Source organism: Bacteriovorax sp. BAL6_X (genome assembly GCF_000443995.1).
Lineage (GTDB): Bacteria > Bdellovibrionota > Bacteriovoracia > Bacteriovoracales > Bacteriovoracaceae > Halobacteriovorax_A.
In genome coordinates this window covers 230,687-287,875 of the sequence record NZ_AUMC01000010.1, presented here as the reverse complement: position 1 = coordinate 287,875, position 57,189 = coordinate 230,687, and the positions used below count along the sequence as shown (strand labels likewise).

66 protein-coding genes (2 of these 66 only partly in view) are annotated in these 57,189 nt (G+C 36.8%); 32 read left to right on the top strand and 34 right to left on the bottom strand.

All coding sequences use genetic code 11. From position 1 onward, the window contains the following. The 6 genes from M902_RS16370 to M902_RS11920 all read left to right on the top strand — a co-directional run. On the top strand, window positions 1–780 hold the 3' portion of the coding sequence (locus M902_RS16370; RefSeq protein WP_021268359.1) for a hypothetical protein. 198 nt of this gene lie to the left of the window's left edge; 780 of the gene's 978 nt are visible here — the last part of the coding sequence; its start codon lies beyond the left edge, outside the window; it ends in the stop codon at window positions 778–780. A gap of 68 nt (window positions 781–848) precedes the next feature. Continuing rightward, window positions 849–1,091: a glutaredoxin gene (locus M902_RS11940; RefSeq protein ID WP_021268425.1), complete on the top strand. Its 243-nt coding sequence runs from the start codon at window positions 849–851 to the stop codon at window positions 1,089–1,091. Window positions 1,092–1,111: 20 nt separating this feature from the next. Next, window positions 1,112–2,425: an HD domain-containing protein gene (locus tag M902_RS11935; RefSeq protein WP_021268056.1), complete on the top strand. Its 1,314-nt coding sequence runs from the start codon at window positions 1,112–1,114 to the stop codon at window positions 2,423–2,425. A gap of 50 nt (window positions 2,426–2,475) precedes the next feature. Then, window positions 2,476–3,150 carry a hypothetical protein gene (locus tag M902_RS11930; RefSeq protein WP_040314766.1) on the top strand — a complete coding sequence of 225 codons (675 nt, stop codon included), beginning with the start codon at window positions 2,476–2,478 and terminating at the stop codon, window positions 3,148–3,150. Beyond that, a complete protein-coding gene (locus M902_RS11925) occupies window positions 3,143–4,048 on the top strand; it encodes a hypothetical protein (protein WP_021267831.1) in 906 nt (301 codons plus the stop codon). The genes M902_RS11930 and M902_RS11925 overlap by 8 nt, the downstream gene beginning before the upstream one ends. A 67-nt stretch (window positions 4,049–4,115) precedes the next feature. After that, the gene (locus M902_RS11920; RefSeq protein ID WP_021267995.1) at window positions 4,116–4,622 is read left to right on the top strand and encodes a rhodanese-like domain-containing protein; all 507 of its coding nucleotides are present in this window, start codon (window positions 4,116–4,118) and stop codon (window positions 4,620–4,622) included. Between the two features lie 8 nt (window positions 4,623–4,630). On the opposite strand, the gene M902_RS11915 is transcribed toward M902_RS11920, so the two are convergent. From M902_RS11915 to mreC, 6 genes are all read right to left on the bottom strand, one after another. Continuing rightward, window positions 4,631–5,116: a MarR family winged helix-turn-helix transcriptional regulator gene (locus M902_RS11915; RefSeq protein ID WP_021267829.1), complete on the bottom strand. Its 486-nt coding sequence runs from the start codon at window positions 5,114–5,116 to the stop codon at window positions 4,631–4,633. A 77-nt stretch (window positions 5,117–5,193) separates the two neighbouring features. Next, the gene (locus M902_RS11910; protein WP_021268516.1) at window positions 5,194–5,454 is read right to left on the bottom strand and encodes a hypothetical protein; all 261 of its coding nucleotides are present in this window, start codon (window positions 5,452–5,454) and stop codon (window positions 5,194–5,196) included. 64 nt (window positions 5,455–5,518) lie between these two features. After that, window positions 5,519–6,631, bottom strand: a complete 1,113-nt coding sequence (rodA, locus tag M902_RS11905) for a rod shape-determining protein RodA (protein ID WP_021267967.1) — start codon at window positions 6,629–6,631, stop codon at window positions 5,519–5,521. A gap of 14 nt (window positions 6,632–6,645) precedes the next feature. Continuing rightward, on the bottom strand, window positions 6,646–8,661 hold the full coding sequence (gene mrdA, locus M902_RS11900) for a penicillin-binding protein 2 (protein ID WP_021267861.1): 2,016 nt from the start codon (window positions 8,659–8,661) through the stop codon (window positions 6,646–6,648). Next, the gene (locus tag M902_RS11895; RefSeq protein ID WP_021268664.1) at window positions 8,661–9,191 is read right to left on the bottom strand and encodes a hypothetical protein; all 531 of its coding nucleotides are present in this window, start codon (window positions 9,189–9,191) and stop codon (window positions 8,661–8,663) included. The genes mrdA and M902_RS11895 overlap by 1 nt, the downstream gene beginning before the upstream one ends. Then, window positions 9,188–10,078, bottom strand: a complete 891-nt coding sequence (mreC, locus tag M902_RS11890; RefSeq protein WP_021268583.1) for a rod shape-determining protein MreC — start codon at window positions 10,076–10,078, stop codon at window positions 9,188–9,190. Before mreC ends, M902_RS11895 begins: the two co-directional genes overlap by 4 nt. Window positions 10,079–10,207: 129 nt before the next feature. Between mreC and M902_RS11885 the strand changes: the two genes are divergently transcribed. The 3 genes from M902_RS11885 (at window position 10,208) to M902_RS11875 (ending at window position 13,881) form a co-directional block, all read left to right on the top strand. Then, window positions 10,208–11,671: a SurA N-terminal domain-containing protein gene (locus tag M902_RS11885; protein ID WP_021268465.1), complete on the top strand. Its 1,464-nt coding sequence runs from the start codon at window positions 10,208–10,210 to the stop codon at window positions 11,669–11,671. Window positions 11,672–11,695: 24 nt separating this feature from the next. Continuing rightward, complete coding sequence (locus M902_RS11880; protein ID WP_021268351.1) at window positions 11,696–11,926, top strand: ferredoxin; 231 nt, start codon at window positions 11,696–11,698, stop codon at window positions 11,924–11,926. A 122-nt stretch (window positions 11,927–12,048) separates the two neighbouring features. After that, entirely contained in the window at window positions 12,049–13,881 is a 1,833-nt protein-coding gene (locus M902_RS11875; protein ID WP_156979833.1) for a hypothetical protein, read from the top strand. Between the two features lie 401 nt (window positions 13,882–14,282). Here M902_RS11875 and M902_RS16635 read toward each other — a convergent pair whose 3' ends face one another. The 4 genes from M902_RS16635 to M902_RS11855 all read right to left on the bottom strand — a co-directional run bounded on the left by M902_RS16635 (window position 14,283) and on the right by M902_RS11855 (window position 18,161). Beyond that, a complete protein-coding gene (locus tag M902_RS16635; RefSeq protein ID WP_198011898.1) occupies window positions 14,283–15,317 on the bottom strand; it encodes a hypothetical protein in 1,035 nt (344 codons plus the stop codon). 74 nt (window positions 15,318–15,391) lie between these two features. After that, window positions 15,392–16,531, bottom strand: a complete 1,140-nt coding sequence (locus M902_RS11865; protein WP_040314763.1) for an acyl-CoA dehydrogenase — start codon at window positions 16,529–16,531, stop codon at window positions 15,392–15,394. Window positions 16,532–16,534: 3 nt separating this feature from the next. Continuing rightward, a complete protein-coding gene (locus tag M902_RS11860) occupies window positions 16,535–17,326 on the bottom strand; it encodes an enoyl-CoA hydratase/isomerase family protein (RefSeq protein ID WP_021268371.1) in 792 nt (263 codons plus the stop codon). Then, window positions 17,316–18,161, bottom strand: a complete 846-nt coding sequence (locus tag M902_RS11855; protein ID WP_021268197.1) for a 3-hydroxybutyryl-CoA dehydrogenase — start codon at window positions 18,159–18,161, stop codon at window positions 17,316–17,318. Before M902_RS11855 ends, M902_RS11860 begins: the two co-directional genes overlap by 11 nt. A 227-nt stretch (window positions 18,162–18,388) precedes the next feature. Here M902_RS11855 and rpsT point away from each other — a divergent pair, with 227 nt between their 5' ends. Further along, window positions 18,389–18,649: a 30S ribosomal protein S20 gene (rpsT, locus tag M902_RS11850; RefSeq protein WP_021268462.1), complete on the top strand. Its 261-nt coding sequence runs from the start codon at window positions 18,389–18,391 to the stop codon at window positions 18,647–18,649. A gap of 90 nt (window positions 18,650–18,739) precedes the next feature. On the opposite strand, the gene M902_RS11845 is transcribed toward rpsT, so the two are convergent. After that, window positions 18,740–19,666 carry a hypothetical protein gene (locus tag M902_RS11845; RefSeq protein ID WP_021268007.1) on the bottom strand — a complete coding sequence of 309 codons (927 nt, stop codon included), beginning with the start codon at window positions 19,664–19,666 and terminating at the stop codon, window positions 18,740–18,742. Beyond that, window positions 19,656–20,315 carry a hypothetical protein gene (locus M902_RS11840; protein WP_021268732.1) on the bottom strand — a complete coding sequence of 220 codons (660 nt, stop codon included), beginning with the start codon at window positions 20,313–20,315 and terminating at the stop codon, window positions 19,656–19,658. Before M902_RS11840 ends, M902_RS11845 begins: the two co-directional genes overlap by 11 nt. A gap of 77 nt (window positions 20,316–20,392) precedes the next feature. Between M902_RS11840 and M902_RS11835 the strand changes: the two genes are divergently transcribed. Further along, a complete protein-coding gene (locus tag M902_RS11835; protein WP_198011897.1) occupies window positions 20,393–20,923 on the top strand; it encodes a DUF721 domain-containing protein in 531 nt (176 codons plus the stop codon). Here the strand turns inward: M902_RS11835 and M902_RS11830 are convergent. The 10 genes from M902_RS11830 to M902_RS11785 are packed head-to-tail and all read right to left on the bottom strand — an operon-like array spanning window position 20,906 to window position 30,336. Then, entirely contained in the window at window positions 20,906–21,529 is a 624-nt protein-coding gene (locus tag M902_RS11830; RefSeq protein WP_021268296.1) for a methyltransferase, read from the bottom strand. The genes M902_RS11835 and M902_RS11830 overlap by 18 nt on opposite strands. Next, a complete protein-coding gene (locus M902_RS11825; protein WP_021267865.1) occupies window positions 21,513–22,100 on the bottom strand; it encodes a Sua5/YciO/YrdC/YwlC family protein in 588 nt (195 codons plus the stop codon). The genes M902_RS11830 and M902_RS11825 overlap by 17 nt, the downstream gene beginning before the upstream one ends. Beyond that, entirely contained in the window at window positions 22,097–23,158 is a 1,062-nt protein-coding gene (locus M902_RS11820) for a hypothetical protein (RefSeq protein WP_021268214.1), read from the bottom strand. Before M902_RS11820 ends, M902_RS11825 begins: the two co-directional genes overlap by 4 nt. 29 nt (window positions 23,159–23,187) lie before the next feature. After that, a complete protein-coding gene (locus tag M902_RS11815) occupies window positions 23,188–24,288 on the bottom strand; it encodes a hypothetical protein (protein ID WP_021268073.1) in 1,101 nt (366 codons plus the stop codon). Window positions 24,289–24,302: 14 nt separating this feature from the next. Beyond that, a complete protein-coding gene (locus M902_RS11810; RefSeq protein WP_021268183.1) occupies window positions 24,303–25,673 on the bottom strand; it encodes an MlaD family protein in 1,371 nt (456 codons plus the stop codon). Between the two features lie 28 nt (window positions 25,674–25,701). Further along, window positions 25,702–26,454: an ABC transporter ATP-binding protein gene (locus M902_RS11805; RefSeq protein WP_021267763.1), complete on the bottom strand. Its 753-nt coding sequence runs from the start codon at window positions 26,452–26,454 to the stop codon at window positions 25,702–25,704. Between the two features lies 1 nt (window position 26,455). Then, window positions 26,456–27,256, bottom strand: a complete 801-nt coding sequence (locus M902_RS11800; protein ID WP_021267809.1) for an ABC transporter permease — start codon at window positions 27,254–27,256, stop codon at window positions 26,456–26,458. 37 nt (window positions 27,257–27,293) lie between these two features. Next, the gene (gene alr / locus M902_RS11795; protein ID WP_040314758.1) at window positions 27,294–28,421 is read right to left on the bottom strand and encodes an alanine racemase; all 1,128 of its coding nucleotides are present in this window, start codon (window positions 28,419–28,421) and stop codon (window positions 27,294–27,296) included. Continuing rightward, window positions 28,418–29,770, bottom strand: coding sequence for a hypothetical protein (locus M902_RS11790; protein WP_021268066.1), 1,353 nt, complete (start codon window positions 29,768–29,770; stop codon window positions 28,418–28,420). The genes alr and M902_RS11790 overlap by 4 nt, the downstream gene beginning before the upstream one ends. 59 nt (window positions 29,771–29,829) lie before the next feature. Further along, a complete protein-coding gene (locus M902_RS11785; RefSeq protein ID WP_021268430.1) occupies window positions 29,830–30,336 on the bottom strand; it encodes a shikimate kinase in 507 nt (168 codons plus the stop codon). An 82-nt stretch (window positions 30,337–30,418) separates the two neighbouring features. Here M902_RS11785 and M902_RS11780 point away from each other — a divergent pair, with 82 nt between their 5' ends. From M902_RS11780 to acpP, 7 genes are all read left to right on the top strand, one after another. Then, window positions 30,419–31,006 carry a DUF177 domain-containing protein gene (locus M902_RS11780; RefSeq protein ID WP_040314756.1) on the top strand — a complete coding sequence of 196 codons (588 nt, stop codon included), beginning with the start codon at window positions 30,419–30,421 and terminating at the stop codon, window positions 31,004–31,006. Window positions 31,007–31,107: 101 nt separating this feature from the next. Beyond that, entirely contained in the window at window positions 31,108–31,314 is a 207-nt protein-coding gene (gene rpmF, locus M902_RS11775; protein WP_021268644.1) for a 50S ribosomal protein L32, read from the top strand. A 150-nt stretch (window positions 31,315–31,464) separates the two neighbouring features. Beyond that, window positions 31,465–32,775 (top strand): cytochrome-c peroxidase, encoded by a 1,311-nt coding sequence (locus M902_RS11770; RefSeq protein WP_021267761.1) that lies wholly within the window; start codon window positions 31,465–31,467, stop codon window positions 32,773–32,775. Window positions 32,776–32,918: 143 nt separating this feature from the next. Further along, on the top strand, window positions 32,919–33,917 hold the full coding sequence (locus tag M902_RS11765) for a beta-ketoacyl-ACP synthase III (protein ID WP_021267875.1): 999 nt from the start codon (window positions 32,919–32,921) through the stop codon (window positions 33,915–33,917). Between the two features lie 15 nt (window positions 33,918–33,932). Continuing rightward, window positions 33,933–34,886, top strand: a complete 954-nt coding sequence (fabD, locus tag M902_RS11760) for an ACP S-malonyltransferase (RefSeq protein WP_021268447.1) — start codon at window positions 33,933–33,935, stop codon at window positions 34,884–34,886. A gap of 8 nt (window positions 34,887–34,894) precedes the next feature. Next, complete coding sequence (fabG, locus tag M902_RS11755; RefSeq protein ID WP_021268615.1) at window positions 34,895–35,659, top strand: 3-oxoacyl-ACP reductase FabG; 765 nt, start codon at window positions 34,895–34,897, stop codon at window positions 35,657–35,659. Between the two features lie 86 nt (window positions 35,660–35,745). Then, window positions 35,746–35,970, top strand: a complete 225-nt coding sequence (gene acpP / locus M902_RS11750; RefSeq protein ID WP_021268262.1) for an acyl carrier protein — start codon at window positions 35,746–35,748, stop codon at window positions 35,968–35,970. A 50-nt stretch (window positions 35,971–36,020) separates the two neighbouring features. On the opposite strand, the gene M902_RS11745 is transcribed toward acpP, so the two are convergent. Further along, complete coding sequence (locus M902_RS11745) at window positions 36,021–36,278, bottom strand: hypothetical protein (protein ID WP_021268670.1); 258 nt, start codon at window positions 36,276–36,278, stop codon at window positions 36,021–36,023. A gap of 11 nt (window positions 36,279–36,289) precedes the next feature. After that, complete coding sequence (locus tag M902_RS11740; protein WP_021268682.1) at window positions 36,290–37,879, bottom strand: protein-glutamine glutaminase family protein; 1,590 nt, start codon at window positions 37,877–37,879, stop codon at window positions 36,290–36,292. A 212-nt stretch (window positions 37,880–38,091) separates the two neighbouring features. Between M902_RS11740 and fabF the strand changes: the two genes are divergently transcribed. From fabF to M902_RS11710, 6 genes are all read left to right on the top strand, one after another. Continuing rightward, entirely contained in the window at window positions 38,092–39,351 is a 1,260-nt protein-coding gene (gene fabF / locus M902_RS11735) for a beta-ketoacyl-ACP synthase II (RefSeq protein ID WP_021267772.1), read from the top strand. A 4-nt stretch (window positions 39,352–39,355) separates the two neighbouring features. Further along, window positions 39,356–40,606: a serine hydroxymethyltransferase gene (glyA, locus tag M902_RS11730; protein ID WP_021267774.1), complete on the top strand. Its 1,251-nt coding sequence runs from the start codon at window positions 39,356–39,358 to the stop codon at window positions 40,604–40,606. A gap of 101 nt (window positions 40,607–40,707) precedes the next feature. Continuing rightward, complete coding sequence (locus M902_RS11725; RefSeq protein ID WP_021268083.1) at window positions 40,708–42,291, top strand: YiiX/YebB-like N1pC/P60 family cysteine hydrolase; 1,584 nt, start codon at window positions 40,708–40,710, stop codon at window positions 42,289–42,291. Between the two features lie 25 nt (window positions 42,292–42,316). After that, window positions 42,317–42,871 (top strand): transcriptional regulator NrdR, encoded by a 555-nt coding sequence (gene nrdR / locus M902_RS11720; RefSeq protein WP_232215057.1) that lies wholly within the window; start codon window positions 42,317–42,319, stop codon window positions 42,869–42,871. Beyond that, on the top strand, window positions 42,846–43,325 hold the full coding sequence (nusB, locus tag M902_RS16110) for a transcription antitermination factor NusB (RefSeq protein WP_021268057.1): 480 nt from the start codon (window positions 42,846–42,848) through the stop codon (window positions 43,323–43,325). The genes nrdR and nusB overlap by 26 nt, the downstream gene beginning before the upstream one ends. 2 nt (window positions 43,326–43,327) lie before the next feature. Then, complete coding sequence (locus tag M902_RS11710; protein WP_040314752.1) at window positions 43,328–43,732, top strand: hypothetical protein; 405 nt, start codon at window positions 43,328–43,330, stop codon at window positions 43,730–43,732. Here M902_RS11710 and M902_RS11705 read toward each other — a convergent pair. From M902_RS11705 to M902_RS11685, 5 genes are all read right to left on the bottom strand, one after another. Then, the gene (locus M902_RS11705) at window positions 43,729–44,493 is read right to left on the bottom strand and encodes a HEAT repeat domain-containing protein (protein ID WP_021268203.1); all 765 of its coding nucleotides are present in this window, start codon (window positions 44,491–44,493) and stop codon (window positions 43,729–43,731) included. The genes M902_RS11710 and M902_RS11705 overlap by 4 nt on opposite strands. Before the next feature lie 45 nt (window positions 44,494–44,538). Beyond that, a complete protein-coding gene (locus M902_RS11700; RefSeq protein WP_021268707.1) occupies window positions 44,539–45,573 on the bottom strand; it encodes a hypothetical protein in 1,035 nt (344 codons plus the stop codon). A gap of 115 nt (window positions 45,574–45,688) precedes the next feature. Further along, window positions 45,689–46,531, bottom strand: coding sequence for an inositol monophosphatase family protein (locus M902_RS11695; protein WP_021268315.1), 843 nt, complete (start codon window positions 46,529–46,531; stop codon window positions 45,689–45,691). Next, on the bottom strand, window positions 46,515–46,727 hold the full coding sequence (locus M902_RS11690; RefSeq protein WP_040314748.1) for a DNA gyrase inhibitor YacG: 213 nt from the start codon (window positions 46,725–46,727) through the stop codon (window positions 46,515–46,517). The genes M902_RS11695 and M902_RS11690 overlap by 17 nt, the downstream gene beginning before the upstream one ends. Beyond that, a complete protein-coding gene (locus M902_RS11685) occupies window positions 46,724–47,524 on the bottom strand; it encodes an aminotransferase class IV (protein WP_021268582.1) in 801 nt (266 codons plus the stop codon). Before M902_RS11685 ends, M902_RS11690 begins: the two co-directional genes overlap by 4 nt. A 39-nt stretch (window positions 47,525–47,563) precedes the next feature. Here M902_RS11685 and M902_RS11680 point away from each other — a divergent pair, with 39 nt between their 5' ends. From M902_RS11680 to M902_RS11670, 3 genes are read left to right on the top strand one after another with little or no spacing between them, the layout of a single operon-like run. Next, window positions 47,564–48,532, top strand: a complete 969-nt coding sequence (locus tag M902_RS11680) for an NAD(P)-binding domain-containing protein (RefSeq protein ID WP_021268225.1) — start codon at window positions 47,564–47,566, stop codon at window positions 48,530–48,532. Continuing rightward, the gene (panB, locus tag M902_RS11675; RefSeq protein ID WP_232215056.1) at window positions 48,498–49,310 is read left to right on the top strand and encodes a 3-methyl-2-oxobutanoate hydroxymethyltransferase; all 813 of its coding nucleotides are present in this window, start codon (window positions 48,498–48,500) and stop codon (window positions 49,308–49,310) included. Before M902_RS11680 ends, panB begins: the two co-directional genes overlap by 35 nt. Further along, complete coding sequence (locus M902_RS11670) at window positions 49,291–49,938, top strand: type III pantothenate kinase (RefSeq protein WP_021268085.1); 648 nt, start codon at window positions 49,291–49,293, stop codon at window positions 49,936–49,938. Before panB ends, M902_RS11670 begins: the two co-directional genes overlap by 20 nt. On the opposite strand, the gene M902_RS11665 is transcribed toward M902_RS11670, so the two are convergent. Further along, entirely contained in the window at window positions 49,916–50,140 is a 225-nt protein-coding gene (locus M902_RS11665; RefSeq protein WP_021268407.1) for a hypothetical protein, read from the bottom strand. The genes M902_RS11670 and M902_RS11665 overlap by 23 nt on opposite strands. A gap of 128 nt (window positions 50,141–50,268) precedes the next feature. On the opposite strand from M902_RS11665, the gene coaBC reads away from it, so the two are divergent. Genes coaBC through M902_RS11645 form a run of 4 tightly spaced genes read left to right on the top strand, consistent with a single transcriptional unit; the run spans window position 50,269 to window position 54,069 of the window. Then, window positions 50,269–51,495 carry a bifunctional phosphopantothenoylcysteine decarboxylase/phosphopantothenate--cysteine ligase CoaBC gene (gene coaBC, locus M902_RS11660; RefSeq protein ID WP_021268033.1) on the top strand — a complete coding sequence of 409 codons (1,227 nt, stop codon included), beginning with the start codon at window positions 50,269–50,271 and terminating at the stop codon, window positions 51,493–51,495. After that, the gene (gene panC / locus M902_RS11655) at window positions 51,492–52,361 is read left to right on the top strand and encodes a pantoate--beta-alanine ligase (protein ID WP_021267955.1); all 870 of its coding nucleotides are present in this window, start codon (window positions 51,492–51,494) and stop codon (window positions 52,359–52,361) included. Before coaBC ends, panC begins: the two co-directional genes overlap by 4 nt. Then, a complete protein-coding gene (gene hflX / locus M902_RS11650; RefSeq protein ID WP_021268220.1) occupies window positions 52,354–53,673 on the top strand; it encodes a GTPase HflX in 1,320 nt (439 codons plus the stop codon). Before panC ends, hflX begins: the two co-directional genes overlap by 8 nt. Window positions 53,674–53,715: 42 nt before the next feature. Beyond that, complete coding sequence (locus M902_RS11645; protein WP_021268344.1) at window positions 53,716–54,069, top strand: hypothetical protein; 354 nt, start codon at window positions 53,716–53,718, stop codon at window positions 54,067–54,069. A gap of 7 nt (window positions 54,070–54,076) precedes the next feature. On the opposite strand, the gene M902_RS11640 is transcribed toward M902_RS11645, so the two are convergent. Further along, a complete protein-coding gene (locus tag M902_RS11640; protein ID WP_021268456.1) occupies window positions 54,077–54,349 on the bottom strand; it encodes a peptidylprolyl isomerase in 273 nt (90 codons plus the stop codon). A 99-nt stretch (window positions 54,350–54,448) separates the two neighbouring features. Continuing rightward, a complete protein-coding gene (locus tag M902_RS11635) occupies window positions 54,449–54,796 on the bottom strand; it encodes a hypothetical protein (protein WP_021268587.1) in 348 nt (115 codons plus the stop codon). Between the two features lie 51 nt (window positions 54,797–54,847). Here M902_RS11635 and M902_RS11630 point away from each other — a divergent pair, with 51 nt between their 5' ends. Then, the gene (locus M902_RS11630; RefSeq protein WP_040314746.1) at window positions 54,848–55,138 is read left to right on the top strand and encodes a hypothetical protein; all 291 of its coding nucleotides are present in this window, start codon (window positions 54,848–54,850) and stop codon (window positions 55,136–55,138) included. Between the two features lie 7 nt (window positions 55,139–55,145). Here M902_RS11630 and M902_RS11625 read toward each other — a convergent pair whose 3' ends face one another. Both M902_RS11625 and M902_RS11620 read right to left on the bottom strand, forming a co-directional pair. Beyond that, a complete protein-coding gene (locus M902_RS11625) occupies window positions 55,146–56,006 on the bottom strand; it encodes a prepilin-type N-terminal cleavage/methylation domain-containing protein (RefSeq protein WP_021268661.1) in 861 nt (286 codons plus the stop codon). A gap of 417 nt (window positions 56,007–56,423) precedes the next feature. Beyond that, window positions 56,424–57,189, bottom strand: the 3' portion of a protein-coding gene (locus tag M902_RS11620) for a 30S ribosomal protein S1 (RefSeq protein WP_021267924.1). Its footprint extends 965 nt past the window's final position; 766 of the gene's 1,731 nt are visible here — the last part of the coding sequence; its start codon lies beyond the right edge, outside the window — the gene reads right to left on this strand; its stop codon occupies window positions 56,424–56,426.

Sequence of the window (57,189 nt, the reverse complement as noted above, 5' to 3'; positions counted from 1 at the left end):
GTAGCTAAAAAAGCAGCAAAGAAGGCAACAAAGAAAGTAGCTAAAAAAGCGGCAAAGAAAGCAACAAAGAAAGTAGCTAAAAAAGCGGCAAAGAAAGCAACAAAGAAAGTAGCTAAAAAAGCGGCAAAGAAAGCAACAAAGAAAGTAGCTAAAAAAGCGGCAAAGAAAGCAACAAAGAAAGTAGCTAAAAAAGCGGCAAAGAAAGCAACAAAGAAAGTAGCTAAAAAAGCGGCAAAGAAAGCAACAAAGAAAGTAGCTAAAAAAGCGGCAAAGAAAGCAACAAAGAAAGTAGCCAAAAAAGCGGCAAAAAAGGCAACGAAGAAAGTAGCTAAAAAAGCGGCTAAGAAAACGACAAAGAAAGCTGAAGCTAAAAATGATTCAACTAAAGGTCTTTCACGAGAAGAAGCAATTGCAATGTATAAAGAGAAACACAAGGATACTCTTGATTCTCAACTAGCAGACTCACTAAAAGAATATGAAGTTGAAGACAAGCTTGCAGTGGCCGAAGAAACTAAACTTGAAACAATTGAAGAAAGCGAAGATAGTGTTGGACTTGAAGCTGCAGAAAACTACAGTGAACCAGGACCAAATCTTCAAGAAGAATATAATCCTGATGATGAACAAGATGAAAAAGATGATATGAGTTTTGGATGGGGATACAATGACGCATTTGACTCTCCAGAAGAAGAAGTATCAACAGATGATCTTGATGAAGATGAAAGATATGCCCTAGGCCTTGATACATCTGATGAAAATGAAGATGAGGAAGATTTATACTAAAATCTATTGAGATAAAATATAAATAACAAAAAGCGGCTTTTGCCGCTTTTTCTATTTGGAACGATATTATGAAATTAGAATTTTTTTACTATACAGGTTGTCCATTTTGCCATCGCGTTATGGACGTTATTGATCAATTAGGAATTAATTTAACTTATTGCGATATAATGAATGACACATCGGCCCTAGAGAGGCATATTAATGCAACAGGAAGACGTACAGTACCTTGTCTCTATATTGACGGTAGGCCAATGTTTGAATCACAAGATATCATAAATTGGCTCATTCAAAATAAGGACAAGCTTAAGTAATTTTTTGAGGAAGTTATTCAATGGAAGTAAGAGACCCGGTCCACGGATCAATTCACATCTTAAAAGAAGAAGAACCAATTATTCGTGCAGACTTTTTTCAACGTCTGCGTAATATTAAGCAACTAGGTTTTTCTGAATATATTTTTCCTGGTGCGACCCATACTCGTCTCATCCACTCTATTGGTGTGATGAAAGTTGGAGAGATGGCATTTGATCGCCTCTTTAAAAACCAAATCATCACAAAAGAGCATTTAAGAATCAAAGAAACTTTCAAGCTAGCATGTCTTCTTCATGATATTGGCCACGCTCCACTAAGTCACTCGACTGAAGTTGTAATGCCAAAGCTTAAAGATCTAAAAATTCCTCCAGAATATCTTCTTGGCCGTGACCTAACAAGTGATCGACAAGCAACACATGAAGATTATACAATTAAGGCCATCGCTGATAGCTCTCTTGCACACAGCTTGAAAGAAGTTGAAAAAACTTTTGGTGTTGAAAGAAAGTATATCGCAGACCTAATTCGTGGTGAAACTAACGATCATGACTATTTTAAGATTGATGGTATTAGCTACTTCCCTCTTCTTCATCAGCTTGTTTCAAGTGAGCTTGACTGTGACCGTATGGACTATCTTTTAAGAGATAGTTACTTTTGTGGTGTTAGTTACGGTTCTTACGATCTTGATTGGCTACTTGATAATCTTGAAGCTGCTATTATTGACGGGAAAGCTACGTTAGGAATCTCTGAAAGAGCAGTAATCACTTTCGATGACTTCCTACTAAGCCGTTATCACATGTTCATCATGGTTTACTTCCATTACCGTGCAGTTTGCCTTGAAAAACTTTTACAACGTTATTTTAAAACATCTCCATATGAGTACTTAATTCCGGCCGATATTGAAAAGTATATTGAGCACGATGATTATCACCTTATGAAGATCTTAAGACACTCTAATAATCCATATGCAAAGGCGATTGTTAATAATCAAACGCCTGAAAAGATTTTTGAATCATTTAACTCTTCACAATTGGCAACTCTTGAGAAGGTTCAAGCCTACCTAGAGTCTATAAATCTAGAAGTGATTCGCTCGTCTTCGACTGGACGACTATCTAAGTACTACGCAGCAGATAGGCCAAAGAACAAGGGGCAATACACGATGAAAGTTGTAAGGAATTCAAAAATGGGTGGAAAAACAGAGTACTTCGATATTAACGAAGCAACTGATCTATTCCACAAATTTTCGAAGTCCCATGCTATTAATAGACTTCATTGTGATATGGAAAAACTGAGCAAAGAGAATTTAGCAGAAATTAATAAAATTATTTCTTCAAATTAATCTTTGATTCTTTGGACTAGGCTCGTCAAGGTCGTCTATAATAAATAGATATGAATAAGTTTTCACTTTATGTGCTATTAATTTTGCTTTATCTCGGTATTTCGAAGAGCTTTTCTCCATCTGAGAAAAAAACAATCTTTGTTCCAAACGCAAATGCATACGCAAATATTTTTAAGGGCTCCCCTATTTCAGTTATTCTTGAAAGAGATTTTTCAACTGGTGCCCTCATTAAAACTTATCACCATCGCTATCAAATCATTCATGCCTTTAAAGCACCACAAAGAATTAATGTCAGAATCTCTCGTGAGTTCTTTCTTGAGAATCAAGCAAATATTGGAATGTCACTTTTTAGAAGATATGAAAATGATGTAAGCTCAACTGTTCCTATGCCTCCTGGCTCAATTTATATTGGCTCACCTGCTTATGGAACTTGGAGAACATCTGATTCAGGACAAAAAGTATGGCGCTTTCACAGAACATACAAAAACTTCCCTCAACTTTTCCACTGGGGAGACTTCACTCCAACCTATGAGTTCTATCGCAGGATGATTGTTCTAGAAAAGGCAAACTCTCCTTTTTATGGCCTAAATAATGAGTTTGGAACAAAGGGTTCTGTAACCTCTACACATTACGTATTTAAGAAGAAAAGTGAAAACAAAACAACAATAAATGACATATTAAAAAAATATACTAGTTTACCTAAGTGGGAACAAAAGAATGAATGAGTTATACGATAAATTAATTATTCGAATTATTTTTGCACTAATTATTTGCTTTATTATTTATATTTATAAGCAAGCTCATTTAATTCTCTTTCCATCAATTAAGCACCAAATTTTAAAAAAATTCTCTCCATCGAAAAACTCAACTGACACAATTCACCTCTTTGGTCGGATCATTGGTATTGGAATTATATATTCAAATATAGTCATCAATGTTTCAGATGGGATGTACTTTGCACTAGGACAACTTTTCTTAGAATCGATAATGGTTATCGCTCTCTACCTTGCTTCATTATATATCTTAGAAAGTATTGTTCTTTACAACTTTGAATATGCTGATGAAATCTTGCGACGAAAAAATTATGCCTACGCTATCATATGTTTTTCTCACTCTATTTCATTGGCCTATATTTTAAAAACAGTTATCAAGGTATCAAATAGCTCTCTAGTTATGACTTTATTCCTATGGCTTTTTGCCGTTGTTCTCATAGGATTCTGTTCCAAGACTTTTCAAATTATTTCTAAACTATCTTTTAATAGGCTTCTTGTTCAAAAGAGTCTTGCAATTGCAATCTCATATATGGGATTTATCTTAGGTCTTTGTACAATTATCTCCTCTTCTCTTGATCACTCTCTTCAGGATATAAAGTGGTATACAATTCAAGTAATTCTAAAAATCCTACTTTCCATTATCATCATCCCTATTATTAGAAAGGGGCTTATTCTGGTCTTCTCAATCCAAGATGATCTCCAAATTAAGAAGGATGATACTGACGATGCAAACCTAAGTGTAGAGCTCGGATATGGAATTTATGAAGGTGCTATTCTTTTCACTTCATGCTTCTTAACTACCGTTATCACTGGGAATATCTATTACGGAAATTTTTACCCGCTCTTCTAATTGGAAGCACCACTCCTCATTCATCCTATTGTTTTGCCGATATGGAGTTTGAACGAGGAGGAATTTCGTGGATTTAAAATATTTTCAAATGCTTGATTTTATCAATACTAGACTAACTAATATTGAGCGCAACCTTTCAAAAATTGACGAAAAAGTCGACTTCTCCGTTTCACTTCAAAGAAATCATTTAATTCGCGTAAAGAATGGTGAATTCATTGATGATAATATGATTCTAATGGGTCTTCCATATAATGATCTATCCCCACGCAAGGCATTTGATGTCTACGAAGATAAGGATATGGATTATATTATTTTAGATATCACTCCAAAAGATTATGAGAGGCCTGTTAAACTAGAGGGTGCAATCCATATTCCTTATGAAGATCTCGACCATCGCTATGTTGAGATCACAAATAAGACAACACCAATCTTAGTTATCAGCGAAGATGGGCTAAAGTCAATTCAAGCGTGTGAAAAGCTGGTAAAGAAAGGTTTCTTTAACGTGAATAACGTATCAGGTGGCTACAAATTTTGGCCTGCAACACAAGGTTCGGTTGTCGTAAAAGTAGCTTAAGCTATTTGTTAAAAGTCGAGTGATAGGTTGAGTTGAATCCTCGACTCTAATGTATGCCTTTCAACATTACTTAATTTGTTATGCATATTTTCTAGAGTTGATTGAATTCTTTCAAGCTCAACCTCTCCAATTCTTCTCGAATAATTTCCTTCAATTAACTCAAGAACATCAAAGAGAGAAAACTTAAACTTCTCACCATATTCTGTTAAATAAACGCGTTGTTCACGCTTATCTACTTCAGAAGATTTACGAATGATATAGCCACGTTTTTGTAATTCATTTAAGTGACTCGTCATTGTTTGCTTCTTTAGGCCACAAGCAGAACCAATCTCCTTGATTGTTGGGCCTTCGTTTTCACAAATATAAATAAGAATTTCAAGAAAGCTCGGCCTTAAGTCTGTAAAGCCTTTCTCTTGTAGATAACTAAGAATATGATTACTGTAGATACGATAGATCTTCTTCAGTAAACTTCCAATTGCAGATACGTTCTTCATTGCATACCTCACTAACACGAATATTGTAGCGAGAGTAAAAAGACATAGTCAAATATTAGTACTATTTAAATCAAATTCTAAAATGAGCGCTCAAAACGATGAATCAATTCATAAGGCACTGATTTTACGAGTAACTGTCCCTGTTCCATCTCTCCACCTTCGTGAATGGCGTCAGTATTAGGTAATTTTAAGTCAGCAGTGTGCACATATTCAAAATCTAGCCCAAGATTCCACATATCTTCCTTAAGACGATCGAATAGCTCGAATTCACTCCCAAAAGCCTGCGGTGCGGATAGTAATAGGACAAGTGTTAAAAGTTTAATCATCTTTCTTGGCATATATGCTCCATATTAAGGTGTATTACCTATAGAGATGCATTATCGATGCCAAAAATCACCTTATTTAAAAGAAGCGTCTCGTATTTGAAATTGAAGTCGCGACCCCTATACAAACCCCAAAGGTTAAAAGAGAGGAACCTCCATATGACATTAAAGGAAGAGGTAACCCTACTACCGGAAGTAGACCCATAACCATCCCCATGTTGATAAAGGTATGCCAGAAGAAGATACTCATAACTCCAATAATCGTGACGGACTCAAATATTCGGCTGACGTTCACGGATAGCCAGACAAATCGAAAGAATAAAAAGAGATAGAGTCCAATGAGAAGGATTGCTCCAAAGAATCCATGTTCTTCATTGTAAATTGAGAAAACAAAGTCTGTGTGATTCTCTGGAAGATAATTAAGAGAAGCCTGAGACGACTTTCTTAAACCTTTACCAAATATCTTTCCTGAACCTATCGCAATTTTTGATTGGATGGCATTGTACCCCGTCCCCTTTGCATCAGCAGTCGGATTAATAAATGTTCTAATACGATTTCGTTGATATTCCTTTAGACCAAACTGATACATCACTCCCCCACTAACAAGGCCAGCAAGAGCGAGAATAAGAAGTGTCTTCCACTTTAGTTTTCTAAAAAATACCATTGTAAAGAAAATCAAAAGAATAAGAAGTCCTGTCCCTAAGTCTGGTTGTACAATAATTAAGATTGTTGGGATGAATGCGAGAATGGCAGGCTTAATTAAATCCTTCAGACCTAATTCGTTATCAGGAGCATAATTTCTAAAGTACCTTGCTAAGACGAAGATTACAGATATCTTCATTAGTTCTGAAGGTTGAAACCTAATAGGCCCAATCATTAACCAACGTCTTGCACCCATACCTTTGTGACCAAGAACAATTACTAAGATAAGTAGAATAATATTGAACAAATAAATAGGCCAAGCAAAGCGATAGAGATTTTGAGGGTTAATAAAGCTTATAACAAAAGCGATAACAATTGAAAGAGCATACCAACCGATCTGCACCTTAAATAAATTAGCATGCGCAGTCGAAGCTGATGCATGAGTTGCCGAATAGAGATTTAGAATTCCGAAGAAAAAAATCACCGTACTTAAAAGAAAGAACGAGAAATCATACCTTTTAAAAAATTCTTTAATATTAGATAAATCCATTAAGTTCTCGCTTTTTAATCTTCCGTTTGACCTTCATCATCTCCGTCAGACTCTTCCTTCTTTTTTTCTTTCTCAGCTTTTAGCCTTTCAGCTTCCTGTCTTTTCTTTCTTCTTTCAGCAAAGAAATCAGACATTATCTTTCGATCTTCCTTAGCGTAAATCTTATGAAGATCAGGCATATACTTTTTCATATATGTTGTAAGAACATCTCGAACAATTGGGCCCGCCGCGCCAGAACCAGAACAGCCATGCTCTACGACAGCGGCAACTGCAACACGTGGATTCTCATAAGGAGCGAAAGCTACAAATAAACCGTGGTGTCTTTGGTTATATGGCTTATCAGCACAACGAGAGAAAAGCTCAGTTGTACTCATTGAAATAACTTGTGAGGTTCCTGACTTACCGGCCATCTTAACACCAGTACCTCTTACCCACCAACCTGTACCTCTAGGATGGTTTGCAACTTCATAAAGGCCTTGCCTTACATCAATTAAAGTTTGTTCACTTACTTTGGCCGTTTGAACTAGGTCTTCTTTAAAGCTTTTAATAATATCACCTTTATTATTAAAAACTTCTCTAACAATTTGCGGTTTATAAACTTTTCCACCGTTAGCAATGGCCGCATATGAAACAGCTAATTGAAGAGGTGTCGTTAGCATATATGACTGCCCGATAACACAACTTACCGTTTCACCATCTTGCCACTTCTCTCCGAAGCGTTTTTCTTTCCATTCACGAGTTGGAATTAGCCCCGTTGTTTCTCGTGGCAGTGCAATTCCAGTTTTTTCACCAAGGCCAAACATTCTCGAATATTTTGCAAGAATATCAATATCAAGCTCAACTGCAATCTTGTAATAATAAACGTCTACTGATCTTCTTAATGATTTATATAAGTCAGTAATTCCGTGGCCTGATCTTTTCCAGTCATTATATGTTCGACGGCCAAGACGAAAGCGAGGACCACACATAACTTCATCTTTAGCTTTAATAATGCCTTCTTCAATAGCAGCAATGGCCGTAAAAACTTTGAATGTAGAACCTGGTGCATAGTGATCTTGAATAGTACGATCTCGAAGAGGACGATCAGGGTTGTTAATTAGAGAATTCCAATACTCCGAAGTTAGTCCTTTCGAGAATTGGCCAGGATCAAAAGAAGGACGAGAGACCATCGTAAGAACTTCACCATTTCTAACGTCTACGGCAACAACTCCACCTACTTTCCCCTCTAATGACTTATAGGCTGTCTTTTGCATATCTCGATCAATAGTTAGCCTTAGGTTATTTCCAGGTGTCGCCTTTTTATTTTCGATTCCGGCAAGAATATTACTCGTTCCAATCGAGCGACGCATACGTCCTCTGGCATCAACTTCCATAATTTGATAACCATCTTCTCCACGAAGATCACGATCAAACCTTTCCTCAATACCAGCTTGTCCGATAAAGTCTCCAAGCTTATAATCGATATTGTCTCTTTTGCGATAACGCGGAAGTTGATTTTGAGAAATCTCACCAATATACCCTAGCAAGTGAGAGCCAACTTCCTTATCTCGATACTCACGTGAAATAAATGTTTCAACCTGAACACCTGGAAGCTTTTCGTTCTCAGTCTCAATAATTGCAACTTCTTTATTAGAAATATTTTTCTTAATACGAACAGGGCGATAGCGTGCTTGTCCACGATATTTTTTTAATGTCGAGTAAATCTCTTTCTCATTCATATCAAGAATCCTAGAAAGCTTTTTAATCGTCTCTTTTCTATTATCGAGATATTGTGGAATAATAACTAAGTCGAAGCGAGGAACGTTATCAACCATAAGTTGGTTATTTCGAGAAAAGATCATTCCCCTCGGGGCCTTAACTGTTTCTTTCCTTAGTCGATTTTGAATTGAATATTGATAAAGAAGATCACCTTGGTATATCTGCAAGTACCATAAACGTATTAAAATAACCGCGAATGCAAGTGTTATTAATGTAAATAGAATGTCGGCCCTAGTTTTATGGGACCGAACTACTTCTTCTTCAGCAAACATTAGACGTTATTCCCCATAAGGCCTTCGCTCTTCGTTCTCCAAACCTTATCAAGTAATGAGAAGAAAATTGGAGCTAGTAAAGATAAAATAATACTCTCAGGAATAAAGCGCCAAAATTTCTGTACAATATAATCAAAACTATCAAACTTTAAATAAAGTAATGATGAGCTAATTAAAAACCAAAGTACCTGGAAGAGGAAAACTGTAAGCATTGTAATAAAGCTACTTGTAAAATGTAAAAGGTCTCTTAGATAGCCTATAACAATACAAATTAGAATTCCTGAAATTGTCCCATACTCCCAACCTTCAATAGAGAATAAGGAGTGTGTTAACTGAAGAATTAAGATAATAATTGCAAGGTATGGAGTTTCTAATTTAAATCCAATATACAAAACTAGAAGCACATTAAATGGAATCATATATTTATTAAGTCCAAACAGTGGTAAGAACGCACTGGCCAGTACTTCTAAAACAATTAGGATTAATACAGTAATTAGTAATCGAATTGGGATATCTGAAGACTTAATCATCTCCCATCTCCTTGTTGGGCATTATTCTCTAGAGCTTCCCACTCCACTCGCTTCTTATCTTGATCCTCAGAAGGAACAAGAACAGCAACTTCTTCTAGTTTTGAAAAGTCGACTGTTGGAGTTACTTCAAGGTGTTGAGTAATTCCATAACTCTCTCTTTCAATCTTTGTAATAATTCCTACCGGAATTCCGCGAGGATAAATATTTCCAAGACCCGAAGTAATAATTAAATCATTTAGACGAACAGGGTCTGTACGAACAACATATTTCATCACAGTACGCCAACCAGAGTAACCTTCTAGGATCCCGTACGAGCGAGTACGATTAACAATTACATCAACACGATTACTTGGATCAAGAATAGTTAAAATATCCGCAAAATGATCTGTCAGACGATAAACGTAACCAACAATCCCATCAGAAGTAACAACTGTTGATTGTAGCTTGATCCCATCTTTAAAACCTTTATCGATACGAATGACTCTGAAGTCACTTGAAGAGTCCCACGCAACAACTTGGGCAGAAATCATTTCATGTTTAATTTTTTTACCAAAATTTAAGATTTGACGCAGACGTTGGTTTTCTTGCTCTAACTGCTTTAACGCAAAGACTTCTTGCTTTAGAGAACCAATTTGTTCTTTAAGAGATACATTTTCTTTCGACGCATTAACATTAAGCATATAGTCTTCAAAGAATGACGCTACATTCTTGTATGCATTTGAAATACCTCTTTGTAGAGGGGCCAAGGTGTCCATCATAACATTTTCAAAAATAGAGGCTTCTTTATAAGGGGCCTTACGTTTTGACACGCCGTAAAATGCAAGTGATAGGACAACTAGGTTAATGATTAATTTGGTTCGAGATCCTTCCGATGCAATTAGCTTCATTCTAATCCTAAGTTGCTTTTTTATTTTATATTAAAAGAGTACACAGGATTATTTAAACTGCCAATATTCTTTACGGAGTAGCATATTTAAGTGATAATAACGAAAATTAAAATTACATGGAGTGGTAAAATGTCATCTAATTTTCAGAAAAAATCATCGCAGATATTCCTGACTCTTTTTATCGGAATTATCGTTGTTTCATTTATGGTTTCAGGCCCTTTCTTTAACACTGGTACACCAGACTCAATTGGTAGTGTTGCTGGTCATGATATCAAAGTTCGTGACTTCAACATGGAAGTTCAAAGACAGTCGGATTTTTACTCTAAGTTTATCGGTGGAGGACAACCTCTTACTTCTCAACAAATGAGCCAGTATAAAGTTTATGACAACGCGATCAGAAATTTAGTATTCCAAAAACTAAGAGTCGTCCTTGCTGAAGACCTTGGTATTCTTGTTTCAAAGGATGAAGTAGTTAACGACATTAAAAATACTTCATACTTTCAAACAAATAAGCAATTCGACATCAATAAGTATAAGACTCTTCTTTCATACAATAAGTTCACTCCAGAAAATTATGAAGAAGAAACAAAAGAAAGAATTGCACAACAAAAACTTCAAAATATTGTTCAACATGTACCTGTTTCAAAGGCACTAACTGAAGAACTGAACAAATTATATAATGAAAAAAGAAATGCAAAGATTATCACAATCAAGAATGCAAACGTTAGAAAACTTGTAACAATTTCATCTTCTGACATCACTGAGTTCTTAAAAGAAGAAGCTAATAAGGCAAAAGTTGAATCTCTTTTTAAAGACAAACTTCCCCTACTAAGCCAACAAGAAGAAGTAAAAACAAGACATATCCTACTTACTTTTGAAAATGGTAACGAAGCTGATGCTCTTAAAGAAGCAAATAAAATTAGAAAAGAAGTTAACAAGAAGAACTTCGTAGCACTTGCAAAGAAATACACGCAAGAGCCACAAGGAAAGACAAACGGTGGAGACCTTAATTGGGTAAAGCGTGGTCAAATGGTTCCAGAATTTGAAAAAGCAGCTTTCACACTTAAAAAAGGTGAAATTTCACAGCCAGTTAAGACTTCTTACGGCTATCACATTATCTACGCTGAAGATCGCAAAGAAGCTGTTACAGCAAAACTTGCAGATCACCAAAGAGATATCGCAAAAGAAATTCTACAAAAAGAAAAAGATGTTACTCCTCTAATGAAGAAAGCAATCACAGAAGTACAAAAAGCTGCTTCAAACTCTAAGGCACTTAAGTCACTTGAAAAAAAATACGGACTTGGTATCAAAGAGATCAATATCAATAAACTTGAAGGTGCTGGGCCAACAGGTGAACTTGATGAAAAACAAGTTGCTGAAGTATTCACAAAAGACTCAGGTCTATTTACTTTTGAGGATGCTACACAAACAACAATTGTTGCAACGACTCCGGCTAAGTCAACAGATTCAAAGGGTTATGACGTAAACGCACTTACTAATATTAGTGCTCAACAAACTCTAAAAACTCTGCTAGATAAGTTAGGTAAAGAATATACTTTCAAGCAAAATAAATACGCACAATTACCACAGTAATTATAAATAATTTGGAGAAGTGAGATGGCCGACAAAAGCGCAAAATTTGATCAAAATGTAGATGGAAAATTCTATGTTGATGACCAATGCATCGCCTGTGATGCTTGCGTGATGGAGGCCCCTCGCTTCTTTGAAATGAATGATGATGAAGGACACGCCTTCGTAAAACTTCAACCTTCAAACGACGCAGAACTTGAAGAATGTATGTCAGCTCTTGAGGCATGCCCAGTTGAAGCAATTGGAGAGGACGGATAAGTCCTCAATTTCTTTGCAACGCTCTCCTTTTTCAATCCGTCCTAAATTACTAAAATCACATTAAATTAAATCAAATTGAATTAAAGTTTTCTGCCTAAATAACCGACTAGTATAATATGGTTATGAGGTTAAAAACCCTATTTATTCTTACTAGCTTAAGCCTTAGTGCCGTTGCCAAAAATAGCAACGACAACGCAGAGGCACGCTACCTACAAATTCTAACAAGTCAAAACCCAATGTTTGAAAGTGCTATGAGCGTACCAGGCGTACAAGACATGTACTCTGAATGCTACAAACAAGAAGCACAAAGAAGTTCATTCAACGGAATTGAAGTTGGAAACTGCCTATGGAGTAAAATTCAAGCAGATGAAGGAACCCTTAAACAGATTAATAAATTAGTTGAAAAGCAAAGTGGTAAAGATGGATCAGGACGTTATCGTACAACAATGGATACAACGAAAGGAACATCTAAGGGCCTTGAAACATTAAAACAATTTCTTATCGAAAAACTTGAAAAGGCCCTCTACGGAGAATTTGATAGTACAAAAGGTAAGTTTGATAAGATTGCCGGCCAAAAAACTTTCTTTGAATTATACAAAACACAATTAGGTAAGAATATTATCTCAGCAGCAACAAGCTACTGTATTGAATCGAAGAACTACGGCTACCCTCTTATCTCTGAAGATGAGACAGAAAGAGAAAAGATTAAAAATGAAAACCTAGTAGGCCTTAATCAAACTGTTGTTAAAACTGACCCTAATACAGGTGAGCAAAAACAAGTTCTTAAATCGGCCAGTAATTGGGAAGCTTGTATTGGTAATATAAATGCCGTCTGCTACGCAGGTGCGGCCGGCGGAGAATTCAAAGTCTTTAGTCCCGACCCAAATAATGCTCAAGGTGGCCGTAAAGTCGTACGCGCAGATATCGTTAACGAATGTGCCAAACATGTTGCAGGTAAAGATAGTGATGAAAAGGTTGATCGATGTGATGCCCTCGTTCGCTACTCCTACCCTAGAGCGTGTAATGTTATTCAATATATTGAGTTAGCAAGACAGAGCATTACGACAACTGATGGAATTGCGAAAAAGTTTGAAAAATTTCAAGGAGCCGATAGCTTATCAAATATAAAAATGTACGACTCTAGAGAAAATCCTGACGAGAGTATTGATGCTCTCACAACAATCTCTTCTGGGGATGCAATGGAAGCGATGGCCAAAGGTCAAAAGGAAGAAATCGCAGCAATGGAAGAGTGTTACAAAGATGGTAAAATTGTTGATAGCGAAGCTTGTCAGAAGTTCTTATCATCAAATAGAGAAGAACAATACTCCTTGCTTGGAGAACTCAAAGTTCAAGAAGAAGTTACACTACAAAAACTAAAGGATATCGAAGACAACCCGGAAGAAGTTGCAAAGCTATTAATAGAAGAAGGATACACAGAGGATGAAGCAAAGAACCTTGCTACAGTCCAAGGTGTAAAAGACCAAATCGCCAAACGCTACGAAGCTAAAAAAGATGCTATCCTTCAATCACTAAGTGATGAAATAAAGAAGCATACAACTAAGGGTGATGAATTTAGCGAAATCGAAGACCTAGATACAATAGCGGCACTTGCTGAAAAAACTCAAAAGAGAGCGGAGAACTTCTCAAAGCTCGTTCACTTCAACAATATTGTTTCTTCATACCTTGAAATCCGTAGTGGTGATGAAAATGAAGACACGCAACGAAATACTCGTGCACTTGCTATGGAAATGAAAAATTCAATCCTATCAGAAGAAAATCGTGAAAAGTATCAAGAGATGGGAGTTGACCTAGGATCAATCGGCTACTCTGCTGATGAGCTAAATGAGAAATTTGCATCAACAGGTATGGACTATTCTGAATCTTCAAATGATGATGCCACACTTGATGTTGGTGACATTAACACTTACCTTTTAAGCTTGTTTAAGGGTGAGTAGTTTCTTTAGGTTCCTTCTTTAGGTTCCAGCAGACTTTTACGTAAGCACTGCACTATATCCTACTTCCAATACAACTGGGGTTTCTTGCTAACTTTCACTTCGCTAAAGAGTCGCTCTTGGTTATATGAGATAGTTTTTGCTAACTTCAGCTTCGCTAAAGTGTCGCTCTTGGTTATATGAGATAGTTTTTGCTAACTTTAGCTTCGCTAAAGTGTCGCTCTTGGTTATATGAGATAGTTTTTGCTAACTTTAGCTTCGCTAAAGTGTCGCTAAGTGCAAAGTTTTTTTGCTCCTGAGGCAACAAAGCCGGGCTTGAACCCGGCTTGTTGAAATAATTTTTTAGCTAAAGATTGGGGAGCTAGCATAGCGTCCAATAGTTTGCCTGTGGGCAAACAATGACGCTATTCTTCGTCCATAATAGCTTTAACAGATGACTTAGTTTCGAAAGCGATATCTTGATCGTCTTCTGCATCAATGTCATCAACTTCGTCAAAGCTCTCATCCGCTTCGATATCCATCTCACGAAGAACATCAACGAATGATTTATCGTCACTAAGATCCTTTAAGACCTCATCGATTACTTTTACAGGATATTTACCAATAATCTCTTTTACATATTTTTGAAGCATTCCTTCTTCAAGAATAGAGATTTTATTTTTGATCTCTTTCCAATATCCAATATAGTGAAGACGACAGAAGCCAGCAGTTGTTGCAGGATTATCACATCCCTTTGCTAAACACTCATCTGTGTCTCCAAGGAAGTAGTCTAAAGTTTCTGCAAGCCTAAATACTTCTTCTACTTTCTCTTCTTCTGACGATGGAAGTGGAGTCTTTTTAATAACAACCTCTTCCTCTTCAGGAATAATTGCTTCCTCAATCTCTTCTACTTCTTCTTCAAAAAGTTCTGGCTGAAGCTCAACAGCTTCCTCCTCTACCTCAACTACTTCTTCAACAACTTCTTCCTTCTTAGCTTTTGCTTTAGTTGGTTTCGTCGTTGCTTTTTTAGCAGTTGTTTTTGCCGCAGCTTTTTTAGTTGTTTTCTTTGCAACTTTCTTAGCAGGTGCTTTAGTCACTTTCTTTGCTGCTTTCTTTGCTGAAGCTTTTGTTGTTTTCTTGGCTACTTTTTTAGTCACTTTTTTAGCTGCCTTTTTTGTAACTTTCTTGGCTACTTTTTTTGCTGTTTTTGGGGCAGCTTTCTTAGTTGTCTTTTTGGCTACTTTTTTGGCCGCTTTCTTAGTTACTTTTTTTGCCGCTTTTTTAGCAGTCTTTTTTGTAACTTTCTTTGCTGTTTTCTTAGCTACTTTTTTAGCAGTCTTTTTAGCTGTCTTTGGAGCTGCTTTTTTTGTAGTTTTCTTAGCTGTCTTCTTCGCAACTTTTTTTGCAGTTTTCTTCGCAGCTTTCTTAGCTGTTTTCTTCTTAGTAGTTTTTTTGGCCATGCCTACTTTCTCCAAGATTTTCTTTAACATAACAAGTTAAAACCGTATCACTTCTCTTTCAATTGAACAACTATCTACTTTAAGCTCTTAAGCTCATTAGCAGCAATAACTACTCTTTGAATCTCTGAAGTCCCTTCATAAATTTCTGTAATTTTAGCATCACGGAAGAACCTCTCAACCGGATACTCTTTTGTATAACCATTACCACCACAAACCTGAATCGCTTGCGTCGTAATCCACATTGCAGATTCAGCAGCAAAAAGCTTCGCTTGAGCTGATTGTAGTGAATATTCTTCACCGTTATCTTTTCTGCGAGATGCTTCCCAAATAAGAAGACGTGACGCAGCAAGCTTAGTACTCATATCAGCAAGTTTAAACTGAATTGCTTGAAGAGCATGTAATGGCTTTCCAAACTGAACTCTTTCATTTGAATAATGCTTAGCATAACGGAAAGCTGCTTCACCAATACCTAGTGCTTGAGCAGCAATACCAATACGGCCACCATCAAGAGTATTCATAGCAATCTTAAAACCTTTTTCGTATTCACCAAGTAAGTTCTCTTTTGGAACTCTTACTTTATCGAATGCAATTTGAGCTGTCGAAGATCCTTTGATCCCAAGCTTTTCTTCACATTTCATAACTTCGAAACCTTCTGAATCACATTCAACGATGAATGCAGAGATTCCTTTATAGTTATCTGTTTTTGAAGTCTTTGCGAAAACAACTGCAATATTGGCTTCTTTACCATTTGTAATAAAGTTCTTTGTCCCACTAATCTCGTAGTAATCGCCCTTGTCCTCTGCATAAGTAGTTAATGAACCAGCATCTGTTCCAGCGTTTGGTTCAGATAGGCAAAAACAACCAATATGCTCACCTGAAGCAAGCTTTGGAAGATATTTTTTCTTTTGCTCTTCATTACCAAAGCTTAAAATTGGGTAAACGCATAGAGACGTGTGGGCCGAAATTAAAACACCAGTTGAAGCACAGGCACGAGAAATCTCTTCAACAATAATTGAGTATGAAACATAGTCCATACCCGCTCCACCGTATTCTTCAGGAACATATGAACCTAGAAAACCATTTTCACCAAGCTTACCAACAAGCTCAGTTGGAATCTTTTCATTCTTATCAATAGAAGCAGCAAGTGGTGCAACCTCACTGTCTGCAAATTTAGAAACTAGGTCTCTAAGTTCTTGGTAGTCACTTAACATCATTTATTATTCCCCTTTAAATACAGGTTTTCTTTTTTCAACAAAAGCCGCAGTCCCTTCTTTCATATCGTAAGAAGAAAAAATATCACCAAAGTGGCGTGCTTCAATATCTAGACCTTGTTCAATTGTAAGGTCATTACCTTCATTCATAATTTGTTTAGAAATTGCAATAGCATTTGGTGAGTTCTTAGCAATACTTTCTAAAGTATTCATTGCCTCATCAAGCATTTCTTGTTGCGTCTCAAATGAGCGAACAACAAGACCAATTTCTTTTGCTTCATTTATATCTACATTACGTCCAGTGTAGATAATTTCTTTAGCACGATTGCGACCAATCAGCTTAGCAAGTCTTTGAGTTCCACCAAAACCAGGTACGAGACCTAACTTAACTTCTGGTTGACCAAATACAGCAGTCTTAGTTGCGTAGATAAAGTCACATGCCATGGCCATTTCACAACCGCCACCAAGCGCAAAACCATTTACACAAGCAATAACTGGAATGTTTAGACCTTCTAGTAGAAGCGTTACATCTTGGCCAAGAGTTGAAAAGTCATGTCCTTCATCAACACTCATATCACTCATTTCTGCAATATCTGCACCGGCGATAAAAGCCTTCTCTCCAGCACCAGTGAAAATCATCCCCTTTAGATCATGACCTTCACTTAGCGAAGATAGAAAATCTTTTAGCTCATGAAGAACTTGGGAGTTAAGAGCATTATATTTCTTTTCACGGTTAACTTTTAAAACACCAAAGTCACCCATTTTTTCAAATGCAATTGTTTCAAAATTAGTACTCATAAACACCCTTCCCAACTTTACGTCCAAAACGCCCAGCTGTTACATATTTCTTAAGAAGTGGACATGGACGATACTTTGTATCACCTAGTCCATCGTGAAGAACTTCCATGATTGCAAGACAAGTATCAAGACCAATAAAGTCCGCAAGTTCAAGTGGTCCCATTGGTTGGTTACAACCAAGCTTCATGGCATCATCAATTCCCTTCGCTTGCGCAACACCTTCATAAAGTGTGTAGAATGCTTCGTTAATCATCGGCATAAGAATTCTATTAACAGCAAAGCCTGCTACATCATCTGCACGAACAACAGTTTTTCCCATTTTAGTAGCAGCTTCTTCAACAGCATCGATTGTTTCTGCACTTGTCTCAAGACCAGTGATTGTTTCAACAAGCTTCATAACAGGAACTGGATTCATGAAGTGCATTCCAGCAACTTTTTCAGGACGAGAAGTCGCAGCTGCAATTTCTGTAATAGAAATTGAAGAAGTGTTTGAAGCAAGGATTGCTTCAGGTTTTGCTATGTCATCTAATTGCTTAAAGATTTTAAATTTAATTTCTTTGTTTTCAGTTGCAGCTTCAATGAATAAGTCGCAATCCTTAAGATCGGCCATATCGGAAGTTGCTGTAAGGTTTGCTAGAGTTGTCTCAACATATGACTGCTCCCACTTTCCTTTAGTAACACCTTTGTCTAATTGCTTTTTTATAAAGTTGTAGCCGAACTCAAGGCCATCGGCCGAGATATCATACATAAAAACTTTATAGTCATTCATGGCGGCAACCTGAGCAATTCCACGGCCCATTTGCCCTGCTCCAATAACGGCAATTTGTTTAATCATTGTGTCTCCTTTGTATTGGCATTGAAAGTACCTAATTTAAAAGGGATCGTCCATTAAATTACTGGTAAATAGGGCCTTATTTGGTCCTATGGCCAACCTAGTACATTCAATAAATAATAGTGACTTGTCGTGTAATTTTAACTTTTCCCTTGCAAAAGGGCCCTAGTCAGATTATAAAAAGGGGCTTATTAATTAGATGTTGAACAAGTTAAACGTAGGAGTCGATTGTGGCAAACCACAAATCTGCAAAGAAAAGATCTAGACAATCAATTGTTAGAAACGAAAGAAATACTGCAAGAAAAACTGCTGTTAAATCAGCTGTTAAGAACGTAAGAAACGCTATTGAAGCAGGAAAAAAAGAAGAAGCATCATCTCTTCTAGTAACTGCACAAAAGCTTCTTTCTCGTCTTTCTAAGCATGGTGTTATCAAAGGTAACGCTGCTGGTAGAAAAACGTCTAGACTAGCTAGCCAAATCAACAAACTTTAATCTTTTACGAAAGTTTGAATATATAGAAAGCGGAGATTTTTCTCCGCTTTTTGTGTTTGTACTTACTTCTTAATATTTCTTAATATACTTCTAAATACTTAAGTATTCTCTTCTTAAACAGTCCCTTAACCAAAAATCCTTAGATTTCGCCATAATCTCAAAATTAATCATCTTTTGCTGAAAAGCTATTAATTCATCAAAGCCCCACTTACGAGAAGCGAGTTGAATTCCCCTATCATACTTACTTGGTGACTTTTTAGCGGCCAAGTACGAAGGATCTATAACCTTATTCACATGCCCCTGAAAAGAACGGAAAAAATCGAGATAGAGTCCAAAATCATCTTCAATTAGAAGTAGGTTTAAATAAAACCTTTTAAGATTTGATTGATTGAATAGATCGGCCTGATCAAAGAAGTCCAACTTCTTAACCTTAATTAATGATTTCGCCTTTTCAAGAGAGATTGCTCCCCTTTCATCAACATGGTGAGAAAGAATATGACAACAATTGAAATAGTCACTGGCATTATCTGGAACCGACTTCTCGATAAAGTTTTTAATTTGTGGTGAGATTTGAAAACCAAAGTAATTTGCGAATACATCGAGGTATTGGCCGAAGTGCCACGGCTTTGGAGCACTTAAAGAAAGTGATGTTAAGTCATCTTTTGGAAAACCTTTTGGAAGCCTTCCCTTCGTTATAAAAATAATCGATTCATTAATTAAATGACGATTATTATTAAAAGTTTCGAATGCATTTGCCTTAATATCTTGAGCATCAATAATGATGAATGGGCCAGAAGGGCCAAATAAACCACCTCCAGCTAAAAGCTCTTGCTCAATAAAGTCGAGACTAAACTCATGCGGCCAAAGTTTTTTTGCTTTCTTGGCCAAACTGTCGCAAATAATTTTTGAGGTAAATTCATCTGGGACACTTAAGTGGTAGACACCTTCAAAAGCTTCCAAAATAGAAACAATCTTATCAATTCCGCTAAGTTCAAAGCTTTGCTTTTTAGAAGGCATAAAGAAGCACCTCTCTAAAATCTTCTCCAAAATCCTTCGCATCATCTGCTAGAGACTTTTTAAATGTTCCTCTATTCTTAACACTTCTTAAAGGCGCAGAACTATCGATTCCTCCAACAGTATTTTCAATGATATATGAACTATTGATTGAGAACTTCTTTGAGAAGATACTACGTGGAAATTGCGAATGATCTAATTTATAAAATGATTCATAAAATTTAATTTCTTCAAAATTTGGTTTTTTAAAGACACTAACTTCAACTTCAAAATCATAGGCACCTTCAGTTGAAAGATAGAAGGCATTCCTATTCCCACTAAGCTGATTCTTTTGATCATCACTCATCAGGGTATCACCTTGTTCTCTGACTTCCTTACCGGCCATTTTCTTACTCGTAATTTCAGCAAGTAAAATAGCGTCACTGCGATAGTTCTTTCCAGTACGAACTCTTAAGTTACTAAATGAAGATAAGGTTTCAACAATTTGATCAGTATAAATTTGTGAAAGGCCAGTAATTCCCGTGTGATTCTTAACAACAAAAACTGTTACACTGTGAACACCTTGTGCTTCAAACGGATTACTTGAGTCACTAAAACGATACCCCGCACAAGAGCTCAATAAAAGGACGCTGATAAGTATAAGAAACTTCATATTACTAATATGCCTAGGATTAATGGAATCGTCTATTACTTTGACTGTAAGAGCCTATTTAATATATGATGCATGCTGTGAAAAACCTCAAAGACATCCTCAAAGATATTGATACTGACGGGCAATTAGCACGTTACAAGAACTATGCTCCAAAGAAAAAAGGACTTGGAAGTGTGGATCTTTTTGACTTCCTCGATCTGTCAAATTCATGGGATAAAATTGTTGGTCCAAGACTTTCACAATTTACAATTCCACTAAAGCTTAAGCACAAGTCTCTGACAATTTTAACTTCTCACCCTGTCTATGCTCAACAACTAAAATATATGGAAACAGAAATTATCAAATCGATTGGTAATGTTCTGCCACAAACAAAAGGCCATATCACAAAAGTATTCTTCCAAGTTGATAATCAATATTTCACAAAGAAGAAGTCTGCCGTTGTTAAGAAAGAGCAAGTAAAGAAAGAAGTTGAAAATAGACTTCACCCTCAATCGCCCGAATACAAGGCCATTATGCAGGCAGCAGAGAATGAGTTTAGAGATATTGGTGATAAGGACCTTAAAGAATCACTAAAGTCTTTATACTTTCAATTACGAACGAAGAAGTAAGTAGATTGAAAAGGCACTGGCCTCACTTACCTTCTCAACTCGATACTTAAGTGAAAGCTCTTTAATAACTCTGATGCTGTCTTTATCCTCACGGCAAACAAAGAAGAGTCTTCCATTAGCAGATAAAAGCTCAACACCTCTACTCAAAAGGCCATTTAGTTGTCCATCCTTATACTCTCGACAAATTCTTGTTCTTTCATCTTTTGGTGAACGGCCACTGGCGTGATGAAAGTAAGGAGGATTCATTACAATTAGATCATATCGATCTTGAGACTGTTCTAAATCTTTTAGAATATTACAAATATTGATATTGAAATCTGTATTAGGAAAGTATTCACTTACTTGGCCAATATTATTTTCAAGGTGCTTTCTGTAATCCTCTTGTCGTTCATAGAAATCAATAGAGCTCACCTTAAGAGAAGGGTCATCCATTATTTTTTGAAGAATCTCAAGAGAGATAACACCACTGCCACAGCATAGGTCTGCAACTCTTCCAGGACTAATAAAGTTTTCAATAAGATAGTTAACGACGAGATTTGCTAGTTCAATTGAATCACGTGAAAAACGATAAAACTCAGGTTGAGAATAATTAGTAATTAATTCCATGCCTATCTAAAGTTTTGAGAATATTTTGAATATCCTCACCTTCACGAATAATCTTTGCACTAAGACCAGAGATAAATACAATTGTCGAAGATTTACCACTTGGAACTAAGTACTCAGAACTAATAAAATTTGTTTTTGGACAATGCTTTTGCCAAAAGAGGTTCGCCTCATCAGAGTCACTAATCGGATCTTCACCAGTTAGATTTAAACTAGTAGAAGTTATAAAGCCAGGAAAATCCTTTATGCATTCATCGATAATCTCATTTTGAATTACGCGAAAACAGATATAATTTGTTTCATCAAATGGCCCTGATGGAAAGCTAATCTTCAAGCTGGCCTTAGGAATACCAACTGTAATTTGATACTTAAAAAGCTCATCAAATAATTCATCTAAACTTTCAGATCCACGAAAGTTTTGGACTATATTCTGTATATCATTTGTTAAGATACTTAAGGGCTTATTTATAGAAGTCCCCTTAATTTTAGCAATTAACTCATATGTTTCAATTTCAAATGGATTTCCACCAATTCCCCATACGGTATCAGTTGGATAGATAAAGATATTTTTCATAGATCGACCATTATATTCTTAATTATATTTTCGTCCCTTTGACCTAGATATAGTAAATGAAACGCAATCCAGCTACTATTTTTTTCACTTAACTTATTCGCCAAGTATGTTCTTTCAATACTAAAGATTGGCCTTTCAAAAAATAAGTCTTTCTTAATAAGCTCTCTCTTAAAGACAGGATTTCTTAGCCCAACAATTAAGGCCATCATCTTCTCAAAATTATAAGACTTATATGAAGTCGCTACTTTATTAATTAAATCATCTCTCTTCTTTCCAATATTAGGAATATTATACTCAAATAGAATATTCCCATAAGCATCGAATCCTTGAATAGCAGGTGTATTAAAATAGCGCTCAACTAGCTTCTGCTTCATCTTAAAATCATCAAGCTCTTGGACCCAAAACGGTGCGAGCTTAACTCCAAACTTATAACTTGATAGATCAAACTCTAGAGCAGATCCAAATGTCTGATTTAGAAGCTGTGTTAACTTTAATCGACTATCTCCTGTAGAGATATGAGTAAATTTTTTAAAAAGCATTAATTTATAAACTTCGTCTATACTTGAGTCATTTATAATATTAAATACTCTAATTAGAGCGGCTTCATATCGAGCTCTGGCTTGTTTTGGAATATTATTATTTATCCAAACAGGATAAAGCTCAATATTCCTCTTTAGAAGGTCAATGATAATGCCAGTGAGCCATTCTCCCTTATTAAGAGAAGATGCTATAACAATCTCTAACACAAGCTGATGAAAGTTGCTTCTTTCTAATTTTTTTAATAACTTTTGATGAGCTATTTTCTTACTATCGAATTTTATCTTGAGAGCACTTTCCAGCTCTTCAACCTGCTTCATTGAGCGGACTTCACTTTTATTCTTTAAAACTATATCAGAGTAAAAAAGTTCCTGACACTTAGTCTGGAATTCAATCCATTGATTTGAAGATTGACCAGATGTTGTGAAAGCATAAATTAAATTAAATTCAAATTTAGAAATATCAGAGCAATTAGTAGGTGGTGATTTTACAAACTCCGGCTTATATTCAACACCACTCAAAGATAAGTTATAAGATATATTAACAAAGTTTAAAAATATCTTTTTTTTTTATCAACTTGGAATTCTTGAGCAAGAACAGTTGTTGTCGGCATCTTGAATTGCATCTTAGAGAAAAGATCTTTCCCAACTAATTTCGAATAAAATTTCGAGATAAAGAAAAGTAAAATAATGAGTACACCAATTGCCAAATAAACGAAGCTATAATCACTCTTTCTTTTCTTCTTTTTGGATTTTCCTGATTTCTTCTTAACTTTCTTTTTTCTAGGTCGAGGCATTTCAACTACCTTCATAGGCTGAACACTATCCTCATCTTCATTTAAAACTGGAGCCGACTTTGGTAGATCGGCCAATTTTTCGCTCTCAAGTATAAGCCTAGCATCTTCAGCAATATTATCGAGGTCAGGTTTAGCCTCAGATTCCTCTTTTTGTACGTTAACTTCTGCTTCCGCTTCTGCAACTAGCAGGTCAATTTGGCTACCTGCTGAACTCTCTTCTTCCTTTTCAAGAGAAATTGTATTTTGAGTACTACCAACATCAGGAAAATCTAAATCATCATTACATGGTAGAATTATCTCTTCTTCCTCTTCAATATTCATGGCCAAAGCAACTTCTGACATACTTACACCAGAGTCCAGATCCTTTAGAGGACTTGCGTTTACAGGAGCATCGTGCTGTGGAAGAGTGTTATTGCTATAATCTATGGGCTCAGGAAAGTCGAGGTCACCATCTTCTGGTAACACGATCTCTTCATCATCTTCATTTGTACTAATCGAAATCGCTCCACTCGATGAAGCCTCAACTTGAGGAGTTGGAGGTGTCGATGGAACATCCTCTTTAAAATCCTTTATCTTATCAACGATACCAGTAGTCTTTACTAGTTTTGTTACACTAGAGGCCACCTTCGTTTTTGCTTCAGAAACCGGATTAAAATTCTGCTCTTCTTCGCCAAATAAGTAACGATTCAATAAGTCGTCTTCTTTAATCCAAAACCAATAACCATTACCACTACAGATTTCATCTTCATCCGTAAGAGTTCCATCTTGAACAAATTCGATAACTTTTTGTTTCGAAAGTGGGCCAAGAATCTTATTTGATTTTGTGCGAATTAGCCAATTTCTATTGTCCATCATCTATTTACTACATCCTATAGAAAGATTCCTATAAATCCTTTTAAGTCCTCATCATTAAACTTTAGACCAAGACTGTAGACCGCATGTGGGTCATTAATTAAATCCTCACCTTCGATTTTACCATAAAGTACATTCCAAAGTTGTAAATCTAGACCAACACGAATATTTGGCCCTACATCTTCACGATAATCAAAAACTTCTAGTGTCGATACCAGACCATAATCATCAAAATTATAATCCACAGCAAATCCACCATATGATTCAATTAGACCACCACGAAACGTCCAATTATCAATTCGTCGCCCAAGCTGAAGATTAAGAAGCACATCATTATACTTTCTCTTCTTTTCATCAACGGTAGTTGTCGTTCCACCAACTGTTGTTTCCGTAATTTTTCTTCTTTCTGGTCCAAACTCAGTCGTTGTTACACCAAGTAAATAGAAGCGACCTGGTGAAGGAAATATTCTAAGCTCAGCAGTTGTGTCCGTTTGCCCTGTTCCAGTATTAGCACCTGTATAAACAGAAAACTGTGTACGGATACTATCAACACGTCCAATAACTTTTTGTACACTTGCTAGAGTCGTTTTAACTTCATCAGCTATCTCTTCTTCAACTAAAAGTTTACCTACAGTTCCCTTCCCATCTTTTATATCTCTTACAAGGTCTTGGAGGTCTGCCATCATGCGATCTGTTTTCTTTAAGATTTCCTTAACGTCCGCGACAGCACTTTCTGGCTCATTAGCATCCGTCTGATATGCAATCTGATCAGAGAAAGCTTCTAAATTATTAACAATATTTTGAATCTTCTCATTATTTCGCCCAACCATATCGTTTAGCTTCGACGTCATCTCACGAGTATTTTCGAGTGTAAGCTGAACATCGCGAATAATCTTCTTCATGGCCGGTTCACCACCTTCAGGAACAAATGACTCTTTGATACTACCAACTAGAGTTTTCACATCTTGCATAACTTCAGTTGCATCTTTTAAGAGAGTTTCAATTCCTGCTTTTTCCTCCGCAATAATCTCAGAGCCATCAGGAAGTACTTCTTTTGAGTTTTCAATATAAATCTCTAAATACTTATCCCCTAGGAAACCAACTGAACGAATCTTAAGCTTAGATCCCTTTGTAATCCCTACTCTTGAAAGAACTTCAAAAGTAATTTCTGCTTTATTCCCAATAAGACGAATATCCTTAATTCTACCGGCATTAATACCGGCAACCTTAATTGGCGTTTTTGGAAAAATACCAGAAGCATCGCTAACCGTAGTGTAATACTCATTATAAGTTCCAAACCCTGATTGATTCGAAGTTACAACAAGTGACATGACAACGACAGCTATCATGGCAGTAAGGGCCATCAACCCTACTTTAAATTCATTCATTTTTAACCCTCTTCCCTAGGCTTAGTACTTACAGATTTATAAACTCTTGCACGAGCGGGTGCTTTGAATTTTTAAACTCTTTTGCAGGTAAGTACTCAACAATATTACCACGATTCAGGAAGGCAACGTAGTCGGAAATTTCCAGCGTTGCTTTTACATCGTGAGAAATAATAATTGACGTTAATCCTATATTTTTATGTTTATGGCCTGTATCGACAATTAAGTCGTTGACCATTTTTGTCGTAATTGGATCCAGACCAGTAGTTGGTTCATCATAGAGCATTACTTGTGGACTCAAGGCAAGTGCTCTTGCAAGACCAACCCTTTTTCTCATCCCACCAGAAAGTTCGCTTGGTAGCTTATCAAAAGAAATTTCTTGAAGTCCAACTGACTTAAGTAAACCGAACACTTTCTCTTCAACTTCCTCAGGACTCATTTTTGTAAATTCTTCTAATGGAAAGGCTACATTTTCATAAGTAGTTTTAGAATCAAAAAGCGCTGCATATTGAAAAAGCATTCCGTAATTTTGACGAAATCTTCTAAGCTCATCCTCTTCTAAGAGGGAAAGATCTTTACCTAAAACTTCAATCTTCCCAGAAGTTGGATGATGGAGTCCTAAGATATGTTTTAAAAGAGTTGACTTACCTGCTCCTGAGAATCCTAGAATTGTAGTAATACTTCCTCTTTCAATATCAAAACTTAGATCATTTAAAACTGTATGCTTACCAAAAGTCTTAGTTAAATTAGATATTTTTACTGACGAATCTTTAAAGTGTAACATTCTACATCACCTGCACTAAAAAGCTCGTTAAGAAATAGTCAAGAACGAGTACGGAGATCATTCCCCAAACAACAGCTAAATTAGTTCCCTTACCTACACCTTGGGCCCCTTTTGTAACAGAAAAGCCAAAGTATGTACCAATAACAGAAATAACAAAACCAAATACTGTTGCTTTAATAATCCCTTGAAAGATGTCTGAGACGTACATGAACTGACCAAGCTTTGAGAGATAGATTGCATCATCAATTTTTAATGCAATCGTACCAACAATATAAGAACCAATATTTCCAACAAGTAAAAAGAAAATAGACAGTAGTGGAAGTGAAAGTGTTCCTGCAACGATTCTTGGAACGGCAAGAAATTGAACACTACTAATGCCCATAACTTCTAGAGCATCAATTTGCTCCGTCACCTTCATTGTTCCTATCTGTGCGGCCATTGCTGCTCCTGCACGTCCAGCAACAATAAGTCCTGTTAAAACAGGTGCAAGCTCTTTTGCTAAAGTAATAGCAACAACTGGCCCAACTAATGAATCAACATTTATTAACTTAAAGCCAAAATAGGTCTGATAGGCCATAACCATTCCTGTAAATGATCCGGCCAAAAAAATAATGAATAAACTTTTATTGCCAATAAAATCCATCTGCTCAAAAAATAATTTAAAGCGATAAGGCCTTCTAGTTGCCCAATAGAAAAAGCTAACGATAAAATTCATTATCGTACCAAGGCCCGCAATATTTTTAATAAAGATACGGCCTAAGTTTTCATTAAAGATTACAAAACTTTTAAGTAAATAATTCATTACTGAAATTTTAAATGAAAAAGAGTGAAACTGCTACTTACTGGCGATAAATTTTGGGAATTCTTTCTGTTAAGTGAATAAACACTTCATAAGGAATTGTCTTAGACTCAAGGCAAATATTTGAAAAGTTTTCACCTTCCTGATCCCAAACCACGAATCTCTCCCCATTTTTTATTTCAAGACTTTGATTATTAAATAAAATTTGTCCCATATCCATATTCACTCGTCCTACAATTTGGCCGACTTCACTGCCATGTCTCAAGTGAACATTTTGGTAGCGAGTTGAAAACCCATCACCATAACCCAGAGCAAATATTCCGACGACCCCATCCGTTGGACATGGAGTTGCTCCGTATCCAATTGGCGTACCTCGATCAACTTTAAAACTATTAATAAAAGTTGTTTCGAGTCTTGAAATTAATTTTCCTTGCCAACAGCTCAAATGACTATATTGAGGAAGCAGTGATGTTGGCCCATACATCATAAGCCCCGGTCTGATATGTGTTTCTTCTAGTCCTACTTTTTGCTCAATAGCTCCAGAATTTGCTAGAGAAGACTTATCAATTTCAATTCCTGCGGCAGTTAATTGAGACTTTAATTCTCGCCAATTTTCCTTCTGCGCAAGATTTCTCTTATTCTTAATCATTGATAAACTTGAACTCGAGAAATGAGACATCAGATGATAAATACTGTTCCTACCAGATGCCTTGATTAGTTTAACGACTTCATCAACTCGATCAAGTCTTAAGCCTAAGCGATTCATACCCGTGTTAAATTTTAAACACAGTGGGAAAAATCTAAAGTCTTCCTGCTCTAAAAAATACTTCAAATTTGATTCATTTGATAAAACAGGAATTATACGGTTATTTAGATAGATGTCGGCTGCTTCTTGAAGATCGAGATTTACATCAGAGAAAACGTAAACTTCAAACTCTCCATTTGGTATTTCTTCACGAAGCCTTAATGCTTCACCAATACTAGCACAGCCAAATTCCTTTATTCCCAATTCAAAATACGCAAACTTAACGATAGGAACCATTCCATGGCCATAGGCATTTGCCTTAACCATAAAAAGGGCCTCATTATTTGGACAAATTTCTTTTAGTAGTTGATAGTTACTTGCAAGATTTGAGACGTTAATCTCCATGCAACTTTTTATTCTCATAATGTTCTTTCTTGAAACGATCTCTTAGATTTCAATTTTCTTGCAGTTGTTACCATTGAGTATTGAGAATACGGAACTTCAAATACGTTTAAAGACATTGATAGAATTAAGCTCTTATCCTTCCCTGAGAAATACTTTGCTAAACGAATATTCTTACAAAGATCTTTCGTTGCCTCAAAACTCTCATCAAAGAAGTCATTTTCAACATTTAAAATAATTGATTCAAAAGAGATATTATATATATTTGATAAATTAGTTACCTGCGATAAGTTGATCTTCATATCACGCCAAAAAGTTTCCCAATCAAAATCAAAGTCAGATCTTAACTCTAATAGGTCTGTAATTTCAGACGTATCTACTGCAATTAAATTTCTTCCGTGAGTAGTTTGAGAGATTTCTCCAAGGAGCTCAAACGGGCCTTGAACACTTGCAACTGCTGCAGAGTGAGTATTTGCATTGACGAGTTGTGAATAAACTCCACTAAGCAGAGACTCTACAACTTGCCAGTTAAAATTAAATAAATAATCGCGGTCTACTTCAAGTGCGACAACAGCTGTAATATCTTCTGCGTTAGCCGACATTGCAAGAGTGACAACAGGATTATGAACAAGGTTAGAAACAATATTTTTAACCATATTCATTCCGTTCTCATTGACACCATTTAGTCTAATATGGCCTAGCCAAATATCAGGGACATTGATATTTTTCATCCCATCGTACTTAACAGCACATAATTTATTTGTTTTTCGATTAAGTTCAAAGACCGTAATACTTGCGACGAATTCTTGTGGCTCAAATACATTTGCAACTAATGATTTAAAATCACTATTATCCTTATTAAAGTTTATCGAATCACAAACTTCAAAGAAGTCCTTTCCATACAAAGTCTTTGTTCTTTCACTCTCTAGACTAGCAACTAGTGCTTCTTGCTTATGACGATACTTATCGTGGAAAGCTTCAAACTGACTCACCTGTCTCATTAATGCTGTTTTGCGATTGTATTGATCGAGAACACCACGAACTTGAACAAGTAAATCGAGTCCCGTGAAAATTGAGCCAAGGCTTTCAATTTTTGCAACAGACTTAAGATCAGAATTTGAGTTAACAATGAACACTCTTTCAACTTTCTTTAGCTCTGGGCGATCAAATAGAGATTGGCCTTCGTAGTCCACATCTTGAGCGCGCACTAAAACTAAGTCATATTGTCTTTGAATATGAGATATTAGAAATGTGTTAGCATCATCAAATGAATCGATAAGAATATTGATATTTTTAAAGATTTTAGAAAATCCCTTACAATCTTCAATCATTGAAGAAAGAACGGCTACTTTTGGACTAATCATTGTCATGGCGCAAAAACTCCTTCTAAGGACATAACATCGTCTAAAATCGTATCAAAATACAAGGGCTATAGCAATTTTAAGAGCTCTTCTACTGTATTTATTTCTTGAATTTGGGACTGAGTTAGAAATAGATCACTTTTTTCATAGCGTGGAACACGTTTTTCATAAAGATCCTTCATGAAATCCATTCCATTCTTTGCTAGTGGGCGATTACCTTCTTTTTTAAGTCTCTCCCAACACTCTTCAAAAGTACTTTGAATATAAACTAGTTTTCCACCAACTTCAGAGATGAAATCAACAACATCTTGCTCATCGAGTGCTCCGGCCCCTAGTGAAATGAGGTAGTCATCTTTCATATTTTGATGAAGGAGCTTAATCATATCAATTTCGTCTTTGCGATACTCATCGATTCCAATGTCTTCGATATACCCAGCTAACGTGTCATAACCAGTACCCATGCGATTAAAGATTTCTTCATCTAAGTCAAATACTTGAAATTGATCGTTCTTAGATAACTTCTCACCAAATGTTGTTTTGCCGGCTCCAGAAAAGCCCGTTAGAAAGATTCTCATAAGTAAAAAAGTACACGATTACGTTCATAATGTCCCAATTTTCTTGCCTTTTGGCCCTTCGCAATATAAACAGAGAGTTCAAATGACAGAGGATAAAATGCAAATCGTAAATAAAGATAATACATTCTTGAAAGACTCAACCATCCTTATCTCTCGTGTTGGTGACGAATTTGAAACTTACCAACTAACTGATAAGGATAATGCATGGGTAAAATCAATTCTTGATGGCATCACAAAAGACTTCGATCCGGAAGTTAAGCCAGAAGGCCTTGAGCACTTAAATGTTGAGCTTCAACTAAAGAATGCTCGTGACTATACTTTTGGCGAGCACCTTATTGTAAAAGGAAAAGCTTCTGGAGCCTATACAGCAACTTGTGTTCGCTGCTTACTAGACACTCCCCAAGAGTTTGAAACTGAATTTACATGTGCTTTCATCAATAAGAGATATGAAGATGATCCAGTGTATGAGGAAGTCGACGAAATTTATATTTCAGATGAAACGGCCGATATGTTTTTTCATGAAAGAGGTAAGGCAGATCTAAGAGAAGCAGTAGCTGAAAATTGCTTTTTGGCCATAAATCACTACCCAGTTCATGACGCGGATTGCAAAGGTCTTTGCCAAACTTGTGGAGTCGACCTAAATACAGACAGTTGCGGACATAGCAATTAATTAGGCCTAACTTTTAGGCTTGTAATAATGAAGTGAGTAAGGTAATAAAGTAAGCTCACAATTGTAGTTAAATATTGAAGTTGAATATAACGGAGTAGAAAATGGCAGTACCTAAGAAGAAGACAAGTGTTTCAAGAAAAGGCCTAAGAAGAGCTGGACAAACACACAAGCTTTACGCGAACAATGTAGTTGTAGCTGATTCAACAACTGGTGAACTAACTAAGAAGGGATGTATCTCTCCATCTGGTTACTGGAAAGGTAAGAAAATCTTCGCTACAAAAGCAGACGCAGAAGAAGTAGAAGAATAAGATAATTCATTATTTTTCATATAAAAAAGCCCACTCTTTCGAGTGGGCTTTTTGCGTTTTAATTGATTTAAACAAAAACATAACGAAAATCAGTTTGACCCATCAAACTCTCTTTTAGTATAAGTTAGATACACAAACAGAGAGAGACGCATGAGATTACTTTTAACAATAGCATTCGTATTTAACACATTTGCATTATCACCTTTAGATGAAGCGCTTTCTAAGCTCATCAAAAAACACAACTTAACTTCCCTACCTGAATCACAATTACAAAACCAGAATGAAGTCATCCTAGGCTCAAGATTATTTGCAGAGGTTCGTCTTAGTGGAAATAAAGATATCACCTGTATGCACTGTCATCACCCAATGTTGGGAACAGGTGACAATATTCCATTCTCGATTGGAACAGGCGGTGCCGGACTTGGAAAAAGTCGTGTTCAAGATGGCAAAGGGCCCATCATCAAGCGCCATGCTCCAGCACTAATCAACCTTGGTTATGATGAAATCACTGATATGTTTTGGGACGGAAGAGTTCATGTAGACAGGACCAAGGGAGAATTTAAAACACCTAGTGCTGAGTTAAACGCTAAGACAGAATTAAATAAGAAGATTCGCAATGCACTTGCGGCGCAAGTTATCTTTCCTCTTCTTTCGGTTGAAGAGATGCTAGGAAAGGATAATGAAATCGCTTCTCAAAAAGGAGATCTAGCAAAATGGGATGCATATGTTCATCGCCTACTAAATGGATCTAAAAGTGCCATGTACCAAAACCTCTTCAAGAGGGCATACCCTAGAGACTTTGAAGCCGGAAAGATCGATATCTCACACGTTGCTAACTCACTTGCTGCCTTCATTACAAGAAACTTCAATCTTGTTGATACACCATATGACGAGTACTTAAACGGTGATCTAAGTGCATTAAATGAGTCTGAAAAAAGAGGACTTAAGACTTTCTTAGATAAAGGCGCATGCATCAATTGCCACAGTGGCCAACATTTAACAGACTGGGATTACAAGTCAATTGGGTTACCGCAAATTGGACCAATTAGCGCTACGGCAACTTTGAATGACAAAGGACGTTTTGAAGTAACAGGTAAAAAAGCAGATCAATATAATTTCAGGACACCACCACTTAGAAATATACACTTATCTGCTCCTTATATGCACAATGGTGCCTATGAGACCCTAGAAGAGGTTGTTGAGCACTATAATCACACTCGTGTGGCCATAAAAAACTATATTGTTAACGAAGTAACTCAAGGTCACTACGAAGAAAAAATCGTTAAAGATGAAAATTTTATTAACAATAAATTGCGATATCAGTTAATAAGCGATGACGATATTAGACGTCCTCTGCAACTAACAGAGGATGAAAAGGCAGACCTTGTTCAATTCCTAAAGACAGGATTGGCTTCACGCCGTCTACAAAGGCTTGAACAAGCTTCAAAACTTTTAAAATGAACGCAAGGCCACAAATGTGGCCTTTTTATGTAAATTTCACCTAAAAACACACAGTGTCAAATAATAACGCCCCTGCCCTTCCCCATCATTGTTATACTCAATAAAATAGGCGCAATTTTTTATTACCAAGATTAGGAATTTAAATGGATATTAAAGTAAAGATTAAAGGAACTGGAATCTACGCTCCAAAAGAAGTTAGAACAAATGTCGACCTAGAAAGCATGGTCGAAACAAGTGATGAATGGATTTATGAAAGGACGGGAATTCGTCAACGTCATATTTGCTCAACAGAAGGTGGCGAATGGCCAAGTGATATGGCCTACCATGCAACTCAAGATGCACTAAAAGCAGCAAACCTTGAACCGAATGATATTGATATGATTATCTTCGCTTCGGTTACTCCAGATTACAAACTTCCTAATACAGCTTGTATTCTTCAACAAAAATTAGGAATCACAAATAAGTGTGCGGCCATTGATATCGCAGCAGCTTGTTCGGGATTCGTTTACGGATTAAATATGGTAACAGGACTAATTCGCATGGGTGCTATTAAGAATGCACTTGTCGTTGGTTCTGAAATGCTATCAAGAGAAGTTAACTGGGAAGATCGAAACACTTGTATTCTTTTTGGGGATGGCTGTGGTGTTGCGATTGTTGGTGCAAACGAAGATGATGATGATTCAGATATTTTATCACTTGAACTCGGTGCAGATGGTGCAGGTAAAGAATTCTTTGACCAACCAGTTGGTGGAGCGGTTGATCCAATTACAACTCAACACCTAGACGAAAGAACTCACTATATGCAAATGAAAGGTAAAGAAATGTTCCGTGTAGCAACGAGAACACTTGCCGAAAATGCAAAAAAAGTTTTAGAAAAAGCAGGTAAAGATCTCGAAGAAGTTGATTGGCTAATTCCTCACCAAGCAAACGTGAGAATTATCGAAACTACTGGTAAGCTTCTAGGAATTAATCCTGAGAAAGTTATTGTTAATATTGATAAGTATGCAAATACATCAGCAGCAACTGTTCCAATTGCAATGCACGAAGCAATTGTTGATGGAAGAATCAAACGTGGTCAGCTATTATTGCTAGATGCATTTGGTGCGGGCTTAACGAGTGGAGCAACTCTACTTAGGTATTAATTAAGGTTTTATATTATGAAAAAAGTTGTTTTAATTTTCCCTGGTCAGGGATCACAATACGTAGGAATGGGAAAGAGTCTTGAAGGACACCCATCATTTGAATTACTTGAAAAAGCAAACAGTGCTCTCGGCTATAACCTTTCAAATATCATGCTTGAAGGCCCGGAAGAAGAGCTTACGCTTACTCAAAATACACAACCAGCAATTTTAACTTATTCAATTGGTCTATTCCAAAAGGCTAAAGAATTACTAGATGAAGCTGGCGTAGAAGTTTCATGTGTACTTGGACACTCTGTTGGTGAATATCCTGCCCTCGTTGCAGCTGGAACGCTGAGCTTTGAAGACGCTCTAAGATCTGTTCATAATCGTGGAAAATATATGCAAGAAGCTGTTCCTGCGGGAATGGGAAAAATGTATGCCGTTATGAGAGTTCCTGCTGAAATTGTTGAAAAGGCATGCAAGGAAGTTTCAACTGAAGGTAACGAGGTTATGCCTGCCAACTTTAATGAGCCAGGGCAAATCGTTATTTCAGGACATGCAGATGCCTGTGATAAGGCCGTTGCTTGGATCACAGAAAACTTCTCAGACCCACATAAGACAGTTGAATTAAAAGTTAGTGCACCATTCCACTCTAGTCTTATGAAGCCGGCCAGAGAGAATATGGCAGCATTTTTTAATGACGTAACTTTTAATAAAACGACAATTCCTTATATTGCCAATATTGACGCCAAAAAGTATCAAATTGGTACAGACGGTGAAGTTGTTAAAGAGAACCTAATCAAACAAATAGATGGTTCAGTTCTTTGGACTCAAAGTTTTGCAAGCCTAGATGATGACACTCTTTGTGTCGAAGTTGGGCCAGGACGTGTCCTAATGGGACTAGCAAGAAAGATTAACCGTAACATCAAAGTTATCTCACTAGATAAAGAAGGTGCTTTTGATGAGCTTAGGGAAGCTTTAAACTCATAGGAGCAAATATGATTGCAACTTATAATGATTTAAAAAATAAAAGAGTATTAGTAACTGGTGCAAGCCGTGGTATTGGGCTAGATATTGCAAAATCACTGGCTGCTCAAGGTGCTCACGTTATCTTCAACTACCGTGAAGGAAAAGAAGATCTAGCTAAAGAAGTTGAGGCTCAACTTAAAGGGCTTGGTGCTTCAAATGTTACAGGACTTATGTTTGATCTTAATAATGAAGAACAAATGAAAACGGCCGTAAATGACTTCGTAAAGGAATTTGGTCCAATTGAAGGTCTTGTAAACAATGCAGGTGTTTCAAAAGACACCCTTCTTCTAAGAACTAGAAAAACTGATCTTGACGCAGTAATTGATACGAACCTAAAAGGCGCTATCATGCTAACAAGTATCTGTTCACGTGGATTCTTAAAAGCTGAAAACGTATCAATTGTTAATATGAGCTCGGTTGTTGGACTTATGGGAAATGTTTCTCAGACGGCTTACGCGGCCTCTAAAGCAGGTTTAATTGGTGCAACGAAGTCAATTGCTAAAGAATTAGCTAGCCGCAACATTCGTTGTAACGCAATTTGTCCAGGCTTTATCCAAACAGATATGACAGATGCTCTTGAAGAAAAGGCCAAGGAAGCCTATATTGCTTCGATTCCAACTTCACGCTTTGGGTCAACTGAAGATGTATCAAATCTTGTGTGCTTTCTACTTAGCCAAGCGTCAGGATATATTACAGGTGAAGTTATTAAAATTGACGGTGGACTTTATATCTAGAAAAATATTAATATACTGAAATTAAATTTTTATAATAAGAGAGAGAAATTGAGTTTATAACTTAATATATTTATTAGGAGACAAATATGGAACAAAAAGTAATTCAACTAGTAGCGGATCAAACAAAAATCGATATCGCAAAAATCAATGCTACAACTTCATTCGTAGACGATCTAAACCTAGACTCACTAGACATCGTTGAGCTTATGATGAAAATGGAAGATGAATTTGATATTCAAATCCCAGAAGAAGATGCAGAAGGTCTTAAGTCTGTTCAAGACGTTGTTAAGTACCTAGAGTCTAAGCAATAATCAAAAATTAATACTTAGATAAAAAAGCCTGCAAATTGCAGGCTTTCTTTTTATAAATTTTTACAACTTTTAATCTGAAAAGTTTTGTAATCGTACTTAATTTCAACCTTCTCTTTTGATTTTATTGCCATTTGAAAGCACTTCGCATCTTTTTTGCTCGCTCGATAAAAGGGAGCACTCTCCACGAAACTAAGAGTAATTTGATCTTTCTCTAGCTTAAAAGTTGAAACATGATATTGCGATGTTGCCAGGTTGGCCGCATGAACAGATACATGGCTTAATAGTATACAAAGAATTATTTTTTTCATTTCAATTATTCCTAAAGAGTTCTCTTCTCATAATTTGCTAGTAATTCCTTTGCTGCCTTAGATCTAGCTTCGCGACTCATCATAGTGGACGCAGTTTGTGGATGATATGACTCCCTACTAGCAATTCCAAAAGCAGTCTTCCCTACACTCACAGCATCTAAGCTTGGAGGAAACCCCACATGATCGACTTTAGAAGCATCCGCCCCCATCGTCTCTAGCCACTCATTAACAAGAATCGGTTTTGAAGCAATTGCCGGATCAATGATCATCTTGGAAACTCCGCCTCTTCCATTATCAACATAAACAACAGGTGCCGTATGATAACTCCAGAAAGGATATTGTTGGTTAGGAATTTTAAGCTTTCCTGATGCCCAGGCCTTATCTGCAACAACACCTTCTTCTTCAAACATATTAACCATAAGTTCTGAACGAGCATAGCATCCGTCTTGTACATAATCCCAGGCCATCCCTTTCATTGCACGGGCCTTCTTAAAAAGTTCATTTGCTTTTTGAATTGAGATAACGCCACTAGCACGTGGACGATAGTCTTGAACTTTCTCATATGAATCAGAAGCATAGTAACTATCACCATCGCGACAGCTATTCTTCGGTAAAAATTGGCGATTGATATACTGACTATTAATATTTCCATTTACGACATCAACAAGATGAATGAAATCTAAATTGTCTCTTTCGCGAACTGATTGCCTACCAAGTCCAATAATATCTCCCTGAATCTCTTTTGGGCAATGTGGAAGAACTTTTTTTAGATAGTCACTAAACCCAGCATCCTGCATGCTAAAGAAAGTTGTAGAGTTGTTCCCCATCGCTTCAGGTGCCTTTCTTTGAATAGTAAGTCGTGACTTCTCATACTCTTCATTTCTTTCAATAACAGCACCACCAAAAGTACGAGCATACTTGATATAACTATCGTTCTTAGTGAACTGAGCATTTCCTCTCGTGTCACGAGAGTAATTGATAGGCATATAAACATTTCGGGCCGGATCAAAAATGATGTAGTGATTATCACCACATTTTTTAATAGTACACTTAGTGGCCATCTCACACTGATGATTTTTGTTATTATTATCTTGGACCCACATTTTTGTGTACGCTTGGGTTACTTTTTCATTTTGTTTTTCAATATCATTTTCAACACCTTCTAAGATATTCTGTAAGCTATCTCTAATTTCTTCTTGAGAAGGATCAATATTTCTAATCAGCGAGAAGATCGATTTTTTTGCCTCATCCATTGATTGTATACGTGCGGCCGGTGTATCAAACTCCTGAACCGCTCTTTGAGAAACAAATTGCTTACTATTAGCATTATGAAAAATAACTTCATTTCCATCACTAATTGTTCTAACGGGAAAAAGTTCTGTTTCTTTACTACTCCCATTTCGGTAGATTCCAAATAAGTGGCCACTTTGGTTTCGTTGAAGAACAACTTGAGAGTCACCGTCTTCACAGATAACAACTGGAACTTCTTCTGGGGCATTGCAACTATCAAAGCGCATATCATTGGCAAACTCTACCGAAACCTTAGCACCGAAAGTGTAAACAGATAAAATTGACAGAATTAATAGGTTAAGCTTTTTCATGGCAGTCTTATCGTATAAGTCTCTAAAAATATTAAGTTATTAATGCTTAAAATGAATAATATGTTCAACTTACTGAAATTGCGTTAAGTATTAAACAGTAATCCTTGAAAAGCGTAAAAATTAAGACCCTCTACGCCTTGTCAAAATGCCTGCAAAATTATCAAATACTAGGAAAAAAACTAAGAAGTATTAAAGAAAATAAAGGAATATACATGAGTAGCAAAAGTAGTAAGCGCGTTGTTATCACAGGCCTTGGAACAATTTGTGGACTAGGTCACAACACTCAAGAAGTTTGGAATGGATTAATTGAAGGAAAATCAGGAATCTCAGAAGCTGAAAGCTTCCCTATTCCAGATCTTGCAATTAAGATTGCTGGTGAAGTTAAGAATTTCCAACTTGATGAAGGTATCATGGAAGCTCGTGAAGCAAAGAAATATGACCGCTTCATTCACTTCGCACTTCACGCCACAGAAGAAGCACTAAAAGACTCTGGTGCGAACCTAGAAGATTTTGACAAGTACAAAGTTGGTGCAATCCTAGGTGTTGGTATTGGTGGTTTCCCGATCACTGAAGACACAGCAAAGACATTCGTTGAGCGTGGGCCTCGTCGTATCTCACCTTTTTTCATTCCAGCAATTATTCCAAATATGGCCTCTGGTGTTCTAAGCATTAGACACGGCTTTATGGGGGTTAACTATACAGTTTCTTCAGCATGCGCATCTTCATGTCATGCAATTTCAAATGCAGTTGAGGAGATTCGCTCAGGACGTCACGACCTTATGATTACAGGTGGTACTGAAGCTGTTATCTGTAACCTCGGTATGGGTGGCTTCATTAATATGAAAGCTTTCTCAAAACGTACAGATGAGCCAACAAAAGCTTCTCGTCCATTTGATGTAGATCGTGATGGTTTTGTTATGGGTGAAGGTGCTGGTGTTCTAATTCTTGAAGACTATGACAGCGCTGTAAAAAGAGGTGCTAAGATCTATGCTGAGATCGTAGGTCATGGAGCTACTTCTGATGCTCACCATATTACTGCTCCACATCCAGAAGGAGACGGTGCTTATGGTTGTATGAAGAAAGCAATCGAGGATGCTGGGATAAGGCCAGAAGATATTGATTACGTAAATGCACATGGAACTTCTACTCCACTTGGGGATGTTGCTGAAACAGGTGCTATAAAAAGAGTTCTTGGAGAAGAGCACGCTAAGAAAATTAACGTATCTTCAACAAAGTCAATGACTGGCCACCTTCTTGGTGCAGCAGGTGGTGTTGAAACTGTTTTTACAGCTCTTGCTCTTCACCACGGAATCATCCCGCCAACAATTAACTTAGACAATCAAGACCCAAAATGTGATCTTAACTACACTGCAAATACTGCAGTTAAGAAAGATATTAAATACGCCCTAAATAACTCATTCGGTTTTGGGTCAACTAACTCTTCACTTGTATTGAAGAAAATTGAGGACTAAAAGAATGTTTCATAAAAACGCCAATAGTTTAGAAAAAATGGATGAGGAAATTTTCTCATTAACAAATAAAGAATTAGCAAGACAAGAGGAAGGCCTAGAACTTATCGCTTCAGAGAACTATACATCAAAAGCTGTCATGGAAGCACAAGGTTCAGTACTGACAAATAAGTATGCAGAAGGTTTGCCAAATAAGCGCTACTACGGTGGTTGTGAAGTTGTTGACTCAGTTGAGCAACTTGCAATCAATCGCCTTTGTGAGCTTTTTGGCTGTAAATTTGCCAACGTACAACCACACTCTGGTTCTAGTGCGAATATGGCAGCATATTTTTCAATTATTGCTCCGGGAGATAAAATTCTTGGAATGAATCTTTCTGAAGGTGGCCACTTAACTCATGGCTCTCCTGTTAACTTCTCAGGAAAGTATTTTGACGTGAAGTTTTATGGATTAAATCCAGAAACAGAAATGATCGACTACGATGATGTAAGAAGAGCTGCTAAAGAGCATCAACCAAAAGTAATTGTTGCTGGTGCATCAGCTTACCCAAGAACAATCAACTTCGCAAAGTTTAGAGAAATTGCAGATGAAGTTGGAGCTTACCTAATGGTAGATATGGCACACATTGCAGGACTTGTTGCTGCAGGCCTACATCCTTCACCATTTCCACATGCCCATATTGTGACATCAACAACTCACAAAACATTACGTGGACCACGTGGTGGAATTATCATGACAAATGATGAAGAACTTGCAAAAAAAATCAACTTTAATGTATTCCCAGGGATTCAAGGTGGCCCTCTTGAGCATGTTATTGCAGCAAAAGCAGTTTCATTCAAAGAAGCACTTGATCCACAATATAAGGATTACCAAAAACAAGTTATTACTAATGCTCAAGCACTAGCAAAGCAGCTTACTGACCTTGGAATGGAAATTGTTTCAGGGGGAACTGACAACCACTTAATCCTAATGAAGACAGATCCTGCCGGTGTTACTGGAAAGGTTGCTGAAAAGGCCCTAGAGGAAGCTGGGATTACTTGTAATAAGAATATGATTCCAGGTGACAAGAGGTCTCCATTTGTAACAAGTGGTATTCGTCTTGGAACACCAGCTCTTACAACTCGTGGGATGGCCGTAGAACAAATGATACAAATTGGAACTTGGATTGTTGAGGCACTTAAAAATGCTGAAAATCAAGCCGCGCTAAAAGACATCAAAGGCCAAGTTGAAAAACTTTGTAAAGAGTTTCCTGTTTATTAATTTCAATACTTTACGGAGGATAGTCTCCTGCTATCCTCCAATATTAATAAAATCTTACTAATCTTCCGATAACTAAATGAGATTTAGTTTACGGGGATATTGTGAGAAAGTTTCATTCAAGATTTATTTCGGCCATTTTAGTTTCAACTCTTTTGTCGTCTTGTGCTTCAACGCTCGATCAAATTGAAATGACGTACGATCAATACTCTTCCGCTGTTTCTCGCTATATCGCTTCTACGGCAACAGATTACAATCCGTCTAAATTTGAAATCAACAAAGACAACTTATACAAGCTACAAGAATCTGTTGAAAAAAACCTTGTATGGCGTATGGAATTTGCTAAGGCCAAGAAGAAGAAAAGTCAGAACTCCTTAAAGTTTATCTCTCCATACTTTGATTCAAATCAAAAGATTACTACTGAACTTAATACATTTTTAAAAAATATTTCATGGGTAACTGATCCAACAACTCGTTTTGAGATCCGTACTAATCAAATGACTCAAGTTGAGCAACGTCGTGAAATTTACTTCACAGGAAATCGTAAACTTAAAAGACATGAACGAGATGTGGACTATGCCATTATTAACCCTTACGACCATAAAGGGAGTGAAATTATTAAGGCCTTAAAAGTTGGGTATATCGCCAATATTGCAATCTATGAAAACCATCTACTTTTGAAGAATAAAATTCGTGAAACCTTAAAAAATGAAAAAGATATAACACTACACAAAGAGCTAGGTGATTATTATAAGCACCTCGTACAAAAACTTGTGAAATCACCTTCTCACAAAAAACTAGCTAGACTTGCAATAATTTATCGAGATATTAAAATTTTTGAAGAGGTAAAAAATAAAACAAGAATTTCTTATTACATCAATCCACTTATTGAAGAAACACTGGTCTATAACGAATTAATCAAAGCCTATAATAAAAAGAAGAGATGGAATGAAATTCAACCTTCAATTCAAAACACTATTTCTTCAATGGCACTAAAAGATAAGAGCTATTATGTAGGATATTTTAATAAGGCCATAAAGTTTGAGAATCTAAAAGGTGGCCAAGTTACCTATATTGGGAAAACGGAGAAGGCACACTTAGCCTATCAATTAAAACCAATGGATATTGTCTTTACCCATAACAAAAATAGCTTTAATAACGCCGTTGTCGATCGCTTTTGGGATAATGTTGGTATTTGGATCGGCTCTTGGGATGAAATTGTAAAGCTTGGCCTATCTAAGCATCCTCTCGTCATTAAATATCGAAAAGAGATTCAATCTAAGAAGCTTAATTTTATTACGACAACACGAGAAGGTATTAAAATTAAAAGTATCGATTCGATGTATAACCAAGATGATCTTGCAGTTATCAGAAAGAGAAAACTCTCATATCAAGAAACAACGCAAGGAATTGTCTTGGCCCTTAGCTATATTGGCAGGCCATATGATTATAAGATGGACCCTTCAGATATAAGTCGTATCTCTTTTGCGCAACTCGTCTTTGAGTCTTTTCCACAAATAAAATGGGATAAGTCTTATGCCTATAAGCAAGAAGCTGTTTCTCCTTATAAAGTTACACAGCGCACAGGAGAAGATAAAGAGTTCTTTACTGTCATGCTGTATCGCGATGGTATCGAGGTACTCGAAGATCTTGAAGATAACTTTAGGCAGATTTCTTCCCTACAATAATTATTCATACCCTTAAAATGAGAATATGCAATGCATTCACAATATGCTAAAAATAGATATGTATTGCCCAAGTTGCCAAACACCAAACACAAAAGTTATTGACTCGAGACACCTTTCCGATGGACTAGCTGTTCGTCGAAGAAGAGCGTGCCTTAACTGTGACTTTCGTTATACGACATATGAGAAGCTCCAACTTCAAGTACCGGCACTTGTTAAGAACGATAAAAGACGTGAGCCTTATAATCGCGAAAAAATTTCGAAAGGGATAAATAAGGCCTGTCAAAAAAGACCTTTAACAACGGCGCAAATCAACCGATTAATTGACGATGTCGAAATGACTCTTTCGCAAATGAACAACATTGAAGTTCCTGCAAAGATCGTTGGTGAAGTTGTTATGGAAAAGCTCTATGAGTTAGATCCTGTTGCCTACGTTAGATATGCTTCTTTTTATTGGAACTTCAAAGATATTGATGGGTTCATTGAGAGTTTACAAAAGAGCATTGGACAATTTGGAAATTTGAAAGAAAAGTTTTTATTAAATAAGGATTCAACTAGTGAAAAACCAAGCATTCAACAATAAATCAGCGGCACGTCGTTTTGCTTTTAAATTTATTTACAAATTATTTTTAAAGGACTTTAAAGCAGAGCTTGAAGAATACAAAAATGATATTGGAAAGTTAAAGGCCGATATTGAAATGTTTGAAGAATCTTATATGAAAGAAGATGAAGAACACCATGACAATGATATCAATCCAAGTGTTCAGAACTTTGGAAACAAGCTAATTACTGGTGTTATTAAAAACTTCCCAGAGATCAAAGAAACTGCTTCAACTTATATTTTAAAAAGAAGCTTTGACTCTGTCGATGCTATTGAAAGAGCTATTCTTTGTCTTGGTACATACGAAATCAAATTTGAAGAAACTCCAAACAACGTAGCAATTAACGAGTATATCAATCTTGTAAAAAGTTATGGTAAAGATGAATCAAAGAGCTTTGTTAACGGTATCTTAGATAAGGTCAGTAAAGCACAATAACAATGGCACTAAAACACGAACTCTTCACATTGATAAATGAAAGTATTGGCGCAGTCATTTGCCTTTATGATCAACAACAAGAGAGTTCGTCCCAAGTACTTGAGGCCATCAATCACCTAGTTGATGGCACACTGGAAGAAAGAATTTTAAAATCAAAGAATAAAGACCTAATTAAAGATGGGGCAAGTCACTTCTTCTTTTCGAAGAACTATGGAGAGCAGCTCAATATCATCTTTAGCTCAATCCCAAACACTCCGTCACAAAACGAGTTAAAGCAATTTATCACTGTATTAGACGCTCAGAAGAAAACTCATATTGAAGAAAAAGAGATTGTCGTGATAAAACCAAAAGGACATGCCTTTAAGTTTCATCACCCATCATTTCAAATAAATCATTTTGAATACTAGCGAATCACAACTGTCGCTTGAGAGATCTTAGACCAGAAACGCTTCTTCTCTTTAAGGTTACCATTTGGTGCTTTTCGGCCAGTAATCTTCTCTAGAGTTTCAGAAATTTCTCTATGAATATCAGAATACTTTTCTTTTTGAATCATTGATAAAAGAGGCTTCTTAGCTTTTTCAAATTTTAAATCCCCTATTGTCGTAATAATCTCTTTTACAATATGGGCCCTCTTAGTCGATTTAAGCTTTTCATTAATATGATAATTTCTCTTATCATATAACATAGCCCAAATATTTGGAGCAAGATCAGTTAGGTTCATTCTCTTTACATTTTCAAGTGCTTGATAGCGAACAATTAGAGAATTGTCTTTTAAAGACTGCTTGTATACATCTTTATAATCTGTTTGATTTAGTGCCAGTAGTGACTTTAGAGCGGCCATTCTCATGACCCAATTAGGATGCTTTGCAAACTTAGAAATAAAAGGTGCTGACTTCTTTCCCATAACTCTACCAAGTAAGAAAGTTGCCATCCAACGGTTTTTCTCAGGATACTTTTCATCCTTCATTACATTAATTAGAGCAGCAACCGACTTACCTTTAAGCTTTAGAACTTGCTTTTTAAGCTTTTCCATATCAGCTGATTTTAAATTGTACTTGAATTGTCTTTCGAGCTTCTGTGTTAACACCGCTTGATGGGCCTTATGGTTTACAGCTGAGAACGAGTTAAAACTAACAATTAATGTTGCAATAAGAAGTAGTTTTTTCAAAAGACATCCTTGTCTAAATTATTCTATTTTTTTTAAAGGTTTATTTTAACCGAGCATTTTCTCAAATTCACTTAAAAGCTCTTCTGCCGACTTCTGCTCTGTTGCTTCATTCTCAGGAGCTTTCTCCCCTGTAACTTCAGCTGCAGCCGCAGTTGGAGCAGGAGCCTCAGCTTCTTCAATTGGCTCAGGAGCTGCTTGCGTTGTCGCTTCTTCAATTGGTTCTTCAAAAAACTCAGTCGTATTATCCGATAAACTCTCTGGCTCTGGCACTTCAACTGGCTCAGGTGCTTCGACAGGTTCTTCATCTGGAGCAATCACTTCTTCAGGCTCAGGAGAAAGATCGACTTCAGGCTCAGGATCAGGAGTTAAATCAACTTCAGGAGCTGGCGTAGATGGAGTTCCTCCACCTTCTGCTAGTTGCGCCTTTAGTTGTTCATTTTCTTGCTTAAATTTTCTAAGATCAGCAAGGTCCCCTTCAATCATTTCATATTCTTTAAGTCTTGCCTGAAGCTCATCTCTTTCAGATGAAAGAGCAGATAATTCAGCACTGTTATCACCAACTGAGGCACTTGAAGATTTTAAGACTTCAACCTGTGACTTAAGTTCCGCAATTTCAGAATTTAGGTTTGTTATGATCTGAGCAGAGTCAGAATTATCTCCTGATTGCTCAACTGCACCAAGCTGTGCTTCAAGGTCTCTAATAAGTGAGTCTTTATTTGCGATCTGTCCGTTTAATGCAGCAATTTCTGCATTCTTACTTGCTAACTGAGCTCCATCAACATTTCCAGTTGGAAGGCTACCACCAGGAACAACAGAAGGAATCCCTTCTCCAGCCTCTAGTCCGCCACCTCTAAACAGAGAAGACTTTAAAGCATTTGAGTTTTGAATAACTGAGTCGAGATAGCTTTTTAAAACATTCGCTGGAATTTGATGTTGTAACTCCTGCATACGTTTTCTTGTATAAAACCAATAAACGACGATGACACAAATTAAAAGTATAAGAATAGAGAATAAAATATAAAAAACGTTGTCACTAACGTACATCATTTCTCTTGATAATCTCGTGATAGAATTCGTCACTTTTTAATCCTTTTAATATATAAACCTCTGATTATTTTAACATAATCAGCGCCATTTAAAAGATATGAAAAAATAGCAAAAATGAACCTATAATGTAGGACATAAATAGAGTCTTTTAGTCGGAAACCATTTCATTTAACTTCTCAAAAAGTGGATTTCTGCCCACAATTATTGTCTTTGAAAAGATATTATGATCATGACCATTATACTCAGTTACTTTAGCACCTGCTTCTGAGCAAATAATCTTTCCTGCAGCAACATCCCAAGGAGCAAGCCCCTTTTCCCAGAACCCATCAAAAATCCCGCGAGCTACATAGCATAGATCAATGGCCGCTGAACCAAGTCGACGAACAGCAGAGATATTAACCATGACTTTTTTAAATTTTTTAAATTCATCATTGAATGGCTTTCCCTTTTCCGTAGCAAATCCAGTCGCTAAGAGAAAGCCACGCTCTCTTGAACGTGTTTTCTTAAGTCGAGTTTTGTCCTTCCCTTTAATCAGAAAAGCTCCATTCCCCTTTGTCGCACAATAGAACTCCCCTTTTTCAGGAATATAAATGACACCAACTATAGGCTGTAGTTTGTACGTAAGAGAGAGACATACACAGTAGTGCTCTAATCCGTGGACGAAATTATTTGTTCCATCCAGCGGATCAATAACCCATAGATAGTCACTATCTTGGTATTCTTTAAGGTGCTTATAATCACCTTGATACTTATGGTAGAAGTCTTCTTCCGCCAGCACAGGAATATCAGCACGAAGTTTATAGAGTTGATTGATAATATAGCCTTCAGACGCATGGTCAGCAGCTGAGACTGCTCCTTGAGCGTCTTTGTAACTAATTGAAAGATTTGAAAGATCTTTTTGAAAAGGTTTTAAAATTCTTCCGGCACCACGTGCTATCTTTATTAATTCGCCTTCAATGGCAATAAGTTCACTCTTAGTAATCTTCTTCATCCTGTCTCTTTTTAATGACGGCCTCTAAGTCAGACTCAGAAAGAGGCTCCTGACTAGCAACTGTATAATTTTCTGTAAGCCACATTCCTAAGTCAACCATCTTACATTTCTCACTGCAAAATGGACGGAATTCACTTGAATAATAATTAAACTCTTTTGAGCATTCAGGACATTTAACCTTTAAAATTTTTGTCACCAAATTTCTCCGTAAAACTCATTAACTAATTTTTTAATTTCTATATCTTCAGTATATGCTACTTCGTTGATAGTTGAAATATGCCTAATGCCATTAAATGAACTTGTTGTGAAACAACTATCAAATTCATGTAATTCGGCCGCATGAACACGCATTTCTCTCAAGGGGCGTCCTAGCTTTTCTAACATGAATTTTACCCTCTCGAGAGAGATTCCATCAAGTACACCAAATTCTGCAATTGGAGTTATATAATCATCCCCTTTCTTGAGAATAATATTTGCCGTCGGAAGTTCCAATATATAAGACTCATGATCAAGCAAGAGAACATCATCATAGCCTTGGGCCAGACTTTCTTTCCTAAGTTGAAATTGATATTGATAATTACTTCGTTTTAAAAAGTCGGGAAAATTGCGATCAGGGTAATAACAATGAGAGTTTAACTTTAGTGAACTCTTAAGCTGATCTTTTTCAACTGCCCAAATCCAATATTGAATTGCACCAGAGAGCTCACGATAGAAAGTAATCCTTAGGTAGGCATGAGGGATTGAACTAAAATCTCCAAGTATTTTTGCCGTGGCCAGCTGAGCTTCATCGATAATTGAACTGTCAAATTCTTTTGGCCAACAATATTGAAATGACTTTTCCAATCTTTGACGATGCTGGTCCCAAAAGATCGCCTTGCCACCTTTTACAAGAACTGTCGTAAAGAAAGAATTCCCCCAAAGATTTCCCTCATTAATTAATGCATCACGTGCAGTTAAACCTTTCTTAGAAAAATAGATTACTTCCTGTGCCATAACTTCCCTTATTGTTTCAATCCATGATATCTAATTTTTATGATGAAAAATAGTAGCGATAATAATTCTAATGATATTTTAATTATTGGTTTTGGCTCTCAAGCAAAGTCTTGGTCATTAAACCTTAGAGACTCTGGTAGAGAAGTTACTATCGGCCTACGCCAAAATAGTAGCTCAATTTCTTTAGCAAATAAAATGGGCCTGCCAACAATTGATATAACAAATAGTAAAATTGCTAATTTTGAATTTATCATCATCCTAACACCAGATGATACCCATGAAGAAATCTTAACTTCTCTTCAATTCTCTGATACGAATTTTAAACAAAGATTGGTTTACGGACACGGTTATAGTGTTATGTACCAAGACCTACGATCAAAGCTTCCAACACATATACACTTTCTTTTAGCGCCAAAGGCCATTGCCAGTGAGTTAAGATTTGGTTACGAAACGAAGGCCCCTCTAACAGCAGTTGTAAATTGTGATGATGAAGGCCTCTTAAGTCTTGCAAAAGATCTAGGGATTACAGTTGGCCCAATCGTAAGTAGCTTTGAAGAAGAAACAATCTGTGATCTCTTCTCTGAGCAATCAATTCTCTGCTCAGTTATTCCACAGGCCGCAAGGCTCTCTTTTGAGACTCTTATCAATAAAGGTCACTCCCCAGAAATTGCCTATATTGAGTGTTGGCATGAAGTTAAACTCATTGCTGATGCCATGATTAAGTTTGGCCCAACAGAGTTCATGAAACTTATCTCACCTAATGCCTTCATGGGAGGAGAAATGGCCAAGTCCTTGATATTTGATAACGAGTACCAGAACAAGCTCAATAAAATCTATCAAAATATTAAAAATGGCTCATTCGCACGTGAAATTCTTCATACTGATTTCCAAAAGCAGCTCTCTCAGGTTATAAGTGAGTGGAATAACTTAGATATCACCAAAGTTTACAATAGCTTTGGAAAAAAATTGGTTCATGGGAATGAAGAAGCTAACAACTCGAAAAATTAGAAAATCAAAACTTTCTGAAACAAGAAAGTCTCTTCAAGTTCTTACTTGCTATGATTATCAAACAGCTCAAATGTTAAACGAGACAGAGCTTGACATGATCCTTGTTGGTGACAGCCTCGGTAATGTTGTTCTTGGCTACGATACGACAGTTCAAGTTAGCCTGACAGAGATGGCCATTTTTGGAGCGGCAGTAAGAAGAGGTGCTCCAAATAAATTTGTTATTGTTGATATGCCTTTTGGAACTTATACAAATTTTGACATGGCCCTTGAGAATGCGACGAAACTCTTTCAAGACACTCAAGCTGAAGCACTTAAGCTTGAAGGAGCCTATCCTCACCAACTCGATATTATCAAAAGATTAACTCAATCTGGTATTCCCGTTATGGGACATATTGGCCTGACTCCTCAAAGTGTTCATGAACAAGGTGGTTACTACACTCATGGCAAAGATGACTCAGATAAGGCAAGACTATTAGCAGAAGCAAAGCTTTTAGAAGAGGCCGGGTGTTTTTCTATTGTTTTAGAATGCGTTACTGATGAGATTGCCACAATCATAACAAGAGAGCTTTCAATTCCAACGATTGGAATTGGTGCAGGAAAGAACACTGATGGACAAGTTCTAGTTATTAATGACCTACTGAAAATGGGACCAGGAAAATATCCAAATTTCTGTACTCCTATTGCTAACTTCTTTGATCAAAAACTTAAGCTCATTAGTGAATATATTCAAAAGAATAAGAACATGGATATTACAGAAGATGCAAACCTACACCATTGATAGTGGTAACACTTTTCTAAAAATTGGTGTTTTTCAAAATAACGTTCTTACTGATGTTAAAAAGTTAAGTATTCAAAACTTTGACTTCATCTTTAAAGAGAACTCTTCTGTCATATACTCAAATGTTTCAAAAGAAATAACATCACTTCTTCCTAGAAATGCAAAGAATGCAAATGATCTTATTACTGATTTCCAAACATTTTATGATCAAAATAAATTAGGAATCGATCGTAAAGTCATTTCATATTACCTGCAAAAGAAATTTCCAAATGAAAAGCTTCTGCTAGTTGATACAGGAAGCTTTATTACACTTGATGAAATTGATCATGGAAAACACCTTGGTGGGCCAATTTTTTTAGGCTTAGGAAATTACCTAAGGTCATATCCAGAATTTTCGGCCAATCTTCCCCTACTTAGAGAAATTGACTTAACTGAAATGACAAATACACAGCAGGCCATCTCTCACGCTTATGCTGCCTATGTCGATATGATTACTTCTCAATTGAAAAAATATAATCAACATCGAATTATTCTCACAGGTGGAGACTCACAGAAGCTAAAAGATTGCGGTGAAATTCAGAACAACCTCATTCACCAAGCTCTATTTAGCCTACAAAATTCTTTTTAAAATTTGCTGGTATTTCAATGGCACGATACTTCTTGCCATTAGATAGACGTAGCCAGTAACCTTCCTTAACATCACCATCCATAACGATATTAATAGGCTTCATTGACACGATATGATCGTAATTTATGTAGATTAGTTCTAGCGTATCACCCAGCGCTTGTACGTCACGTTGTGAGATGATTGAGAACTTACCAAATTTCATAAACTTACCTTTGTTACTTATTACACAGGCCTTCCGAATACCTTCAGATATTTCAAATTCAATGGCCTAAATCCTTAAAAACATATATAAGATAGACACATAGTATTAACAACCAGAAAGTTAAATATATGAAAATATTAGTAGGTGTATGTGGCTCAGTTTCTGCTTACAAGTCAATTGAGTTTGTAAGAGGACTGGTTAAAAAAGGTCACGAGGTAAAAGTTATCTTAACAGGCGGAGCAATTAAATTTGTTCAGGCAGACCTCTACACTTACCTTGGTGCGGCCGAAGTTTACAGCGCTCAGTCTGATTTTAGCGCCAGCGTGGAAACGAAATCAGTACTTCATATAGAATTGGCAAAGTGGGCGGACTTACTTCATATCTACCCTGCCAGTGCCAATACTATTGCAAACCTTGCCATGGGCAAAGCAGACGATCTACTATCTTCAATTTTCCTGGCCGGCTGGGATAAATTTCAAACGGTAATTTATCCGGCAATGAATACGTCGATGTGGACTAATCCAATCACGCAAGAAAATATCGATCTATTAGAAAGACTAAATAAACAAAGCAATATCTTTATTTATCCACCAGCTTCAGGTGAGCTTGCATGTGGCGATGTCGGTGCAGGAAAGATTCCAGCAGTTGAAGAGGTCTTAGCAAATTTTGATGCTATAAATCCTTCAATTAATGAATCTTCAAAACACGTGGTCATTACAGCTGGAGCAACAGTTGCACCAATTGATCCAGTTCGTTTTGTGACAAATCCCTCCTCTGGAAAAACAGGATATGAGATTGCGAAAGAGTCCCTTCGCCTAGGTTATAAAACCACCATTTTACTGGGGCAAAACTCATGTCCAGAGTTTAAGTACCTAAGAAGTCTTCCAGGAACTAAGATTATCTCTGTTCGAACGACAGATGAAATGTATGAAGCAGTTCTTGGTCTTGAAAATCAATTTGATACTTATATCTCAACGGCGGCCATTAGTGATCTTAAGTTTAAAACAGCTGAATCTAAGCTTAAGAAAGAGGCCCTTTCTTCAAGCCTTGAGTTTGAAAAGGCACAAGATATTCTTGCACATGTTGTTGCCAATAAATCCGCTCACCAAACGATCATTGGATTTGCGGCGGAAACAGACCTTTCAAAAGATATTTTAGAATCAAAGTATAATCGCAAGCCAACAAAGCTCTTAGTGGGTACACATGTAAATAGTGGCCTATGTAAAACTGAGCGAAAAGGCTTCGGAAATAATGAAGCTAACTACACAATCCTTAACGATGGTGAAATTGCCTTTACTGGCGAGCTATCAAAAATCGAGTTAGCAAAAGAAATATTTAAAAGGATTAAAGCTTGAAGTTAATTCAAACGCGATCAGATTTAATGGCAACAATGAAGGAAGTGTCTCACGATTCACTTGGCCTTGTTGCTACAATGGGTAACTTACATGCGGGTCACATGAGCCTTCTGACAAGTGCTCTTGAAACTTGCGAAAAAGTTGTTGTGACAATCTTTGTAAATCCCAAACAATTTGGAGAAAATGAAGACCTTGATAGCTATCCTCGTACACCAGAACAAGACTTAATTCTTATCAAAGAAACTGCCGGTGAACGTGCTAATGATATCGTAGTTTTTCTTCCAAAAGATAATAGAGAGGTTTATCCAGCAGGATTTAATACGACAGTCTCAGTTGAAGGCATTACAAAAAAGCTATGTGGACAAAGCCGCCCTACTCACTTCAGTGGTGTAACAACAGTTGTCTATCAACTCTTTACACTCATTAAGCCAAGTCAGGCCTTCTTTGGACAAAAAGACTACCAACAAGTTTGTGTCATTAGAAAAATGGCCCATGACTTAAATCTTGAAATTGATATTAAAACCGTACCAATTAAACGTGAAGAAAGTGGCCTCGCCCTTTCATCTCGTAATGGTTACTTAACAAAAGAAGAAAAAGAATATGCTCTTCTTCTTCCTAATAAACTTGATGAATTAGAAAATCTTCTAATAAGAACAACTTGGGTCGATGCTCAAGCTCAGTTAAATGAAATCCTTGAAGAGACACTAAAGGATACTAAATGGGACTATCTTGAAGTTCTCGATAGCGCCAATCTAGAAGATGTTGAATCAAATACAAAAGAAGTTGTTATCGCAGGTGCTTACTTTGTCGGAAGTAAACCAACACGTCTTATCGATAACAGATTAGTGGAAATTACTTATGCTTGATAATGAATTTTTTATTTCACGTGAGGCAAAGGCCTCTCTCGTCTCATTAGTTTGTCCAAAGTTCAAAGAACACGCGACAGAAAAAGACACTCTCCGCTCACTTGGTGAACTAAGAGAACTAATGCGTACACTCGATATTGAAACTGGTGAGCAGTATATTCAAAATAAGAAGACTGTTGATCCGGGAACAATCCTTGGTACAGGTAAACTTGAAGAAATCGCAATGGATGCAAAGGCAGAAGGCTCAACCCTACTGGTTTTTGACTGTGAATTAACCTCGTCTCAAATTAGAAATATTAAGAAGCTAACTGGAATGTCTGTAGTTGATCGTTGCCATATTATTCTTGAGATCTTCTCTGAACATGCACGAACAAAAGAAGCACGTATTCAAATTGAAATCTCGCGTCTGCAATATATTCTTCCACGTCTTGCTGGTTTCTGGTCTCACCTTGGCCGTCAAAAAGGTGGTATTGGTGTTCGCGGTGGTGAGGGAGAGCAACAAATTGAGCTTGACCGTCGTATCATTCGCGAACGTATTGAGTTCTATAAGAAAGAACTTAAAGAAGTTGAAAAGTCTCGTATTGAACAAAAGAAGAAACGTTCAAAGAAGGCAATTACAACGGCACTTGTTGGCTATACAAATGCTGGAAAGTCCTCTCTTATGAATCGTCTTTGCCGAGTCAATGTACTTGAAGAAGATAAGTTATTTGCAACTCTTGATTCAACGTTTAGGATGCTAAACCCAGACACAAAACCGCCAATGATTCTCATTGATACAGTAGGTTTCTTATCTAACCTTCCAAACACTCTAATTGATGGTTTCAAGACAACTCTTGAGTCGGCCCTTGAAGCAGACCTTCTAATCATTGCTTGTGATATCAGTGACCCTAATTACGAAAAGCACCTTGAAGTTACGAATAACGTACTTGATGAACTTGGCTTAAGTGATAAAGAGCGTTTCATCGTTTTTAATAAGAAAGATAAATTAAATGATAAAATCACTGAAACGATTATTAAGAGAAAGCATCCAAATTGTTTTGTGATCTCAAGCTTTAATACTGAGGAGATCGATGAGTTACGTGAATATATCGTTAACTTCTTCCTTGAAAAGCAAAATAATTATGATCTCTTTATTCCATATGATGCAGGAGCGGCCCATTCAATCGTCGTTTCAAAAACTAACGTTATTAGAACTAGTAATCACGAAAAAGGGATCTACTATCAGGTAAGAGTACCTGACTTTATTTATAACCCATTAGGGTTACAAAAATTCGAGTTAGGACCTCATGATCCCCTTCTAGACGAAGTCTAAGTAAAAAACTAAATATAAATTTTACTATTCCGAAGAGCGAGTATGAACAAAATCATACTCGCACTAATTCTTACTATATTATCTTGGTCTGCTCTTGCGGGCGTAAAAACAATCGAAGTTGAAGCTTATTTTAAAACAGATATGGACTTCATGTTTTCCATCAAAAATAAGAGATACGATAAAGTCATTCTCGACTGCCAGGGATTTATCAATGGTTTAAATCTTTATAGCTCTCGCGGACATGATATTTTTACACTTCCAGGTTATGGGCACTGCATGGCCATTCATAATGAAATTATTAAGAATATCAAAAATGAGAAAAAGTCTTGCTTGGTATTAAATGATAAGGAAGGGCAAATTGTTGTTCTGGACAACAAGTGCCCAGAACAAAAGTAAAAGATACTTAAGAGATTCTCTTAATTAGATGGTAACCAAATTGTGTACGAACAATTGGCGAAAGCTCTCCAACCTCAAGAGCGAAAGCAGCTTTTTCAAATGGTGCCACCATCATCCCCTTACCAAATTCACCAAGATCTCCACCTTGCTGACCAGAAGGACAATTTGAAAAGTCTTTTGCAAGCTCTTCAAAAGTTTTCCCTTCTTCTATTTTCTTTAATAAATCTTTCGCTTCATACTCTTGATCAACAAGTATATGAGCACAACGAATTTTAGACATAGTATTTCCTTTGAATATATTTTTTAAGAATGAAATCGCCAATAGTATGTTCCTATGATTACGAGAAGTATGATGGCCAGGCCAAGATACATGTATAACTCATCCCTCTCCATTAAAGTCTCCACAAATTCGATCAAGATTTGAAAGAAGATTTGCAATGTCCAATGGTGCTTCAATAACACGTTGAGCACCCTCTTCTCCCTTTGTCACAAGCTGAACCACAGGAATATTCTGACAGAACTCCGATTCGATTTTCCCTATTGTATCTGAAGTGATCGTTGAAAGGTCTAAGAGAATGACTTCTGGCACAATATCTCTAATAAAATGAAAAGCTTCTTCTTCGTTAGATAGAGTGAAGAAATCTCCGCCAACTTCCCTACCTAACGCCTCAATAGCAGTAATCATCATTTGGTTATTAGACAAAAAGAATAGTTTTTTAATTTTCACGATTAAGCCTTCATATGTTACATTTAAACAATAAGAGTAATGGGAGTTCACATGTCTAGCCGCATTAAAATTATTGATAACCTATCCAATTCTACCTTATATGAGTTTTCAATGGAAGACGCAGATCGTGCATATCAAAAATCGGAAGAGCTAGAAGAAATGGGGCTTGATATTAAGCTAGTTATCCCTTCTGTATCACAGACTCTTATCGAATCCCTTGGCGCCTCAGGTGAAACGATTGAGAAGTTAAAAGAAATGATGGATGAAGAAATTGCCTCTCATATCAATGAAGAAGATGGCGGTTGTTCAATTTGTCTTCCCGACGGAAAGATCCAACAATAAAGACTACTTAAAATTCTTCATTTAGAAGTTCTTCCATCTTCTTAGTACTCTCTTGTAGAGACTTAAGAGATTCCATTGCCTTTTTTAGCTCAGGATTATTATCCACGGCCTTGTTAATATCTTCTTGTGTTATAGACTGCCCTGTTTTTTGAGCGGCCTCATTAACTGAGGCTTCAAAAGCTTTATTGTAATCACTCTTCGTCGACAATTCATTTTTTACGGACTCTTGCTCAGCTGAGCTGGTCTCTTTAGAACTATCACTATTAGATCCAGAAGTGGAATTTGAGCTAGCTGTTTCAGAAGAGCTTGAAGAAGTATTCATAAAAGGAATCTTAGGAAGATATAAACCTCCAAGAACTCCACAGTCTTCAACACGATTTGAATCATTAACAAAGAGGTCAACCTCAAAGCGCTTAATAATAGTCTTACCACCATATGCATTATCGTTCATACGACTTAGTTCAAGATTTAACTTAAGCTCCGCACGATGGAAATCCTGGCCCTCAACTTTATTCACATAGAAGTTTGTAATGTACATTGAAGAAAGAATGAAGTTCGTTGAGTTGATCTTATCCCCTATTGTGTACTTGGCCTTACCATCAGCCCTTACAATCTCATCCAAAATAAGATCATTCTCTAACTTTCCTAGCTTAGCTAAAGACCTCTTACAGGTTCCTGGCTTTCCCATATAGGCCTTAATAGCACTGGCATAATTATTTAACTCTGTTTGATTAATTGCTGTTTTTGTCGACTTCATCTGAGTCTTCATGAAACGTGCGAACCCAAGTGCAATTACGGCCAAGAGTCCTGCGGCCATAACAATTTCAAGCAGGGTAAAACCAGAGTTATTTTTTGTTAATCTATGCATAAATATATTTTAGGGGAATTTGGGATTTAAAGAAAGAATGAATTTTTGTTCGTATTATGGCAGTGGTTTCGGGGGGTTGGATGAAAGTTACTTCGTGATTGTTTGAGTTGGGCCCTGTTTTTGAGCTTTTCACGGGTAGGTTTTCCGCGATCGGCTGCGCCTACGCGGGGGAGGTGTTTTGCGAAGTCCTTTCCGCGATCGGCTGCGCCTACGCGGGGGGTAATAAAAAAGGCCACTCTTTCGAGTGGCCTCATATATCTTTTTATATAAGATATTTTATTTGTAATCACTTCGTGATTACTTGCTCCTGCTGCGAACCGCTCGGGCTTGGACCCTCGCTCTCGACACCAATCTCTAGCTAAAGAGATGGGGAGCTAGCATAGCGTCCAATAGTTTGCCTTTGGGCAAACAATGACGCTATTCTTTACCTAGGTTGAAGCCCTTAAGAACATCACCAAGAGTTGCAGACTTAACTACTTCTTGTTGCATTCCCTGAGTATCAGAGTTTAGAGCAGACTTCATAGAAAGAGCGATTTTCTTCGCGTCTTTATCTAGAGAGATAACCATAGCTTTAACTACGTCACCTTTCTTAACTACGTCTTCTGGCTTCTCAACTCTATCTTCAGATAGTTCAGAAATGTGAACTAGACCTTCAATACCAGTTTCAAGTTCAACGAAAGCACCAAAATCAGTTACTCTAACGATCTGAGCTTCAACGATTGTACCAACTGGAAGTCTTGTTTCAATTTTCTTCCAAGGATCTTCTTTAAGTTGTTTAACACCTAGACAGAATTTTTGGTTTTCTTTATCAACTGAAACTACAGCAGCTTCAATCTCGTCACCAACTTTGTATTCGTCGTTTAGGTTGATATTTTTCTTAGTCCAAGAGAAATCAGATACGTGAATTAGAGCATCAACTTCTTCACCAAGGTCAACGAAGATACCAAATTCAACGATTGATTTAACTTTACCAGTAACTTTTGAACCTACAGGGAACTTAGCTTCTAGAGCATCCCATGGGTTTTCTTGAAGTTGCTTGATCCCAAGAGAGATTCTCTTGTTTTCTACGTCAACTTCTAGTACTTGAGCTTCAACGATCTCACCTACAGTGAAGTGCTTAGTTGGGTTCTTGATAGAGTTTGTCCAAGACATTTCAGAAACGTGGATTAGACCTTCGATTCCG

Bases quoted from the DNA above. Each gene is read 5' to 3' on its own strand.
- M902_RS11940 (WP_021268425.1), top strand. From the start codon at position 849: ATGAAATTAGAATTTTTTTACTATACAGGTTGTCCATTTTGCCATCGC.
- M902_RS11935 (WP_021268056.1), top strand. From the start codon at position 1,112: ATGGAAGTAAGAGACCCGGTCCACGGATCAATTCACATCTTAAAAGAA.
- M902_RS11930 (WP_040314766.1), top strand. From the start codon at position 2,476: ATGAATAAGTTTTCACTTTATGTGCTATTAATTTTGCTTTATCTCGGT.
- M902_RS11925 (WP_021267831.1), top strand. From the start codon at position 3,143: ATGAATGAGTTATACGATAAATTAATTATTCGAATTATTTTTGCACTA.
- M902_RS11915 (WP_021267829.1), bottom strand. From the start codon at position 5,116: ATGAAGAACGTATCTGCAATTGGAAGTTTACTGAAGAAGATCTATCGT.
- M902_RS11910 (WP_021268516.1), bottom strand. From the start codon at position 5,454: ATGCCAAGAAAGATGATTAAACTTTTAACACTTGTCCTATTACTATCC.
- rodA (WP_021267967.1), bottom strand. From the start codon at position 6,631: ATGGATTTATCTAATATTAAAGAATTTTTTAAAAGGTATGATTTCTCG.
- mrdA (WP_021267861.1), bottom strand. From the start codon at position 8,661: ATGTTTGCTGAAGAAGAAGTAGTTCGGTCCCATAAAACTAGGGCCGAC.
- M902_RS11895 (WP_021268664.1), bottom strand. From the start codon at position 9,191: ATGATTAAGTCTTCAGATATCCCAATTCGATTACTAATTACTGTATTA.
- mreC (WP_021268583.1), bottom strand. From the start codon at position 10,078: ATGAAGCTAATTGCATCGGAAGGATCTCGAACCAAATTAATCATTAAC.
- M902_RS11885 (WP_021268465.1), top strand. From the start codon at position 10,208: ATGTCATCTAATTTTCAGAAAAAATCATCGCAGATATTCCTGACTCTT.
- M902_RS11880 (WP_021268351.1), top strand. From the start codon at position 11,696: ATGGCCGACAAAAGCGCAAAATTTGATCAAAATGTAGATGGAAAATTC.
- M902_RS11875 (WP_156979833.1), top strand. From the start codon at position 12,049: ATGAGGTTAAAAACCCTATTTATTCTTACTAGCTTAAGCCTTAGTGCC.
- M902_RS16635 (WP_198011898.1), bottom strand. From the start codon at position 15,317: ATGGCCAAAAAAACTACTAAGAAGAAAACAGCTAAGAAAGCTGCGAAG.
- M902_RS11865 (WP_040314763.1), bottom strand. From the start codon at position 16,531: ATGATGTTAAGTGACTACCAAGAACTTAGAGACCTAGTTTCTAAATTT.
- M902_RS11860 (WP_021268371.1), bottom strand. From the start codon at position 17,326: ATGAGTACTAATTTTGAAACAATTGCATTTGAAAAAATGGGTGACTTT.
- M902_RS11855 (WP_021268197.1), bottom strand. From the start codon at position 18,161: ATGATTAAACAAATTGCCGTTATTGGAGCAGGGCAAATGGGCCGTGGA.
- M902_RS11845 (WP_021268007.1), bottom strand. From the start codon at position 19,666: ATGCCTTCTAAAAAGCAAAGCTTTGAACTTAGCGGAATTGATAAGATT.
- M902_RS11840 (WP_021268732.1), bottom strand. From the start codon at position 20,315: ATGAAGTTTCTTATACTTATCAGCGTCCTTTTATTGAGCTCTTGTGCG.
- M902_RS11830 (WP_021268296.1), bottom strand. From the start codon at position 21,529: ATGGAATTAATTACTAATTATTCTCAACCTGAGTTTTATCGTTTTTCA.
- M902_RS11825 (WP_021267865.1), bottom strand. From the start codon at position 22,100: ATGAAAAATATCTTTATCTATCCAACTGATACCGTATGGGGAATTGGT.
- M902_RS11815 (WP_021268073.1), bottom strand. From the start codon at position 24,288: ATGATGGACAATAGAAATTGGCTAATTCGCACAAAATCAAATAAGATT.
- M902_RS11810 (WP_021268183.1), bottom strand. From the start codon at position 25,673: ATGAATGAATTTAAAGTAGGGTTGATGGCCCTTACTGCCATGATAGCT.
- M902_RS11805 (WP_021267763.1), bottom strand. From the start codon at position 26,454: ATGTTACACTTTAAAGATTCGTCAGTAAAAATATCTAATTTAACTAAG.
- M902_RS11800 (WP_021267809.1), bottom strand. From the start codon at position 27,256: ATGAATTATTTACTTAAAAGTTTTGTAATCTTTAATGAAAACTTAGGC.
- alr (WP_040314758.1), bottom strand. From the start codon at position 28,421: ATGAGAATAAAAAGTTGCATGGAGATTAACGTCTCAAATCTTGCAAGT.
- M902_RS11790 (WP_021268066.1), bottom strand. From the start codon at position 29,770: ATGACAATGATTAGTCCAAAAGTAGCCGTTCTTTCTTCAATGATTGAA.
- M902_RS11785 (WP_021268430.1), bottom strand. From the start codon at position 30,336: ATGAGAATCTTTCTAACGGGCTTTTCTGGAGCCGGCAAAACAACATTT.
- M902_RS11780 (WP_040314756.1), top strand. From the start codon at position 30,419: ATGACAGAGGATAAAATGCAAATCGTAAATAAAGATAATACATTCTTG.
- rpmF (WP_021268644.1), top strand. From the start codon at position 31,108: ATGGCAGTACCTAAGAAGAAGACAAGTGTTTCAAGAAAAGGCCTAAGA.
- M902_RS11770 (WP_021267761.1), top strand. From the start codon at position 31,465: ATGAGATTACTTTTAACAATAGCATTCGTATTTAACACATTTGCATTA.
- M902_RS11765 (WP_021267875.1), top strand. From the start codon at position 32,919: ATGGATATTAAAGTAAAGATTAAAGGAACTGGAATCTACGCTCCAAAA.
- fabD (WP_021268447.1), top strand. From the start codon at position 33,933: ATGAAAAAAGTTGTTTTAATTTTCCCTGGTCAGGGATCACAATACGTA.
- fabG (WP_021268615.1), top strand. From the start codon at position 34,895: ATGATTGCAACTTATAATGATTTAAAAAATAAAAGAGTATTAGTAACT.
- acpP (WP_021268262.1), top strand. From the start codon at position 35,746: ATGGAACAAAAAGTAATTCAACTAGTAGCGGATCAAACAAAAATCGAT.
- M902_RS11745 (WP_021268670.1), bottom strand. From the start codon at position 36,278: ATGAAAAAAATAATTCTTTGTATACTATTAAGCCATGTATCTGTTCAT.
- M902_RS11740 (WP_021268682.1), bottom strand. From the start codon at position 37,879: ATGAAAAAGCTTAACCTATTAATTCTGTCAATTTTATCTGTTTACACT.
- fabF (WP_021267772.1), top strand. From the start codon at position 38,092: ATGAGTAGCAAAAGTAGTAAGCGCGTTGTTATCACAGGCCTTGGAACA.
- glyA (WP_021267774.1), top strand. From the start codon at position 39,356: ATGTTTCATAAAAACGCCAATAGTTTAGAAAAAATGGATGAGGAAATT.
- nrdR (WP_232215057.1), top strand. From the start codon at position 42,317: ATGCAATGCATTCACAATATGCTAAAAATAGATATGTATTGCCCAAGT.
- M902_RS11710 (WP_040314752.1), top strand. From the start codon at position 43,328: ATGGCACTAAAACACGAACTCTTCACATTGATAAATGAAAGTATTGGC.
- M902_RS11695 (WP_021268315.1), bottom strand. From the start codon at position 46,531: ATGAAGAAGATTACTAAGAGTGAACTTATTGCCATTGAAGGCGAATTA.
- M902_RS11685 (WP_021268582.1), bottom strand. From the start codon at position 47,524: ATGGCACAGGAAGTAATCTATTTTTCTAAGAAAGGTTTAACTGCACGT.
- M902_RS11680 (WP_021268225.1), top strand. From the start codon at position 47,564: ATGATGAAAAATAGTAGCGATAATAATTCTAATGATATTTTAATTATT.
- panB (WP_232215056.1), top strand. From the start codon at position 48,498: ATGGGAATGAAGAAGCTAACAACTCGAAAAATTAGAAAATCAAAACTT.
- M902_RS11670 (WP_021268085.1), top strand. From the start codon at position 49,291: ATGCAAACCTACACCATTGATAGTGGTAACACTTTTCTAAAAATTGGT.
- M902_RS11665 (WP_021268407.1), bottom strand. From the start codon at position 50,140: ATGAAATTTGGTAAGTTCTCAATCATCTCACAACGTGACGTACAAGCG.
- coaBC (WP_021268033.1), top strand. From the start codon at position 50,269: ATGAAAATATTAGTAGGTGTATGTGGCTCAGTTTCTGCTTACAAGTCA.
- hflX (WP_021268220.1), top strand. From the start codon at position 52,354: ATGCTTGATAATGAATTTTTTATTTCACGTGAGGCAAAGGCCTCTCTC.
- M902_RS11645 (WP_021268344.1), top strand. From the start codon at position 53,716: ATGAACAAAATCATACTCGCACTAATTCTTACTATATTATCTTGGTCT.
- M902_RS11640 (WP_021268456.1), bottom strand. From the start codon at position 54,349: ATGTCTAAAATTCGTTGTGCTCATATACTTGTTGATCAAGAGTATGAA.
- M902_RS11630 (WP_040314746.1), top strand. From the start codon at position 54,848: ATGTCTAGCCGCATTAAAATTATTGATAACCTATCCAATTCTACCTTA.
- M902_RS11625 (WP_021268661.1), bottom strand. From the start codon at position 56,006: ATGCATAGATTAACAAAAAATAACTCTGGTTTTACCCTGCTTGAAATT.